The 57,671-nt window shown below is 73.3% G+C and carries 43 protein-coding genes (1 of these 43 cut by a window edge); 34 read left to right on the top strand and 9 right to left on the bottom strand.

Features of this window, described 5'->3' with window-relative positions; genetic code table 11:
- Positions 1–783, top strand: partial view of a DNA helicase PcrA gene (gene pcrA, locus ACFQ8T_RS11445; protein ID WP_430546650.1) — the 3' end only. Its footprint begins 1,911 nt before the window's first position; only the last 783 of its 2,694 coding nucleotides appear in the window; the start codon falls outside the window, past its left edge; it ends in the stop codon at positions 781–783.
- 54 nt (positions 784–837) lie between these two features.
- Complete coding sequence (locus ACFQ8T_RS11440) at positions 838–1,440, top strand: hypothetical protein (RefSeq protein ID WP_430546649.1); 603 nt, start codon at positions 838–840, stop codon at positions 1,438–1,440.
- A 13-nt stretch (positions 1,441–1,453) separates the two neighbouring features.
- On the opposite strand, the gene ACFQ8T_RS11435 is transcribed toward ACFQ8T_RS11440, so the two are convergent.
- The gene (locus ACFQ8T_RS11435) at positions 1,454–2,008 is read right to left on the bottom strand and encodes a Clp protease N-terminal domain-containing protein (protein WP_430546648.1); all 555 of its coding nucleotides are present in this window, start codon (positions 2,006–2,008) and stop codon (positions 1,454–1,456) included.
- On the bottom strand, positions 2,008–2,217 hold the full coding sequence (locus ACFQ8T_RS11430; protein WP_430546647.1) for an RNA polymerase subunit sigma-70: 210 nt from the start codon (positions 2,215–2,217) through the stop codon (positions 2,008–2,010). Before ACFQ8T_RS11430 ends, ACFQ8T_RS11435 begins: the two co-directional genes overlap by 1 nt.
- 269 nt (positions 2,218–2,486) lie before the next feature.
- On the opposite strand from ACFQ8T_RS11430, the gene sucC reads away from it, so the two are divergent.
- From sucC to purN, 4 genes are all read left to right on the top strand, one after another.
- On the top strand, positions 2,487–3,656 hold the full coding sequence (sucC, locus tag ACFQ8T_RS11425; RefSeq protein ID WP_430546646.1) for an ADP-forming succinate--CoA ligase subunit beta: 1,170 nt from the start codon (positions 2,487–2,489) through the stop codon (positions 3,654–3,656).
- 37 nt (positions 3,657–3,693) lie between these two features.
- Complete coding sequence (gene sucD / locus ACFQ8T_RS11420; protein WP_429766179.1) at positions 3,694–4,590, top strand: succinate--CoA ligase subunit alpha; 897 nt, start codon at positions 3,694–3,696, stop codon at positions 4,588–4,590.
- Between the two features lie 118 nt (positions 4,591–4,708).
- Positions 4,709–5,965 carry a DUF6350 family protein gene (locus ACFQ8T_RS11415; RefSeq protein WP_430546645.1) on the top strand — a complete coding sequence of 419 codons (1,257 nt, stop codon included), beginning with the start codon at positions 4,709–4,711 and terminating at the stop codon, positions 5,963–5,965.
- A gap of 57 nt (positions 5,966–6,022) precedes the next feature.
- The gene (purN, locus tag ACFQ8T_RS11410) at positions 6,023–6,679 is read left to right on the top strand and encodes a phosphoribosylglycinamide formyltransferase (protein ID WP_429766183.1); all 657 of its coding nucleotides are present in this window, start codon (positions 6,023–6,025) and stop codon (positions 6,677–6,679) included.
- A gap of 24 nt (positions 6,680–6,703) precedes the next feature.
- Here the strand turns inward: purN and ACFQ8T_RS11405 are convergent, their stop codons facing one another.
- Positions 6,704–7,279 carry an ArsR/SmtB family transcription factor gene (locus tag ACFQ8T_RS11405; protein ID WP_430546644.1) on the bottom strand — a complete coding sequence of 192 codons (576 nt, stop codon included), beginning with the start codon at positions 7,277–7,279 and terminating at the stop codon, positions 6,704–6,706.
- Between the two features lie 83 nt (positions 7,280–7,362).
- Here ACFQ8T_RS11405 and ACFQ8T_RS11400 point away from each other — a divergent pair, with 83 nt between their 5' ends.
- A complete protein-coding gene (locus ACFQ8T_RS11400; protein WP_430546643.1) occupies positions 7,363–8,688 on the top strand; it encodes an MFS transporter in 1,326 nt (441 codons plus the stop codon).
- A gap of 77 nt (positions 8,689–8,765) precedes the next feature.
- On the opposite strand, the gene ACFQ8T_RS11395 is transcribed toward ACFQ8T_RS11400, so the two are convergent.
- Positions 8,766–9,803 carry an SDR family NAD(P)-dependent oxidoreductase gene (locus ACFQ8T_RS11395; RefSeq protein ID WP_430546642.1) on the bottom strand — a complete coding sequence of 346 codons (1,038 nt, stop codon included), beginning with the start codon at positions 9,801–9,803 and terminating at the stop codon, positions 8,766–8,768.
- An 81-nt stretch (positions 9,804–9,884) separates the two neighbouring features.
- On the opposite strand from ACFQ8T_RS11395, the gene ACFQ8T_RS11390 reads away from it, so the two are divergent.
- Both ACFQ8T_RS11390 and purH read left to right on the top strand, forming a co-directional pair.
- Positions 9,885–10,457 (top strand): helix-turn-helix domain-containing protein, encoded by a 573-nt coding sequence (locus ACFQ8T_RS11390; protein ID WP_430546641.1) that lies wholly within the window; start codon positions 9,885–9,887, stop codon positions 10,455–10,457.
- Positions 10,458–10,609: 152 nt separating this feature from the next.
- The gene (gene purH / locus ACFQ8T_RS11385; protein ID WP_430546640.1) at positions 10,610–12,247 is read left to right on the top strand and encodes a bifunctional phosphoribosylaminoimidazolecarboxamide formyltransferase/IMP cyclohydrolase; all 1,638 of its coding nucleotides are present in this window, start codon (positions 10,610–10,612) and stop codon (positions 12,245–12,247) included.
- A gap of 76 nt (positions 12,248–12,323) precedes the next feature.
- On the opposite strand, the gene ACFQ8T_RS11380 is transcribed toward purH, so the two are convergent.
- Positions 12,324–13,625, bottom strand: a complete 1,302-nt coding sequence (locus ACFQ8T_RS11380; protein WP_430546639.1) for an NAD(P)/FAD-dependent oxidoreductase — start codon at positions 13,623–13,625, stop codon at positions 12,324–12,326.
- A gap of 73 nt (positions 13,626–13,698) precedes the next feature.
- On the opposite strand from ACFQ8T_RS11380, the gene ACFQ8T_RS11375 reads away from it, so the two are divergent.
- Positions 13,699–14,061, top strand: coding sequence for a DUF3017 domain-containing protein (locus ACFQ8T_RS11375; RefSeq protein WP_429766195.1), 363 nt, complete (start codon positions 13,699–13,701; stop codon positions 14,059–14,061).
- A 155-nt stretch (positions 14,062–14,216) separates the two neighbouring features.
- Here the strand turns inward: ACFQ8T_RS11375 and ACFQ8T_RS11370 are convergent, their stop codons facing one another.
- Complete coding sequence (locus tag ACFQ8T_RS11370; protein WP_430546638.1) at positions 14,217–15,236, bottom strand: MIP/aquaporin family protein; 1,020 nt, start codon at positions 15,234–15,236, stop codon at positions 14,217–14,219.
- A gap of 281 nt (positions 15,237–15,517) precedes the next feature.
- Here ACFQ8T_RS11370 and ACFQ8T_RS11365 point away from each other — a divergent pair, with 281 nt between their 5' ends.
- The 8 genes from ACFQ8T_RS11365 to ACFQ8T_RS11330 all read left to right on the top strand — a co-directional run bounded on the left by ACFQ8T_RS11365 (position 15,518) and on the right by ACFQ8T_RS11330 (position 32,563).
- Positions 15,518–16,507: a malate dehydrogenase gene (locus ACFQ8T_RS11365; RefSeq protein ID WP_430546637.1), complete on the top strand. Its 990-nt coding sequence runs from the start codon at positions 15,518–15,520 to the stop codon at positions 16,505–16,507.
- Between the two features lie 50 nt (positions 16,508–16,557).
- On the top strand, positions 16,558–20,145 hold the full coding sequence (locus ACFQ8T_RS11360) for an ATP-binding cassette domain-containing protein (RefSeq protein ID WP_430546636.1): 3,588 nt from the start codon (positions 16,558–16,560) through the stop codon (positions 20,143–20,145).
- A gap of 162 nt (positions 20,146–20,307) precedes the next feature.
- Entirely contained in the window at positions 20,308–26,169 is a 5,862-nt protein-coding gene (pulA, locus tag ACFQ8T_RS11355) for a pullulanase-type alpha-1,6-glucosidase (RefSeq protein WP_430546635.1), read from the top strand.
- 297 nt (positions 26,170–26,466) lie between these two features.
- The gene (gene chvE, locus ACFQ8T_RS11350) at positions 26,467–27,627 is read left to right on the top strand and encodes a multiple monosaccharide ABC transporter substrate-binding protein (RefSeq protein ID WP_429766209.1); all 1,161 of its coding nucleotides are present in this window, start codon (positions 26,467–26,469) and stop codon (positions 27,625–27,627) included.
- Positions 27,628–27,768: 141 nt separating this feature from the next.
- Positions 27,769–29,328: a multiple monosaccharide ABC transporter ATP-binding protein gene (gene mmsA, locus ACFQ8T_RS11345; RefSeq protein ID WP_430546634.1), complete on the top strand. Its 1,560-nt coding sequence runs from the start codon at positions 27,769–27,771 to the stop codon at positions 29,326–29,328.
- Positions 29,325–30,503 (top strand): multiple monosaccharide ABC transporter permease, encoded by a 1,179-nt coding sequence (mmsB, locus tag ACFQ8T_RS11340; protein ID WP_430546633.1) that lies wholly within the window; start codon positions 29,325–29,327, stop codon positions 30,501–30,503. Before mmsA ends, mmsB begins: the two co-directional genes overlap by 4 nt.
- A gap of 114 nt (positions 30,504–30,617) precedes the next feature.
- On the top strand, positions 30,618–31,832 hold the full coding sequence (locus ACFQ8T_RS11335) for an ROK family transcriptional regulator (protein WP_430546673.1): 1,215 nt from the start codon (positions 30,618–30,620) through the stop codon (positions 31,830–31,832).
- Positions 31,829–32,563, top strand: coding sequence for an ATP-binding cassette domain-containing protein (locus tag ACFQ8T_RS11330; protein WP_430546632.1), 735 nt, complete (start codon positions 31,829–31,831; stop codon positions 32,561–32,563). Before ACFQ8T_RS11335 ends, ACFQ8T_RS11330 begins: the two co-directional genes overlap by 4 nt.
- Positions 32,564–32,614: 51 nt before the next feature.
- Here ACFQ8T_RS11330 and ACFQ8T_RS11325 read toward each other — a convergent pair whose 3' ends face one another.
- Together ACFQ8T_RS11325 and ACFQ8T_RS11320 are read right to left on the bottom strand one after the other, a co-directional pair.
- Complete coding sequence (locus tag ACFQ8T_RS11325; RefSeq protein ID WP_430546631.1) at positions 32,615–33,979, bottom strand: endo-1,4-beta-xylanase; 1,365 nt, start codon at positions 33,977–33,979, stop codon at positions 32,615–32,617.
- Between the two features lie 194 nt (positions 33,980–34,173).
- Positions 34,174–34,695: a MarR family winged helix-turn-helix transcriptional regulator gene (locus ACFQ8T_RS11320; protein ID WP_430546630.1), complete on the bottom strand. Its 522-nt coding sequence runs from the start codon at positions 34,693–34,695 to the stop codon at positions 34,174–34,176.
- Between the two features lie 114 nt (positions 34,696–34,809).
- On the opposite strand from ACFQ8T_RS11320, the gene ACFQ8T_RS11315 reads away from it, so the two are divergent.
- Complete coding sequence (locus ACFQ8T_RS11315) at positions 34,810–35,424, top strand: NADPH-dependent F420 reductase (RefSeq protein ID WP_430546629.1); 615 nt, start codon at positions 34,810–34,812, stop codon at positions 35,422–35,424.
- A 41-nt stretch (positions 35,425–35,465) separates the two neighbouring features.
- Positions 35,466–36,356, top strand: coding sequence for a VOC family protein (locus ACFQ8T_RS11310; protein WP_430546628.1), 891 nt, complete (start codon positions 35,466–35,468; stop codon positions 36,354–36,356).
- 31 nt (positions 36,357–36,387) lie between these two features.
- Here ACFQ8T_RS11310 and purU read toward each other — a convergent pair whose 3' ends face one another.
- Positions 36,388–37,245 carry a formyltetrahydrofolate deformylase gene (gene purU, locus ACFQ8T_RS11305; protein ID WP_430546627.1) on the bottom strand — a complete coding sequence of 286 codons (858 nt, stop codon included), beginning with the start codon at positions 37,243–37,245 and terminating at the stop codon, positions 36,388–36,390.
- Positions 37,246–37,314: 69 nt separating this feature from the next.
- Here purU and ACFQ8T_RS11300 point away from each other — a divergent pair, with 69 nt between their 5' ends.
- From ACFQ8T_RS11300 to ACFQ8T_RS11235, 14 genes are all read left to right on the top strand, one after another.
- On the top strand, positions 37,315–37,869 hold the full coding sequence (locus tag ACFQ8T_RS11300) for a GNAT family N-acetyltransferase (protein WP_430546626.1): 555 nt from the start codon (positions 37,315–37,317) through the stop codon (positions 37,867–37,869).
- 47 nt (positions 37,870–37,916) lie between these two features.
- Positions 37,917–38,945 carry a LacI family DNA-binding transcriptional regulator gene (locus tag ACFQ8T_RS11295; protein ID WP_430546625.1) on the top strand — a complete coding sequence of 343 codons (1,029 nt, stop codon included), beginning with the start codon at positions 37,917–37,919 and terminating at the stop codon, positions 38,943–38,945.
- A gap of 111 nt (positions 38,946–39,056) precedes the next feature.
- Positions 39,057–40,481 (top strand): glycoside hydrolase family 43 protein, encoded by a 1,425-nt coding sequence (locus tag ACFQ8T_RS11290; RefSeq protein ID WP_430546624.1) that lies wholly within the window; start codon positions 39,057–39,059, stop codon positions 40,479–40,481.
- A gap of 162 nt (positions 40,482–40,643) precedes the next feature.
- Entirely contained in the window at positions 40,644–42,263 is a 1,620-nt protein-coding gene (locus ACFQ8T_RS11285) for a xylulokinase (RefSeq protein WP_430546623.1), read from the top strand.
- Positions 42,264–42,308: 45 nt separating this feature from the next.
- The gene (locus ACFQ8T_RS11280) at positions 42,309–43,019 is read left to right on the top strand and encodes an L-ribulose-5-phosphate 4-epimerase (RefSeq protein ID WP_430546622.1); all 711 of its coding nucleotides are present in this window, start codon (positions 42,309–42,311) and stop codon (positions 43,017–43,019) included.
- Between the two features lie 61 nt (positions 43,020–43,080).
- Positions 43,081–44,592 (top strand): L-arabinose isomerase, encoded by a 1,512-nt coding sequence (gene araA / locus ACFQ8T_RS11275; RefSeq protein WP_430546621.1) that lies wholly within the window; start codon positions 43,081–43,083, stop codon positions 44,590–44,592.
- A gap of 90 nt (positions 44,593–44,682) precedes the next feature.
- Complete coding sequence (locus tag ACFQ8T_RS11270) at positions 44,683–45,702, top strand: LacI family DNA-binding transcriptional regulator (protein ID WP_430546620.1); 1,020 nt, start codon at positions 44,683–44,685, stop codon at positions 45,700–45,702.
- Positions 45,699–47,255, top strand: a complete 1,557-nt coding sequence (locus ACFQ8T_RS11265) for a sugar ABC transporter ATP-binding protein (protein WP_430546619.1) — start codon at positions 45,699–45,701, stop codon at positions 47,253–47,255. The genes ACFQ8T_RS11270 and ACFQ8T_RS11265 overlap by 4 nt, the downstream gene beginning before the upstream one ends.
- A gap of 233 nt (positions 47,256–47,488) precedes the next feature.
- A complete protein-coding gene (locus ACFQ8T_RS11260; protein ID WP_430546672.1) occupies positions 47,489–48,508 on the top strand; it encodes an ABC transporter substrate-binding protein in 1,020 nt (339 codons plus the stop codon).
- 162 nt (positions 48,509–48,670) lie between these two features.
- Positions 48,671–50,242: a sugar ABC transporter ATP-binding protein gene (locus ACFQ8T_RS11255; protein WP_430546618.1), complete on the top strand. Its 1,572-nt coding sequence runs from the start codon at positions 48,671–48,673 to the stop codon at positions 50,240–50,242.
- Entirely contained in the window at positions 50,242–51,339 is a 1,098-nt protein-coding gene (locus ACFQ8T_RS11250) for an ABC transporter permease (protein ID WP_430546617.1), read from the top strand. The genes ACFQ8T_RS11255 and ACFQ8T_RS11250 overlap by 1 nt, the downstream gene beginning before the upstream one ends.
- A complete protein-coding gene (gene yjfF / locus ACFQ8T_RS11245; RefSeq protein ID WP_430546616.1) occupies positions 51,336–52,358 on the top strand; it encodes a galactofuranose ABC transporter, permease protein YjfF in 1,023 nt (340 codons plus the stop codon). Before ACFQ8T_RS11250 ends, yjfF begins: the two co-directional genes overlap by 4 nt.
- Before the next feature lie 138 nt (positions 52,359–52,496).
- On the top strand, positions 52,497–56,423 hold the full coding sequence (locus tag ACFQ8T_RS11240) for an alpha-L-arabinofuranosidase C-terminal domain-containing protein (protein ID WP_430546615.1): 3,927 nt from the start codon (positions 52,497–52,499) through the stop codon (positions 56,421–56,423).
- 126 nt (positions 56,424–56,549) lie between these two features.
- Positions 56,550–57,566 carry a LacI family DNA-binding transcriptional regulator gene (locus tag ACFQ8T_RS11235; RefSeq protein WP_430546614.1) on the top strand — a complete coding sequence of 339 codons (1,017 nt, stop codon included), beginning with the start codon at positions 56,550–56,552 and terminating at the stop codon, positions 57,564–57,566.
- The last annotated feature ends 105 nt before the right edge of the window (positions 57,567–57,671 follow it).

Here is a 57,671-nt window from a genome sequence, read left to right as displayed (position 1 = left end):
CTCGCGGACTTCCTCGAGCGCGTGTCGCTCGTGGCGGACGCCGACCAGATCCCCGACGAGGACGTGGCCGACGGGGAGGCCGAGCAGGAGCCCAAGGAGGACCAGGGCGTAGTCACGCTCATGACCCTGCACACCGCCAAGGGTCTCGAGTTCCCCGTCGTCTTCCTCACCGGCATGGAGGACGGCACGTTCCCGCACATGCGGTCGCTGCACGACGACTCCGAGCTCGCCGAGGAGCGGCGGCTGGCGTACGTCGGGATCACCCGCGCCCGGCAGCGGCTGTACATCTCCCGGTCGGCGGTGCGCTCCGCGTGGGGGGCGCCCAACGAGTTCCCGCCCAGCCGGTTCCTCGAGGAGGTCCCCGACGAGCTGTGGGACTGGCGGCGGCGCGAGTCGTCCACCCAGTACCTGCGCCGCGGCGGGTCCGCGTGGGGCGGTCAGACACGGGGGTCGGCGCGCGGCGGGGCCGGCGCCGGCTCGTCGGGCGGCGCCTGGTCGCCTCAGCGGAGGTCGCCGTCCGAGGGCGTCGGCGGCCGGATCGGGCGCCCGAAGGACGCGGGCACGACGGCGGGCACGGGCGCGACCTTCGGCTCGGCCACCCCGCGCAAGGACGCGGACGTGCCGTCGCTCGACGTCGGCGACAAGGTGACGCACGACGCGTACGGCCTCGGCACGGTCGTCTCGCTGGAGGGCAGCGGACCGAACTCCGTCGCGCGGATCGACTTCGGCGCCGACGGCACCAAGCGGCTGCTGCTGCGGTACTCGCCGGTCACCAAGCTCTGACGGCCCTCGCGGGGTCGCCGCGCGGGCGGGGCGGCGCGCTGGCATCGTGACCGTGTGCTGCTCGACGCCAGGACGCTGCGCGGGCTCGCCGACGGGACGGTCACGCACACCTACCGCCGGTGGTCCGTGGTGCGGGTGCGGGCGGGGTCGACGATGCGCACGCGCGTCGGCGTGGTCGAGGTGACGGGCGTCGACCCGGTGGGGCCGGAGGACGTCGACGACGACGCCGCCCGCGGCGCCGGGTTCCGTTCGGGGGCGGCCGCGCGGGCCTGGATCGAGCGCCGGGGCGAGGGCGAGCTGTACCGGGTGGGCCTGCGTCTGGCGGGCCCGGACCCGCGGGTCGCGCTGCGCGAGGACGACGACCTCGACGCCGCGGCCGTGGACGCGATCCGCGCCCGCCTCGCGCGGATGGACCGCGCCGCGCCCGAGCCGTGGACCCGCGCCTACCTGGAGCTGATCGCGGCGCGACCCGCCGTCGTCGCGCGCACCCTCGCCGAGGGCCTGGGCATGGAGCGCGACCCGTTCAAGATCCGCGTGCGCCGGCTCAAGGAGCTGGGCCTCACCGAGAGCCTCGAGGTCGGGTACCGCGTGTCGCCGCGCGGCCGCGCCTACCTGACCGCCACCGCCGAGCCGCGGGACGCAGACCCGGTGCCGTGAGCGTTCGGGCGGGTCAGGCCGCGCGGGTCTCCTGCTCGGCGGCGGCGCGGAGGGCGGCGACATCGCTGCCCGCGTCGCGGAGCGCCGACTCGAGGAGGCGGCCGCCGGGGCAGTCGGCGCGCAGGACGCCGAGGAGCAGGTGGCGGTCGTCGATGCCCTTGTCGCCGAGACGGATCGCCTCGCGCAGCGAGAGCTCGAGCGCCTTGCGGGCGTCGGCGGTGAACGGCCAGTGCTTGCGCCGTCGCGTGCTGCGCCGGGCGGCCCGGTCGAGCGCTCCCGCGCCGAAGGTCTCGTCGGCGCGCCGGCTGACCTCGTCGAGATCGATCCCGACGGCCGAGAGGGCGTCGGCGTCGAGCACCTCACCCCGTCGGACGGCGTCGCGCGCGAGCGCGGCGACGTCGTCGGCCCGGACGCCGCACGCCTCCAGCGCGGCGGGCGTGCGCCCTGCTCCCTCGGCGAGCGTGATCACCAGGTGCCGGGTGTCGATCGACTCGGAGCGCTCGCGCTCCGCGACCTCCACGGCGCCCTGCACCGCGGCGCGGGCGTCCTTCGTGAACCTCTCGAACATCAGATCCTCCTGCCGTGCTTCTTGTGGACCGCCTGCTTGCTCACGCCGAGCGCGTCGGCGACGTCCTGCCACGACCAGCCGAGCTGTCGCGCGCGCTCCACCTGGAGCGTCTCGAGCCGGTCCGCCAGGTCGCGCAGCGCACGGACGGCGCGGAGCCCTTCCGTGGGGTCGTCGCCGGCGGCCGCGCCGACGAGCGTCGTCTCCGTCATGCCGTCAACTCTGGTTGACGATGGACGAGTTGTCAACCAAGGTTGACCCGCGAGCTGTCAGGGTCACGCGCACGTTTCGATGGTCCCGGTCCTGACAGGCCGGGCGGCGGCGTGTGGGATCGGTCACCTGCGGCGGGGGATTGCAGGGCCGCGGTTCCCGGCGTCGTGCGGGTCGGACTACCCTGTTCGGGGATGTCTTGATGTCGAGACATCCGTTCGTGCCGGCCTCTGCCGACCCAGGGGCACCACCGATGGAAGGACGCAGCAGGGTGGACCTGTTCGAATACCAGGCTCGCGACATCTTCGAGAAGCACGGCGTGCCCGTGCTCGGCGGCGTCGTCGCGACGACGCCCGAAGAGGCTCGCGCGGGTGCAGAGAAGCTCGGCGGCGGGACCGTCGTCGTCAAGGCCCAGGTGAAGACCGGTGGCCGCGGCAAGGCCGGCGGCGTCAAGCTCGCCCACTCCCCGGCGGAGGCCGAGGAGAAGGCCGGCGAGATCCTCGGGATGGACATCAAGGGCCACACGGTCCACCGCGTGATGATCGCGCAGGGCGCCAAGATCGCCGAGGAGTTCTACTTCTCCGTGCTCCTGGACCGCGCGAACCGCAACTACCTCGCCATGTGCTCCGTCGAGGGCGGCATGGAGATCGAGCAGCTCGCCGTCGAGCGGCCCGAGGCCCTCGCCCGCGTCGCCGTCGACCCGATCGTGGGCATCGACGAGGCCAAGGCGCGCGAGATCGTCGACGCCGCGAACTTCGCCGAGGACCTCAAGGCCCCGGTCGCCGACGTCATCCAGAAGCTCTGGACGGTCTTCACGGCCGAGGACGCCACGCTCGTCGAGGTGAACCCGCTGGTCCGCACCGAGGACGGCTCGATCGTCGCCCTCGACGGCAAGGTCTCGCTCGACGACAACGCCTCCGAGGTGCGTCACCCCGACCACGAGGCGCTCGAGGACAAGGCCGCGGCGGACCCGCTGGAGGCCAAGGCCAAGGAGAACGGCCTCAACTACGTCAAGCTCGACGGCGAGGTCGGCATCATCGGCAACGGCGCGGGGCTCGTCATGAGCACCCTCGACGTCGTCGCCTACGCCGGCGAGGAGCACGGCGGCGTGAAGCCGGCGAACTTCCTCGACATCGGCGGCGGCGCCAACGCCCAGGTCATGGCCAACGGTCTCGACGTCATCCTCAACGACCCGCAGGTCAAGAGCGTGTTCGTCAACGTGTTCGGCGGCATCACCGCCTGCGACGAGGTCGCCAAGGGCATCGTCGGCGCGCTGGAGATCCTCGGCGACGAGGCCACCAAGCCGCTGGTCGTGCGCCTCGACGGCAACAACGTGGACCTCGGCCGCGCCATCCTGCGCGAGGCGAACCACCCGCTGGTCACCCTGGCCGAGACCATGGACGGCGGCGCGGCCAAGGCCGCCGAGCTCGCCCACCTCTGAGCGCCCCGCCGACGTCGAAAGCAGAGATTCGAGAACAATGTCGATCTACCTGAACAAGGACAGCAAGATCATCGTCCAGGGCATCACCGGCGGGATGGGTGCCAAGCACACCGCCCTGATGCTCGACTCCGGCGCGCAGATCGTGGGCGGCGTGAACGCCCGCAAGGCCGGCACCACCGTGACCCACAAGGACCACGAGGGCAACGACGTCACGCTGCCCGTCTTCGGCACCGTCAAGGAGGCCATGGCGGAGACCGGCGCGAACGTGTCGGTCCTGTTCGTGCCCCCGGCGTTCACGAAGGACGCGGCCATCGAGGCCGTCGACGCCGAGATGCCGCTGATCGTCGTCATCACCGAGGGCGTCCCGGTGCAGGACTCGGCCGAGGTCTTCGCCTACCTCCAGGGCAAGAAGACCCGCATGATCGGCCCGAACTGCCCCGGCATCATCACGCCGGGCGAGTCGCTGGCCGGCATCACGCCGCACACCATCACGGGCAAGGGACCGATCGGCCTCGTGTCGAAGTCGGGCACCCTGACCTACCAGATGATGTACGAGCTGAAGGACCTCGGGTTCTCGACCGCCATCGGCATCGGCGGCGACCCGGTCATCGGCACCACGCACATCGACGCGCTCGAGGCCTTCGAGAACGACCCGGAGACCCAGGCGATCGTCATGATCGGCGAGATCGGCGGCGACGCCGAGGAGCGCGCGGCCGCGTACATCAAGGAGCACGTGACGAAGCCGGTCGTCGGCTACGTCGCCGGCTTCACCGCCCCCGAGGGCAAGACCATGGGCCACGCCGGCGCCATCGTCTCCGGCTCGGCGGGCACCGCGCAGGCCAAGAAGGAGGCCCTCGAGGCCGTAGGCGTGAAGGTCGGCAAGACGCCGTCCGAGACCGCCGAGCTCATGCGCGAGATCCTCAAGTCGCTCTGACCCGAGGGCGCTCCGGCGCCGCGCACGACACACAGACGGCGCCCGTCCCCTCGCCGGGGGGCGGGCGCCGTCTGTGTGTCTGCCGGGTTCTGCCAGGCGCGCGGGTGACGATGGGCCGGTGAGCGCACCACCCGGCACCCGACCCGCCCGCACCGCCCGGACCGTCGACGGCGACGGCCCCGCGCGGCGCCCCGGCCGTGGGGGCGAGCGCTTCGCCGCGGCCACCTCGGGCGCGTGGGCCACCGTGCAGGGCGTCGTGCTGTCCGGTGCCGTCGTCGTGCTCCTCGCGGTCGTCGGTGTGCTCGGCGGGTCGCCGGACTCCGCCTGGACCGGGGCGGTCGGCGTCGCCACGGGGCTGTGGCTGCTGGGGCACGGCGTGCCGATCGACGCGGGCGGCGGCGTGATCACGCTCGTGCCGCTCGGCATCGGTGCCCTCGCCGTGTTCACGACCTACGTGTCCGTCAAGCGCTCGGCGCTGCCCACGCCGGCCGCCTGGGTCGCGGCGACCGTGACGTACGCGGCGGCGACCGTCGCCCTCGCCGCCGCGACCGCCGGCGTGGCGGGCGGCGAGGGGCTCGCGGCCGCCGGCCCCCGGCTCGGCCTCGCGGCGCTCGGCGGCGCCGTCGTGGGCGGGGCGGGCGCCGCGCTCGGCATCCTCGTCCCGCCGGACCGGCCCGAGGTCGTCGTCCCCGGCGGCCTGCTCGACCGCGCGGTGCCCGACGTCGCGCGGCTCGGCCTGCAGGCGGGCACGGTCGCGCTCGCCGCGCTGACCGGGCTGGGGGCCGCGCTCACCCTCGTGTGGGTCGTGGCGGGGCGGGCGACGTCGGAGGACGTGGTGACCGGCCTCGACCCGGGCTGGATCGGCGGTGTCGTGTTCGCCGTCGCGCAGCTCGCGCTGCTGCCCAACCTCGTGCTGTGGGCGACGTCGTGGCTGGCCGGGCCGGGGTTCGCCGTCGGGCAGGGCACCGTGTTCGCCCCGGGCGGGACCGAGGCGGGCCCGCTGCCGGCCGTGCCCCTGCTGGGCGCGCTGCCCGGCCCCGACTGGTCCGGCCCGACGGCCGCGGTCGCCGGCCCGCTCGCCGTCGTGGCCTGCGGCGCGCTCGCGGGCTGGTTCGCATGGCGACGGCTCGACCCGGAGCGGGTCCGCTGGGCCGACCTGGCCCAGGTGCTCGCGGGCGTGGTGCTGCTCGCCGGCGTCACGACCGGGCTGCTGCAGCACTGGGCCGGAGGAGCGGTCGGTGCGGGACGCCTGGCGCAGGTGGGCGCGGACCCCCTGCTCACCGGCGCGGTGGTGGCCGTCGAGGTCGGCGCCGGGGCGGCGGTCGTGCTGGCGTGCGCGCACCTGCAGGTCGGTGGGCGCCTCCGGCGGGAGTAGGCCTCGGTCTCCTTCCGGGCGCGGCGGACGGCGCGGACGCGCGGGTAGGGTGACGTCGTGCAGACCCCGTCCGGCCACCCCGTCGCGTCCACGTCCGCCCAGGGCACGGCCCAGGCCAGGCTCGTGGTCCTGGCCTCCGGCGGCGGCTCCAACCTCGCGGCGCTGCTCGCCGCCCACGACGACCCGGCCTACGGCGCCCGCGTCGTCGGCGTCGTCTCCGACAAGCCCGGTGCCGGGGCGCTCGACCTGGCCCGCGACGCCGGCGTGGCGTCCGTCGTCGTCGCCCCGCAGGACTTCGACGACCGCCCCGCGTGGAACGTCGGCGTGGCAGAGGCCGTCGCCGTCTTCCGGCCCGACTACGTGGTGCTCGCCGGGTTCATGCGGATCCTCGCGCCCTCGTTCGTCGAGCGTTTCGCGGGGCGGATCGTCAACACCCACCCCGCGCTGCTGCCGTCGTTCCCCGGCGCGCACGGCGTGCGGGACGCCCTCGCCTACGGCGTGAAGGTCACCGGCTGCACCGTGCACGTCGTCGACGCCGGCGTCGACACCGGGCCGATCCTCGCCCAGGCCGTCGTCCCCGTGCTCGACGGCGACGACGAGTCCGCCCTGCACGAGCGGATCAAGGTCGCGGAGCGTGCGCTGCTCGTCGAGACCGTCGGTCGCGTCGCCCGCGAGGGGCTGCGCGTCGACGGGCGGCGCGCGCTCGTCGGCTGACCACGGCCGTCGACCGCGGGGACGTCAGACGGTCGGCTCGCGGGCGGTGTCGCCGCTGACGTCGTCGCGCGGGCCGAAGGCGCTCAGCACCTGGTAGACCTCCCGGGCGACGGCGGGCTCGTCGCGGGCGTCCTGGTGGCTCCGGTCGGCCCAGCGGCTCAGCAGCTCGGCGACCTCGAGCGCCATCTGGTCGGCCTGCTCCTTGGTGAGCAGCATGGTCAGGAGCATGAACTGCCGCTTGGCGTCGTCGTCGTCGCCGTCGTGGTGCGCGAAGACGTCGGCGGTCCACTGCAGCGCGGGGCGGACGATGGCCTCCCCGGCGCCAGGGGAGTCCGACTTCACGCGGTAGCTCTGCGCCACGTTGGTCCAGACCCGGTCGCGCTTGTCGCGCGCGTGCTCGGGCGCCTCGACGATCATCCCGGCCTTGGCGAGCACGCGGAGGTGGAAGCTCACCGAGTTGGCGGGCTGCCCGATCGCCTCGGCGAGGTCGGCGGCGCGGGCGTGCTCGAGCACCGAGAGCTGCATGAGGATCCGCTGCCGCACGGGGTGGGCGAGAGCGCGGAGCGCCTCCGGCTCGGTGATCTCCATCGTCTCCTGCACGCGCCCGAGCCTAGCAAGATCCCGCAGGAATCAGTGCGCAACAGCTATTGCGCAATAGATGGTGCGGGATTACGGTCGTGCCCATGACGCAGACCACGGCGGCCGCGGAGCCGCTTCCCGTGAGCGAGACGCCCCATGTCGGAACCGCGGCCGGCGCCGCCGAGGCCCCGGTGCCGCTGCGCCGCAACCGCCCGTACGTCCTGCTGATGTCCGGCCTCACGACGCAGTCGCTCGGCGGCAGCGTCGCCCGGTTCGCCGTGCCGCTGCTCGCGCTCGGGCTCACCGGCTCGGCGGCTGCCGCGGGCACGATCGCCGCGGTGGGCCAGGCCGGGGCGCTCCTCGCCACGCTGCCGGCGGGGGTCGTCGCGGACCGGACCGACCGTCGTCGGCTGGTCGTCGTCGCTGCCTCGGTGGCCGCCGTCCTGTGGGCGTCCGCGGTCGTCGCCGCGGCCCTCGGCGGCCTGACGGCGTGGCACCTGGCGGCGGTCCTGTGCGGGTCCGCCGTCGCGGCGGCCTTCCTCGACCCGGCGATCAGCGGCGCGTTCCGGGCGGTGGTGCCGACCGCCCAGCTGCCGACCGCCTACGCGACGGCCCAGGGTCGCGACGCCGTCGCGGGGATCGCCGGGGGCCCGCTCGGTGGCCTGCTCTACGGCGTCGCGGCGGCGCTGCCGCTGGTGGGCGCGGTGGTCGGGCACGCCGCGACGGCCCTGTGCGCGTGGTTCGTGCGCGCGCCGCTGAACGACGACGTGACCCAGGCGCGTGCGACCCGGCCGCTCGCCGCGCTGCGCGAGGGGCTGGGGTACGTGTGGGCGGTGCCGCTGTTCCGGGCGAGCCTCGGCCTGTTCGTCGCGGTGAACGTCGCCGTCAACGGGATGCTCGTCGGGATCAACCTCGAGCTCGCGCGCACCGGCACGCCCCCGGTCCTCATCGGCGTCGTCGGGACCGTGGCCGCCGGCTCGATGCTGCTGGGCGCTCTCGCGGCCCCGGCGCTGGTCGCGCGGCTGCGCCTCGGCGTGCTGACGGTGCTGGCGCTCGTCCCGGTCGTGCTCGCCTTCGTGGGCATGGCCCTGCTCCAGACCTACGTCGCGTACGTGGTGCTGGTCGGGGTCGGGATGCTCATGGTCCCCGCGGTGAACTCGGCCATGGCGGGCTACACGGCCGCGATCACCCCCGACGGGATGCAGGGTCGTCTCGCGTCCGTGCTCGGGCTCAGCGGGGTGGCGGCGATGCCGCTCGCCCCGCTGGTCGGCGGCACCCTTCTCGAGGCCGGTGGCATCGGCGTCGTGCTGTGGACGCTGGTGGCGCTGCTCGCCGCGACCGTCGTCGGGCTGGCCCTCGTGCGGTCGCTGTGGCGGGTCGGCACGCCCGACACCTGGGCCGACGACGCCCTCCCGATGCCCGCCGAGTGATCCCGAGCCGTCAGGGTGGGCGCGGGATGCACCCCGCGTTCACCCTGACGGCTCGCCGGGCTCCTGGCGGGCCGGGGTCAGACGGCGGACCAGCCGCCGTCGGAGGCGAGGATCGCGCCGTTGAGGTTCACCGCGTCGGTGGACAGCAGGAACGTGATCGACGCGGCGAGGTGCTCCGCCGTCGCGATGCCGGGGATGTTGCCCATGAACCGGCCCAGCCGCGCGCCCCCGAACTCGGCCTGCGCGGGCACCTGGATGCCGGTGGCGACGCCGCCGGGCGCGACGGCGTTCACCTGCACGCCCGTGCCCGCGTACATCACGGCGGAGGACTTGGTGAGCCCGACGACGGCGTGCTTGGACGCCGTGTACGCGGCGCCCGCGGCGGACCCGCGCAGCCCGGCCTCCGAGGCGACGTTGACGATGCGGCCGCGGCCCGCGGCGAGCATCCCGGGCAGGACGGCGCGCATGAGGCGCATCGTGCCGTCGACGTTCACGCGCATCACGCGCTCCCAGGTCGCGTCGGTGAGCTCGTGCACGGCGCCCATGTCGTCCATGATCCCGGCGACGTTGGCGAGGGCGTCGACGCGCTCGCCGGCGGCGCGCACGACCTCCTCGACCGACTCGGCCGACGTGATGTCGCCCGCGACGGTGACGACCTCGGCGCCCGGCGCGACGCCGGCCAGGGACGCCGCGAGCTCGTCCAGCTTCTCCTTCGCCAGGTCGACGGCGACGACGCGACCGCCCTCGCGCGCCACGCGGGACGCGACGGCGCGGCCGATGCCCGAGGCCGCGCCCGTGACGACGACGGTCTGGCCGGCGAAGCGACCCGGCGTGACCTGCTCGGCCCAGGGCGCGGGGACGGGGGAGCCGCCGCCGGCGGGGTCGGCGTCGGTGTCTCCGGGCGCCTGCTCGCGGTACGCGGCGACGAGGCCGTCGACCATCTCGGCGGGGAACTGCCCGTTCGACAGCGCCACGAGCTGCTCGAGCGGGAGGTTGCGCGCCGGGGCGAGCGCCTCGGCCGACGCGCCGGCCTGCTCGAGGACGGCGCCGAGGATGCGGCCTCCGACGGGGTGGTCGAGCCACTCGCCGACGGTCGAGGATGCGGACAGGGCCATGGTGCTCTCCTTGCTGGCTGGTCCCTCACGGGCTGCTGTCGTGCTAACCGGACAACACTGTCCGGTTGCTAGTCTATTCCGGTGTCCACCGCCCGGAGCAACCCGCGCCCGTCCACCCGGAGCAACCCCGGTCCCGCGGCGGCGGCCCGCAACCGCGCGGCGCTCCTGGAGGCCGCGCACGCCGTCTTCGCCGAGTCCGGCACGGCCGCGCCGCTCAGCTCGGTCGCGCGACGCGCCGGCGTCGGGCAGGGCAGCCTCTACCGGCACTTCCCGGACCGCGTCTCCCTCGTGGCGGCCGTCGTCGAGGAGAACGTGGACACGCTGGAGGCGGCGTCGGCCGCGGGCGCCGCGCTGCCGGAGCTCCTCGGCCTCGTGACGCGGCACGCCATCGAGTCCGTCGGGGTGGTCGACCTGCTGGTCGAGGACCGGCCGGGGCGCATGCTCGAGCTGCGCGACCGCGTCGCCGCCGTGCTCGCCGCGCACCACGACGCGGCGCTCGCGGCCGGCCAGGTGCCCGCCGGCACCTCCGTCGAGGACCTCATGCTCGGCGTCGAGCTCGTGGCCGGCGCCCTCACCCGGCGCCCTGCGGCGGACCGGGCGGACACCGCGGCCCGGGCCTGGCGTCTGCTCGGCATGGACGTCGCGCTGCCGTGACCGGTCCCGGCGACGTTCGATAGACTCGCCGTGGCCGTGACTGGCGAGGGTGGGTCACCACCGGGGAGCGGCCGACACGTCCCGCCATGCGCGCCGCCCGCCTGGGTGCGAGGGTCTTTCCGCGAGAGAACCCGCCCGAGGAGAACACACTCATGTCCGGAGCACACTCCGCTTCCCACGTCACGGCCCCCGACGTCCAGCTCGCCGACGACGCCCAGCGCCCCGTGCGCCGCGCGCTGCTCAGCGTCTACGACAAGACCGGCCTGACCGAGCTCGCCACCGCCCTGCACGCCGCGGGCGTGGAGCTCGTCTCCACCGGCTCCACCGCCACGAGGATCGCCGACGCCGGCGTCCCCGTCACGCGCGTCGAGGAGCTCACGGGCTTCCCCGAGTGCCTCGAGGGTCGCGTCAAGACGCTGCACCCGCGCGTGCACGCCGGGATCCTGGCCGACACCCGCAAGGCCGACCACCTCGCCCAGCTCGCCGACCTCGGCATCGAGACGTTCGAGCTCGTCGTGGTGAACCTGTACCCCTTCGCGGCGACGGTCGCGTCCGGCGCCGGCCCGGACGAGGTCGTCGAGCAGATCGACATCGGGGGGCCGTCGATGGTCCGTGCCGCGGCGAAGAACCATCCGAGCGTCGCCGTCGTCGTCGACCCGGCGCGCTACGACGACGTCGTCTCCGCGGTCCAGGGCGGCGGCTTCAGCTTCGCGCAGCGCAAGCGCCTCGCGGCCGCCGCGTTCGCGCACACCGCGCAGTACGACGTCGCCGTGGCCTCCTGGTTCGCCAGCGACTACGCGCCCGACGAGACCGCCCTCGAATCGCACATGCCCGACGTCGCAGGCGCGGCGTTCGAGCGCGCCGCGGTGCTCCGCTACGGCGAGAACCCGCACCAGAAGGCGGCGCTGTACACGCGGACCGACGGCGGCAGCGGCCTCGCCCAGGCGACGCAGCTGCACGGCAAGGCGATGAGCTACAACAACTACGTGGACGCCGACGCCGCCTGGCGCGCCGCGCACGACCACGAGGGCCCCGCGGTGGCGGTCATCAAGCACGCCAACCCGTGCGGCATCGCCGTCGGCGACGACATCGCGCAGGCCCACGCCCGCGCGCACGCCACCGACCCGGTGTCGGCCTACGGCGGCGTCATCGCGGCCAACCGGGTCGTGACGAAGGCCGCGGCCGAGGGGATCGCGCCGATCTTCACCGAGGTCGTCGTCGCTCCGGGATTCGAGCCCGAGGCGCTCGAGATCCTGCAGAAGAAGAAGAACGTGCGCCTGCTCGTCGTCGACACCCCGCCGCAGGCCGTCGCCGAGAACCGCCCGATCTCCGGCGGCATGCTCGTCCAGGAGGTCGACCGGTTCCAGGCCGAGGGCGACGACCCCGCGTCGTGGACGCTCGCCGCCGGCGAGGCCGCCGACGAGGCCACGCTCGCCGACCTCGCGTTCGCGTGGAAGGCCGTCCGCGCCGCCAAGTCCAACGCGATCCTGCTCGCCGCCGACGGTGCCGCCGTCGGCATCGGCATGGGCCAGGTCAACCGCGTCGACTCCTGCCGCCTGTCCGTCGAGCGCGCGAACACGCTCGCCGAGGGGGCGGAGCGGGCGCGCGGCGCGGTCGCCGCGTCCGACGCGTTCTTCCCCTTCGCCGACGGCCTTCAGGTGCTGCTCGACGCCGGCGTCCGCGCAGTCGTCCAGCCCGGCGGGTCCATCCGCGACGCCGAGGTGATCGAGGCCGCGCAGGCCGCCGGCGTGACGATGTACCTCACCGGGACGCGCCACTTCGCGCACTGAGGAGTGCCGAACAGGCGGTTGACACCGTGATGGGCCATCTTCGGGCCCCAGAACGGTGTCGACCGCCTGTTCGGCGTCAGGGGGCGACGGCCGACTTCAGCCGGACGGCGGGGTCGGTGGCCCTCGCGAGGTCCAGGCGGAGCGGCTCGCCGCGGCTCATGAGACGCCGGACGCCGCCGACGTCGCGCGGCGAGTCGACGAGGAGGACGGCTCGGACGGTCGCGACGCCGTCGGGCGCGTCGTCGAGCCCCGTGCTCTCCGCCGGGTCCAGGTAGAGCGCCGCCCACGGGCCCTCGCCGGGGGTGCCCCGCAGCACCACGGGGGAGGCGTCGGGCCCGGTGGTGACCGGCAGGCCCAGCAGCGCCAGGTCGTGCCCGAGCTGCTGCGAGAAGACGTACGGTGCGTGCCCGGCGCCGGCCGGCTCGACGCCGAGCATGGCGCGCACGGTGGGGTCCGGGTCGTGCAGCGCGGCCGACCAGTGCCCGCCCGGCACCGTGCCGAACACGGGGTGCGCGCGCGACGCGACGTCGCCGACCGCCCAGACGCGGGGATGGCCGGGGACGCGGCCGTCGCCGTCCACGAGGAGCGCGCCGCGCGCGTCCAGGGGCAGCGTGCCCTCCAGCCAGCCCGACGCCGGCCGCGCGCCCACGGCGGTGAGCACGAGGTCCGCCGGCACGTGCTCGCCGTCGGCGAGGACCACGCCGGAGCCCTCCACGGCCGCCACCGCGGCGCCCGTGCGCAGGCGCACCCCGGCGGCCCGGTACCAGCCCGCGAGGAGCGCCCCGACGTCGGGGCCCAGCTGGCGCGACAACGGGGCGTCGGCCGCCTCGAGCACCGTGACGTCCGCCCCGGCGCCCGCGGCGACCCCCGCGACCTCGGCGCCGATCCAGCCCGCGCCCACGATCACCAGGCGCAGCCCGTCGTCGGCGCGCAGGGCCGCCCGCAGGCGGTCGGCGTCGGCGGCCGTGTGCAGCAGCGACGACGCGGAGAACCCCGGCGGGACGACCGGGACGGAGCCCACCGCGAGCACGACGGCGTCGGCCGCGACCTCGTCCCGTGACGTCGTGACGACCACGCCGTCCGGCCCCGAGGCCAGCGACAGGGCGGGCTCGGCGAGTCGCACGTCGTCGGCCAGCGCCTCGACGTCGACGCCGAGGTCCGCGCTCAGCCACACGGGCTCGGGCCGCGTCAGCAGCTCCTTGGAGAGCGGCGGGCGGTCGTACGGGGGCACGCCCTCCGCGCCGAGCAGCGTGATCCGCCCGTCGAAGCCGTGCGTGCGCAGCGCGGCGACGGTCTGCGCGCCGGCGAGGCCGGCGCCCACCACGACGACGGACCGGAGGGGAGGACGGGGAGAGACGTCGGAGGTCGGCTCGGGCACGGTCCTCACCGTAACCCTGCGGGCGTGGAGGTCCGGCGCTCGCACCGGTCGCGCGACGGTAGGCTCGGCTGCCGTGGATCCCCGTGCGCTGCCCGACCCTCCGCGTGACCCCGGAGGGGCCGAGCCCGCGCCCGCGTGGCACACGGTCGGGGCGAAGGGCGAGGAGCCGGCGCGCCCCCTGCCCGGCCCCGAGCGCGCCATCGTCACCGTGCTCGCGGGCATCGTGCTCGCCGTCGTGCTCGGCGTGCTGGTCGGGGCCCGCGTCGGCACCGGCACCATCGCGCTGACCCTCGCCGTCGCCGGCACGTGGCGGGCCACGTCGGCCACCGGGCCGGTCGGCCTGGTCGTGCGGAGCCGGGGCTTCGACGTCTTCCTGTGCTGGGGCGGCGCAGTCGTCATCGGCGTGCTGGCCCTGACCGCCCCCGGCCTGGGCTGAGCGCCCCGATCAGCCCGCCGAGCCGCGAGGCTCGCGGACGGCCACGATCCCGGCCGTGCGCACCCTTCGGGTCTCCGCCGGCTCGCGGGTGAGATCCTCCGCGGACGGCACGAGGGCCGGCACCCCGCGGGTACCGGCCCTCGTGCGTCGGGGCGTCAGGCGCGCGGCGCGTCGCCCTTCGGCTCGTCGGTGCCGGGCTTGGCGTCGTCGACGTCCTGCCCGTCCCACTCGCCCTCGTTCTCGTCGACCTCCGACGCCGTCGGAAGGGCGCCGTCGTCGACGACGTCGTGCTCGGGAACGGTCCGCTCCTCGACCGTCACGGCCGTGTACTCGACCTCGGTCAGCGCGAGGGCGGGCACGGGCTGGAACGCCCGGACGAACAGGGCGGCGAGTGCCGCGCCCACCAGCGGGGCGACGACGAACACCCACAGCTGGCCCCACGTCCAGCCGCCGCCGAACACCGCGGAGGCGAACGAGCGGGCCGGGTTGAGCGACGCGTTGGTGACCGGCCAGGCGACGATGAGCATCGCGCCGAGGGTCAGCCCGATGACCACCGGGGCGAAGGTGACGGACGTGCGCTTGCTCGTCACGCCGAGGATCACGCCGACGAAGATCGCCGTGACGATCACCTCGACGAGGACGGCGGCCCACATCGTGAACTCGACCGGGGAGCCGCCCTGCTGCGCCGCGGCCGCGGTGAGGTTCGCGGCCGGGGAGTGCGTGCCGAAGCCGTTGGCGGTGAGCTGGAAGAACTCCGCCTTCGTCGTCACCTGCGCGAACGGCAGGACCGAGTCGGGGATGATCGAGAACATCACGGCCGCGGCCGCGGTGCCGCCCACGAGCTGGGCGGCCCAGTACGGCACCAGGTCCCGCCACGCGGCACGGCCGGCGAGCGTCAGGCCGAAGGTCACGGCGGGGTTGAAGTGGCCGCCGGAGACGCCGCCGACCGCGGCGATGGCGCCCATGACGAGGATCCCGCCCGCGAGCGCGACGGTGATGATCTGACCGTTGTTGAACAGGTTGAAAGTGGCGGTGCCGACGATGCCGAGCACCAGCACGAACGTGCCGAAGGCCTCGGCGGCGAGCCGGGCGAACAGGCCGTGCTGCGGGGTGCCGGCCGCCGTGTCGACGTCGGCCGGGGCCGTACCGCCCTCGGCGGCGATGTCCTGGGACATGAGGGTCCTTCTCTGCTCGGGAGACGGGCGTCTCGGTGTGCCCCCCGCGGTGGGAGGGCCGGTCGTGCGTGACCGGCCTCACGGCCGGCTGCGCGGGCATGCTTCCACCGTGGTCTGAACGGTTGCTGAGCGCGGGCCGACGGTGGCGCTCCTGGCACGTTACCGCGCGTCGTCCCAGGTCGCGCTCCACCACGACGGTCGGCGCGCCGGTCGGCGGCGTCGTCGAGGGCCGGGCCGGGGTGGCGGTCGACCCCGGCGCCCGGCTGCGTCAGAGTAGGGGCATGACCACACCAGTGAACGTCACCGTCACCGGGGCGGCGGGCCAGATCGGGTACGCGCTGCTCTTCCGGATCGCGTCGGGCGCGATGCTCGGCCCCGACACGCCTGTGCGGCTGCGGCTGCTGGAGATCCCGCAGGCGGTGAAGGCAGCCGAGGGGACCGCGATGGAGCTCGACGACTGCGCCTTCCCCCTGCTGGACGGCATCGACATCCACGACGACCCGACGGCGGGCTTCGCGGGCACGAACGTCGCCCTGCTGGTGGGGGCCCGGCCGCGCGGCCCGGGCATGGAGCGGGCGGACCTGCTCGAGGCGAACGGCGGCATCTTCGGGCCGCAGGGCCGGGCCATCAACGCGGGCGCGGCCGACGACGTGCGGGTCCTGGTCGTGGGCAACCCGGCCAACACGAACGCGCTGATCGCGGCGTCGAACGCGCCCGACGTGCCGAAGGACCGCTTCACGGCGATGACGCGCCTCGACCACAACCGCGCGCTGTCCCAGCTCGCGAAGCGGGCGGACGTGCCGGTCTCGCAGGTGCGCCGCGTGACGATCTGGGGCAACCACTCCGCGAGCCAGTACCCGGACGTGTTCCGGGCCGACGTCGCGGGCACGCCGGGCGCCCGCTACGCGGACGAGGACAAGCTCTGGCTCGCGGACGACTTCATCCCGACGGTGGCCAAGCGCGGCGCCGCGATCATCGACGCGCGCGGGGCGTCGTCGGCGGCGTCCGCGGCGAACGCGGCGATCGACCACGTCCACGACTGGGTGCTGGGCACGCCCGAGGGCGACTGGACCAGCGCGGGCCTGTGGTCCACCGGGCAGTACGGCGTGCCGGAGGGCCTCGTCTCGTCGTTCCCGGTGACGTCGTCGGGCGGTGCGTGGGAGGTCGTCGAGGGCCTCGAGATCGACGACTTCTCCCGCGAGCGGATCGCGGCCAGCGTGCAGGAGCTCTCCGAGGAGCGGGATGCCGTGCGTGCGCTCGGCCTGATCTGACGGAAATTCTGCGGCGGAGCGTCGGGGGCGCCGCATAGGCTTCTCGGGCCATGATCGACGCCCCTGCCGCGCGCGCGGAACACACCTCCACCACGACCACGCCGACGGACCCGTCCCGCCGCCTCGACTGGCGGAGGCTGCGCGGGCCCGTCGCGGCGGTCGCGCTGGTCGCGCTCACCCTCGGGGCGGTGGGTGCCGCGCTCGGCACCGTCGTCGCGGGCCGCCTCGCGGAGGACCCGACGGGGGCGCTGCTGTCGCTGCTCGCGCTCTGCGTGGTCGGCGCCGCCCTGTTCGACACGGCCGGGCAGGTCGTGTGGGCGGGCGTCGTCGACCGCGCCGAGGGGCGGCTGCGCGGCGACCTGCTGACCGCGGCGCTGCACCAGCCGCTCGCCACGCTCACCGAGCAGGCCGTGGGCGAGGTGCTCGACCGGGTCGACGACGACACGCACGCCGTCGGCACGCTCGTGCGCCGCCAGCTGTGGGGCGCGGGCCGCACGGTGGTCGGCGTCGTGCCGATGTACGTGGTCGCCGGCGTCACCTGGTGGCCGGCGTGGATCCTGTTCCCGCTGCTGGGCGCGCTCGCGGGCGTCCTCGTGCGCCCGATGCTGGGCGAGATCGCCCGCCGCAAGGTGATCGAGGAGGCAGCCTGGACCGACCACGCGGCCGCGTTCGAGGAGTCGGTGGCCGCCCGCGACGACCTGCGCACCAGCCTCGGCCAGCCGTTCGCGATCCGCCGACTGGCGCAGCGCTCGGCGGACGTGCACCGCAAGTTCCGCGACGTGGTCGTCGTCGAGTCGAAGATGCTGCGCCGGGCCGGCCTGGTGCTCGCCGCGCTCCTCGCCGGCGTCGCCGTGGCCGGGGCTGCGCTCGCGTCGGGCGGCACTCTCGCCGTCCAGGACCTCGTGACGCTGTTCCTCGTCACCTCGATGTTCGTGGGCCAGGTGGACAACCTCATCCACCACCTGCCGGACATCCAGGAGGGGCTGGGCGCCATCACGCGCATCCGGCAGATGCTGTCGGTCGAGCCGGAGCCGAGCGGCGGGCGCGACCTGCCCGAGGGCCCGGTGGGCATCGAGCTGCGCGACCTGCACTTCTCGTACGCCGAGGGCACCTTCGCGCTGCAGGGCGTGAACCTCCGCGTCCCCGCGGGGCAGACGGTGGCGCTCGTCGGGCGCACCGGCTCCGGGAAGTCGACGCTCGCGTCGCTGCTGTCGCGCGCCGTCGAGCCGGAGCCCGGCACGGTGTTCCTCGGCGGCGTCGACGTCCGCGACCTCGACCTGCAGAAGCTGCGCGCCGCGGTGGGCGTCGTCACGCAGCGCACCGAGATCCTCGCCGGCACGCTCGCCGAGAACGTCGCGCTGTTCGCCGACGTCCCGCGCGAGGACGTCGAGGCGGCCGTGCGCGAGCTGCGCCTGGAGGCCTGGGTGTCGGGCCTGCCCGACGGTCTCGACACGCTGCTCGGCCCGGGCGGCACGTCGCTGTCCGCGGGGGAGGAGCAGCTCGTCGCGTTCGCGCGCCTGCTGGTGCGCGACGTCCAGGTGGTGGTGCTCGACGAGGCGACGGCGCGCATGGACCCGCTCACCGAGGCCCGCGTGGTCGCGGCGTCCGAGCGGCTGCTCGCCGGGCGCACGGGCGTGCTGGTCGCGCACCGGCTCACGACCATCGAGCGGGCGGACCTGCTCGCCGCGCTCGACCACGGCCGGGTCGTGCAGCAGGGCCCCCGGGCGCGGCTCGCCCGCGAGGACGGCCCGTACCGCGACCTGCTCCTGGCGAGCGACGCCGCGGACGCACCCGTCGCGAGCGCCGGTGCCGCCGAGGAGGTCGCGTCGGCGCTCACCGGTCACCGGTCGACGCCGTCGAGCGCGCCGTCGGGCACCGTGAGCGCCGCGCCGGCGGCGTCGCACGACGTGGGCGGCAGGCGCCGCCGCGGCGAGGCGCCGGACCTCGCCGACCCGGGCGAGGGCCCGAGCCTGGCGCGCGGCGTCCTGCACGCGCTGTTCGTGCGCCCCGCGTGGGGCGTGGTCGGCGCGGCGCTCTTCCTCGTGGCGAGCCTCGTCTCCGCGCAGGGCGCGCTGACCGGGTTCCTGTGGGGGCGGGCGGTCGAGGGGCTCGACGCCGGCTTCCCCACCGTGCTCATGGTCGCGTTCGCCGTGCTCCTCGTCGTCGCGCCGCTGGCGCTCGCGTGGGCGCTGTACGTCTACCCGCGGTGGTGGGTGGAGGTGCTCCTGCGCGTCCGGATGGCGGTGATGGTGGGGCAGACGCGCCAGGAGCGCCTGCGCGCCACCCCGCCCGGCGAGGTCGTGGCCCGCGCCATGGACTCCGACCGGTTCGTGCGCTACGCGGACCGCTGGGTCGACTTCGTCAACGGCCTGGTCATCGCCGGCGTGACGGCGCTGCTCAGCGGGTCGTGGCTGGCCGGCGGCGTGCTGCTGGCCGTCATGGTGGTCTCGGCGGCCGCGTCGGCGATCGGTCGGCCGATCGCGGGCCGCTCGGCCACCCGGTCGTCCGCCGCGCGCGCCCGGTTCGGCCGGGCCCTCGTCTCCGCGCTCGACTCCGCGCGCACGGTGAAGCTCGCCGCGCGGACGCCGCAGGTGCACGCGCACCTGCGCGAGGTGGACGGCGGCCGCGTCCGGGCCGCGATCTTCGAGCACCGGATCCAGGCCGCTCTCGACGGCGTGCCGATGATCATGGTGCAGCTCGGTGTCGTCGCGGCCTGGGCGGGCCTGCTCACCGGCACGTGGGGGCTGGCGACCGCGCTGCTCGTCGCGAACGCCGTGAACGGGTTCGGCTGGTTCGGCGTCGTGGCGGGGGCGGTCGTGACGGAGGCGCCCGGCACGCGGTCGTGGCAGCGGGCCACCGGCCGGTTCGCCGCGGGGGCCGACCTCATGGACCTGCCCGCGGGCGTCGACCTGCTCACCGGTGACGCGCCCCGGCCGGCCGCGGGCCCGCGCGAGGCGCTGGAGCGGCTGCGGCTCGAGGGCGTGACCGCGGTGCACGACGACGGCACCATCGGGGTGTCGGGGGTGGACCTGGAGGTGCGGCGCGGCGAGCTCGTGCTGCTGCTCGGCCAGGTCGGCTCGGGGAAGTCGAGCCTGCTGTCCGCGCTGAGCGGCCTCATGGAGCACACCGGCCGGATCCGCTGGAACGAGCGGGACGTCGAGGACGCCCAGGCGTTCCTGCGCCCGGGCCAGGTCGCGCACGTCGCGCAGGTGCCGCGCGTGCTGTCCGGCACGTTCAGCGAGAACGTGCGCCTGGACCACGAGCGCGACGTCGACGGCCCGGTCGCCTCCGCGCGCCTGGGGCAGGACGTGGACGAGGCGGGCGGGCCGGATGCGCTCGTCGGCCACCGCGGGGTGCGGCTGTCCGGCGGGCAGGTGCAGCGACTGGCGCTCGCCCGCGCGCTGGCGACGGACGCCGAGCTGCTGCTGGCCGACGACGTCTCCAGCGCGCTGGACGCCACCACGGAGATCGAGCTGTGGGCGTCGCTGCGCGAGCGCGGCACCACCGTCGTCGGCGCGACGTCGAAGCGCGCGGCCCTGTCGCGCGCGGACCGCGTCGTCGTGCTCGCCGACGGCGAGATCGCCGATGTCGGCCCGTGGCACGAGCTCGCGCCGCGCTGGGGGCACCTGGCGGGCTGACCGTCGTTCGGTCGTGGGCGCTCGTGCGGCGCTATTTCCCCGGGGAATAGCGCCGCACGGGCGCCCACGGTGTTTCGCGGACCTGTTGCTGCAAGGTTGCTGCAACGGTACAGTCGCGGCGGGTCGCGACCTCCGCGCGCCCGGACGACGAAGGAGTCCTCCATGCCTCGTGCTGCCCAGGCCCGCGCCCCCCGAAGGCGCCCGACTCGCCGCGCGGCCGCCTCGCTGACCGCCGTCGCGCTCACCGTCCCCGCGCTGTCCGCCGGCCTCGGCGGGCTCGCCCTCACGACGGCGCCCGCGGCGGGCGCCGCGGACCGCACCGCCACCCTGGTCGGGAGCCTCCAGACGGAGCTCGGCTGCGCCGAGGACTGGGACCCGACCTGTGCCGCCACCACCCTCACGCCGGCCGGCGACGGCACCTTCAGCGCCGACGTCGACCTGCCGGCCGGGACGTACGAGTACAAGGTCGCGCTCGACGGCGCCTGGGACGAGTCCTACGGGCGCGAGGGCACCGACGAGAACGCCCCCCTGGTGCTCGGCGGTGACGCGCGCGTGCGGGTCACCTACGACGACACGACGCACCGCGTCGCGCTCACGCCGCTCACGCTGGCCGGCGCCTACGACGACGCGACGGACGCCGACCTGGTGGTGCCGCCGGTGCGGCAGGCGGGCTCGGACGAGCGGTTCTACTTCGTCATGACCGACCGCTTCGCGAACGGCGACGACTCGAACGACACCGGCGGTATCGACGGCGACCGCCTGGACCACGGCTTCGACCCGACGGACAAGGGCTTCTACCAGGGCGGGGACATCGCCGGCCTGCGCGAGAGGCTCGACTACATCGAGGGCCTGGGCACCACCGCGATCTGGCTGACGCCGTCGTTCCTCAACCGCCCGGTGCAGGGCACGGGCGACGACGCCAGCGCGGGCTACCACGGCTACTGGATCACGGACTTCACGCGGATCGACCCGCACCTGGGCACCAACGACGAGCTGCGCGCGCTGATCGACGAGGCCCACGCCAAGGGCATCAAGGTCTACTTCGACATCATCACCAACCACACGGCCGACGTCATCGACTACGCCGAGGGGGAGTACGGGTACGTCGACCAGGCGACGTCGCCGTACACCGACGCCGCCGGGAACGCCTTCGACCCGGGCGACGTCGCGGGCTCGGACGACTTCCCCGAGCTCGACGCCGCGACGTCGTTCCCGTACACGCCGGTGATCGCGCCCGAGGACGCCGACGCCAAGGTCCCGGCCTGGCTCAACGACCCGACGCTGTACCACAACCGGGGCAACTCGACGTGGACGGGGGAGTCGGTCACGTACGGCGACTTCGACGGCCTGGACGACCTCATGACGGAGGACCCGCGCGTCGTGCAGGGCTTCGTCGACGTGTACTCCGACTGGATCGACCTCGGCATCGACGGGTTCCGCATCGACACGGTCAAGCACGTGAACCCGGAGTTCTGGGAGACGTGGTCGGCCGAGGTCATGGACCACGCCCACGCGCAGGGCAAGGACGACTTCTTCATGTTCGGCGAGGTGTACGACGCCGACGCCGCCAAGACGTCGCCGTACGTGCGCGACACCGACATGAGCTCGGTGCTCGACTTCTCCTTCCAGGCGGCCGCGACCAGCTACGCGAGCGGCAACAGCGCCCGCGGCCTGGCGAGCCTGTTCGCGAGCGACGACCGGTACACGACGCCGACGAAGTCCGCGTCCGCGCTGCCGACGTTCCTCGGCAACCACGACATGGGTCGCGTCGGCTACATGCTCGCCGGCACCGACGAGCCGCTGGCGCGTGACGAGCTGGCGCACGACCTCATGTACCTCACGCGCGGCCAGCCGGTCGTGTACTACGGCGACGAGCAGGGCTTCGCCGGCACCGGCGGCGACAAGGACGCCCGGCAGACCCTCTTCGCCACGCAGGTGGACGAGTACGCCGACCAGCCGCTCGTCACCGGCGAGCAGGCGGGCCGCGTGGACCGCTACGCCACCGACGCCCCGCTGTACTCCCGCATCGCCGAGCTGGCGGCGCTGCGCGAGGCGCACCCGGCGCTCGCGACCGGCGCGCAGGTCGAGCGGTACGCGGAGAACGGCGCCGGGATCTACGCGTTCAGCCGCGTGGACCGCGCGGAGAAGGTCGAGCACCTGGTCGCCGTCAACAACGCGGCGCAGACGAAGAGCGCGACCCTCACCACCCTCACCCCGGGCGCGTCGTACGAGGTGCTGTACGGCGACGGGGAGCCGGTGACCGCGGACGACGCCGGCGAGGTCACGGTGCAGGTGCCCGCGACGTCGGCCCTGGTGCTGCGCGCCGACCGCACGGTGGGGGCGGACTCCGACGGCACGCTGGACGTCGCCGTCCCGGCGGCGGGCGCGGCGGTCAGCGGCACCGCGGCGGTGGCGGCCGACGTCGACGACGACGCGTGGGCGGAGACGTCCTTCGCGTGGCGCGAGGTCGGCACGTCCGACTGGCACCCGCTCGGCACGGCCGAGGACACGACGCCGCGCGTCTTCCATGACGCGAAGGGCCTGGCCGAGGGCACGCTCGTCGAGTACCGCGCCGTGACGCAGGACGCCGACGGCGACCGCGCGGCCGCCTCGACCTTCGCCTCCGTCGGCGTCGACGTGTCCGGCGTGGTCGGCGACGAGGAGCCCGAGCCCGAGATCGACCTGGTGACCGTGCCCGGCAGCCACAACAGCGAGATGGGCTGCGCCGGCGACTGGACCCCGGACTGCGAGGGCGCGCGCCTCACCGAGCGCCCGGACGGCGTCTGGGAGGGCACCTTCGACCTGCCCGCCGGCGACTACGAGTACAAGGTCGCCGTGAACGGCTCGTGGGACGTCAACTACGGCGTCGGGGGAGTGCGCGACGGCGGCAACGCCACGTACTCGCACGACGGCGGCGAGGTCACGTTCTACTGGGACCCGGTGAGCCACGACTTCTCGTCCACCGCGCAGGGCCCGGTCGTCACGCTGGCCGGGTCGTTCCAGGACCAGGTGGGCTGCACCTCGTCCTGGGCGCCCGACTGCCTCGCGTCGTGGCTCAAGGACCCGGACGGCGACGGCACGTACACCTGGACCACCGACGACCTGGCCGCCGGCGCGTACGAGGCGAAGGTGGCGCACGGGCTGAGCTGGGCCGAGAACTACGGCGTGGGCGGCAAGCCCGACGGCGCCAATTACTCCTTCAGCGTGGGCGAGGGCGAGACGGTGGCGTTCTCGTACGACCTCGCGTCGCACGTCCTGACGATCGGCGTGGAGAACCCCCCGCTGCCCGGCGCCGGGCAGCAGGCCGCGCACTGGGTGCGTGAGGGGCTCGTGCTCGCCCCGGGCGACCTCGGCGCCGGCGACGACTGGACCCTGTGGACCGCGCCCGACGGCGGCCTGGCGGTCGCGGACGGCGAGGTGCGGGGGCCGGACGGCGGCGACCTGCCGGAGGGCGCCGCGTCCCACGACCTGGTCCCCGCGGGGGACGTGCCCGACGACGTCGCGCGCGACTTCCCGGCGCTCGCGGGCCACACGGCCCTCGCGCCGGTGGGCGACGACGGGAAACCGCTGGGCCGCGCGGCGGTCGAGGAGCTGCTGACCGGCCAGCTGCTGGTCACCCGGGCCTCGGGCGAGGGGCTGTCCGCGGCGACGGGCGTGCAGGTGCCCGGCGTCCTCGACGACCTGTACAGCGACCCGGCATCGAAGCGTACGTTCGGCGCCCAGCGGCACCCGAGCGGCAAGTGGGCCTCGTTCGCGCTCTGGGCGCCGACGGCGCAGGACGTCGACCTGCTCGTCTGGCCCGCCGGCCGCGACCTGGGCGAGGACCCCGAGCGCTTCGACGCGGTGCGCGAGCGTGACGGCTCGTGGACGCTCGACGGCAAGCGGGCGGCGAAGCGGCTCGCCTGGGACGGCGCCCGCTACCGGTACGCGGTGACGGTCTACGTGCCGGGCACGGGGAAGGTCGAGACGAACGTCGTCACCGACCCGTACTCGGTCGGCCTCACGCTCGACTCGACGCACTCGGTCGTCGTCGGCCTGGACGACAGGCGCTGGCAGCCGAAGGTCTGGCGCACCACGCCGCAGCCCGTCGTCGAGCGGGCCGTGGACCAGACGATCTACGAGCTGCACGTGCGCGACTTCTCGATCTCCGACGAGAGCGTGCCGGCGAAGGAGCGCGGCACGTACCTCGCGTTCGCGCAGCGGCGCTCGGACGGCATGACGCACCTGCGCGAGCTGGCCGACGCGGGCATGACGACGGTGCACCTGCTGCCGACGTTCGACATCGCGACGATCCCCGAGGAGCGCGCGGACCAGACGACCACGCCCGACCTCTCCGGGTTCGCGCCCGACGGCGAGGAGCAGCAGGCGACGGTCGCCGAGGTCGCGGCGAGCGACGGCTTCAACTGGGGCTACGACCCGTTCCACTTCTCGGTCCCCGAGGGCTCGTACGCCGTCGACGCCGAGGGGGGCGCGCGCGTGGCCGAGTTCCGCACGATGGTGGGCTCGCTGCACGACGCGGGCCTGCAGGTGGTGCTCGACCAGGTGTTCAACCACACCGCGGCGAGCGGGCAGGACGCGAAGAGCGTCCTCGACCGGGTCGTGCCGGGCTACTACCAGCGGCTGAACCCGACGACGGGCGCCGTGGAGACCAGCACCTGCTGCCAGAACGTCGCCACCGAGCACGCGATGGCGGGCAAGCTCATGGTCGACTCGGTGGTCACGTGGGCCCGCGACTACAGGGTGGACGGCTTCCGCTTCGACCTCATGGGCCACCACTCGAAGGAGAACATGCTGGCCGTGCGCGAGGCGCTCGACGCCCTGACCGTCCGCGAGGACGGCGTCGACGGGTCCGCCGTCTACCTGTACGGCGAGGGCTGGAACTTCGGCGAGGTGGCGGACAACGCCCTGTTCACGCAGGCCACGCAGGGGCAGCTCGGCGGCACGGGCATCGGCACGTTCAGCGACCGGCTGCGCGACGCCGTGCACGGCGGGTCGCCGGTGGACGCCGCGTCGCGGTTCACGCAGGGCTTCGGCACGGGGCTGTTCACCGACCCGAACGGCCGCGAGGCCAGCGAGGGCGACGCCGGCAGCGTCAACGACGGCTCCGACGACGAGCGCGTCGACCTGGGCCACCAGACCGACCTGGTGCGCCTCGGGCTGGCGGGCAACCTGCGGGACTTCGCGTTCCGGGCGTCGGACGACGGTGCCGGCGAGACGACGCGGGGGGAGGACCTCGACTACCGCGGCGCGCCCGCGGGGTACGCGGACTCGCCGGAGGAGGTCGTCACGTACGTCGACGCGCACGACAACGAGACGCTCTTCGACCTGCTGACGCTCAAGCTGCCGCAGGACACCGCCATGACGGACCGGGTCCGGATGAACACCGTGTCGCTCGCGACGACGGCGCTGGCCCAGACCCCGTCGTTCTGGCACGCGGGCACGGACCTCCTGCGCTCGAAGTCGCTGGACCGGAACTCCTACGACTCGGGCGACTGGTTCAACGCGATCGACTGGTCCGGGCAGGACAACGGCTTCGGCCGCGGCCTGCCGCCGGCGGCGGACAACGAGGACGCGTGGCCGGTGATGGCGCCGCTCCTGGCGGACCCGGCGCTCAAGCCCGCGCCGTCGGACATCGCGACGGCCTCCGACGCGGCGCGCGAGCTGCTCGAGCTGAGGTCCTCGACGCGGCTGTTCCGCCTCGGCAGCGCCGCGGCGATCGAGCAGAAGGTGTCGTTCCCGGGGGCGGGGCCGGACGCGCGGCCCGGCGTCGTCGCCATGGTGGTGGACGACACCGTCGGCCGTGACGCCGACCGTCGCCTGGACGGGCTGCTGACGGTGTTCAACGCGTCGCCGGAGCCCGTGACGCTCGAGCTGGCCGGGCTGCGCGGCCGGGACTTCCGGCTCTCGGGCGTGCAGCGCTCGGGCAGCGACGCGGTCGTCAAGCGGACCCGGTGGGACGCGCGCACGGGCACGGTCACCGTGCCCGCCCGGACCGTGGCGGTGCTGGAGGACCCGCAGCGCTGAGCACCACCAAGCCCTCGCGGTTGTGTTCGACGTACGAACAGACCGCCGAGGGGCCGCAGTCCGGAGGGCCGCGGGACGGAACGCCGTCCCGCGGCCCTCGCCGTGCCGTCAAGGCCCTGCCGGCGGGCCGTGACGCGATCGTTATCGGTTTCCACCCGCTGAGGCTTTGACTTCGGAACTCGAACGCAGCAGTCTGTACCGCGGACCGGCTCGGTCGTCCGGGGGAACCTCGGCGTCCGGGCGCCGGCGGCGACGGTCGCTGCCGGGGGACACTCGACGACGAGAAGGAGCGCGAGGATGCGACTCGCCAAGACGATGGGCGCGGTGGCCGCCGGTGCGGCGCTGACGCTGGGACTCGCCGCGTGCGGCGGCTCCGGGGCCGGCGGTGGCGGCGGTGCGGACGGCGCCGCGGGCAACGGCGACGACGACGTGAAGATCGGCGTCGCGATGCCGACGCAGACCTACGAGCGTTGGATCCAGGACGGCAACAACGTCAAGAAGGGCCTGGAGGACCTCGGCTACTCCGTGGACCTGCAGTTCGCCAACGACGACATCCCGACCCAGACGCAGCAGATCGACTCGATGATCACCGAGGGCGTCGACGTCCTCGTCATCGCCTCGATCGACGGCACCGCGCTGACCAGCCAGCTCGACGCGGCCGCCGCGGCGAACATCCCGGTCATCGCGTACGACCGCCTGATCCGCGACAGCGAGAACGTCGACTTCTACACGACGTTCGACAACGAGGCGGTCGGCGTGGCGCAGGCCAACGCCCTGCTCCGCGGCCTGGGCTACCTCGACGCCGACGGCAAGGAGACCGGCGAGAAGGGCCCGTACAACATCGAGCTCTTCGCCGGCTCGCCGGACGACAACAACGCCGGGTTCTTCTTCGACGGCGCGATGTCGGTGCTGCAGCCGCTCATCGACGACGGCACGATCGTCGTCCCGTCCGGCCAGACCGACTTCGGCCAGGTCACGACGCAGCGCTGGGAGCTCGAGACGGCCCAGAAGCGCATGGAGGACCTGCTCACCTCCACGTACCAGGGCGGCGAGAAGCTGGACGGCGTGCTCGCGCCGGCCGACGTGCTCTCCCGCGGCATCATCAACGCGCTCCAGAGCGCGGGCATGGGGCCGACCCTCGAGAAGGGCCTGCCGGTCGTCACCGGTCAGGACGCCGAGATCGCGAACATCAAGCTCATCGACGACGGCGTCCAGTCCTCGACGATCTTCAAGGACACGCGCCTCCTCGCCGAGCAGGCCGTCAAGGCCACGCAGTCCTTCGTGGAGGGCAACGACCCCGAGGCGAACGACACCAAGACGTACGACAACGGCGTGAAGGTCGTGCCGTCGTACCTGCTCGAGGTCCAGACGGTGTTCAAGGACGACATCCAGCCCGTGCTGATCGACGCCGGCTACTACACCGCCGACGAGGTCAAGGCCGGTCAGGCGGACGACTGATCCGCAGGTCATGACCCGCACGGACGGGCCCGTCCGTCGCCGCTCCCGCTCGGGGGCGGACGACGGGCGGGCCCGCCCCCGGGGCCGCCGCGGACGTGTCCGACGGCGGCGCACCCCACCGAAGGAGGGACGAGGGCGCAGATGAGCACGATCCTGGAGATGCGCTCCATCACCAAGGAGTTCCCCGGCGTCAAGGCGCTGTCCGACGTCACGCTGACCGTCGAGCAGGGCGAGATCCACGCCATCTGCGGCGAGAACGGCGCGGGGAAGTCCACGCTCATGAAGGTGCTGTCGGGCGTCTACCCGCACGGCACCTACGACGGCGAGATCATCCTGGACGGCACGCCTGCGGAGTTCGGGTCGATCAACGACTCGGAGGACCGCGGCGTCGTCATCATCCACCAGGAGCTCGCCCTGGTGCCGTACCTGTCGGTCGCCGAGAACATCTTCCTGGGCAACGAGACCCGGAACCGGTTCGGGATGATCGACTGGAACGCGGCGAACCGGAAGGCCCACGCCCTGCTCGAGCGCGTCGGCCTGGACGAGAACCCGACGACGCCCGTCGGTCAGCTCGGCGTCGGCAAGCAGCAGCTCATCGAGATCGCCAAGGCGCTCTCGAAGGAGGTCAAGCTGCTGATCCTCGACGAGCCGACCGCTGCGCTCAACGACGACGACTCCGAGCACCTGCTCGAGCTGCTGCGCCAGCTCAAGGCGCACGGCATCACGTCGATCATCATCTCCCACAAGCTCAATGAGATCGAGGAGATCGCCGACCGCACGACGATCATCCGCGACGGCCGGACCATCGAGACCATCGACATGTCCGAGCCGGGCTCCACCCAGGACCGCATCATCCGCGGCATGGTGGGCCGCGACCTCGAGCACCGCTACCCCGAGCGCGCGTCCGTCGTCGGCGACGAGGTGCTGCGCGTGGAGCACTGGAACGTCGACCACCCCACGCAGATCGGCCGGCAGATCATCATCGACGCGTCGTTCAACGTGCGCGCCGGCGAGGTCGTCGGGATCGCCGGCCTCATGGGAGCCGGGCGCACCGAGCTCGCGATGAGCATCTTCGGCCGCACCTACGGCCGCAACATCCGCGGCGAGATCTACAAGGACGGCAAGCCGATCCAGGTCCGCAACGTGTCCGAGGCGATCGGGCACAACCTGGCGTACGCGACCGAGGACCGCAAGCACTACGGCCTCAACCTCATCGACGACATCCGGCACAACATCTCCGCGGCGGGCCTGCCCAAGCTCGCCCCGCGCGGCTGGGTCAACGGCAACGAGGAGCTCCGGGTCGCCGAGGACTACCGCGGCTCCCTCAACATCAAGACGCCCAACGTCCTGGTCGACGTCGGCAAGCTCTCCGGCGGCAACCAGCAGAAGGTCGTGCTGTCCAAGTGGCTGTACACCGACCCCGACGTGCTCATCCTCGACGAGCCGACCCGCGGGATCGACGTCGGCGCCAAGTTCGAGATCTACACGATCATCAACAAGATGGTCGCGGCGGGGAAGGCGGTCGTCGTCATCTCCTCCGAGCTTCCCGAGCTGCTCGGCATCTGCGACCGCGTGTACACCCTCGCCTTCGGTCGGATCACCGGTGAGCTCCCCGTCGCCGAGGCGACGCAGGAGCGCCTCATGGAGCTCATGACGATCGAGCGCGACCAGCCCCTGCCCACGAAGGAAATCGCCTCATGAACGCCATCGACTCGGTCCGGGACATCCTGACCCGGAACATGCGCCAGAGCGGCATCGTCATCGCCTTCCTGGCGATCGTCGTGCTCTTCGCCGCGCTGAACCCGAACTTCCTCTCGCCGACGAACCTCACGAACATCGTCCTGCAGTACTCGTACATCCTGATCCTCGCGATCGGGATGGTGATGATCATCGTGGCCGGGCAGATCGACCTGTCCGTCGGCTCGGTCGTCGCCCTCACCGGCGCCGTGAGCGCCGTCGTCGTCGTCCGGCAGGGCCTGCCCTGGTACGTCGGCGTGCTGGCCGCGCTCTTCGTCGGCCTCCTCGTCGGCATCTGGCAGGGCTTCTGGGTCGCGTACGTCGGGATCCCCGGCTTCATCGTGACCCTGGCCGGCATGCTCCTGTTCCGCGGCCTGACGTTCCTCGTGCTGGACAACAAGTCGCTCTCGCCGTTCGGCGGCACCTACTACGACATCGCCAACGGGTTCCTCAACGGGCTGCTCGGCGGCAACGGGTTCGACGTCTTCACGCTCGTCATCTTCGGCATCGCCGTGGTCGGCTTCGGCGTCAGCCAGTGGCGCACGCGCCAGGGCAAGATCGCCTACCAGCAGACGGTCGAGTCGATGCCGCTGTTCGTGGTCAAGCTCGTCGCGGTCGCCGTCGTGGTGATGTGGTTCGGGTACCAGCTGTCCATCTCGCGCGGCCTGCCGATCGTGCTCATCATCCTCGCGGTGCTGATCATCGCGTACACGCTGGTCACGCAGAAGTCGGTCTTCGGCCGGCACGTCTACGCCGTGGGCGGCAACCGGCACGCGGCCGAGCTGTCCGGCGTGAAGGTCCGCAAGGTCAACTTCTGGATCTTCGTGAACATGGGCGTCCTGGCCTCGGTGGCCGGCGTGGTCTACTCCTCGCGCATGAACGGCGCCCAGCCGGGCGCGGGCAACATGTTCGAGCTCGACGCGATCGCCGCGTGCTTCATCGGTGGCGCGTCGACCACCGGCGGCGTCGGCCGCGTGGGCGGCGCCATGATCGGTGGTCTGATCATGGCCGTCATGTCCAACGGCATGCAGCTGATGGGCGTGCCGCAGTCGATGCAGCAGGTCGTCAAGGGCCTGGTGCTGCTGCTCGCGGTCGCGTTCGACATCTACAACAAGCGTCGCGCCTCGGTGCTGCGCTGACCCGGGGGTCCGGCCGGGGCCGGACCATCCCGCGCCGACGCGCGGGGCGGCGGACGACCGCCGCCCCGCGCGTCGTCGCACCATAGACTCCCCGGCGTGAGAGGACGGCTGCCGATGGTGGGATCGCAGTCGTCGCTGCGCGAGGCGAACCGCGCGCGCGTCGTCGACGCGGTGAAGCGGCACGGTGGGCTGACCCAGGTGGAGCTCACCGGGGCCACCGGGCTCTCGCCCGCCACCGTGTCGACCATCGTCAAGGAGCTCGTCGCCGCCGAGCTGGTCGAGGTGCGCAACACGATCCGCTCGGGCCGGCGCGCGCAGCTCGTCACCCTCGCCCACCGGGTAGGGCTCGTGGCGGGCGTGCTGGTGGGCACGCGGCACCTCACGGTGGCCATCGCGGACGTGTCGCACGAGATCCTCGCCGAGCAGGTGCTGCCGCTGCCGGCGGAGCACCGCGCCGACACCAGCCTCGACCGCGCCGCCCTGCTCGTCGTCGACCTGCTGGAGCGCGTCGGCTCGGAGCTCGACGAGGTGCTCGGCATCGGGCTCGGGCTGCCGGCGCCGGTCGACGCCGCCAGCGGCCAGGTCACCGTGCGCGGCATCCTGCGAGGCTGGGACGGCGTGCCGGTGGCGCAGGTGCTGTCCAAGCGGCTGGCCCGGCCGGTGTTCGTGGACAACGACGCGAACCTGGGCGCCCTGGCGGAGAGCACGGTCGGCGCCGCCCGCGAGGTGCACGACGCGCTGTACGTCCGCGCCGGGCACGGCGTGGGGGCGGGCATCGTGCTGGCGGGCCGCGTGCACCGCGGCGTCGCGGGCACGGCGGGCGAGATCGGGCACGTGCAGGTGGACCCGGCCGGCAACATCTGCTCGTGCGGAAGCCGCGGCTGCCTGGACACGGTCGTGGGGGACCGGGCGCTGCTCGAGCCGCTGCGCAGCAGCCACGGGAACCTCACCCTCGCCGACGTCGTGCGCCTGACGAACGAGGACGACCCGGGCTGTCGGGAGATCGTCGCCGACGCCGGTACGGTGGTCGGCGGCGTCGTGGCCGGGCTGGCGACGTCGCTCAACCCGGAGCTCGTCGTCGTCGGGGGAGCGCTGGCCGCGACGGGCGAGGTCTTCCTCGGGCCGCTGCGCGAGGCGCTGCGCCGCCGGACCCTGCTGCAGCAGGTCACGCCTCTCGAGGTGGTGCCCGCGGCGCTGGGGACGCGCGCCGAGCTGGAGGGAGCCATCGCGCTCGCGCTGCAGCACACCGACCTGCTGGAGCAGCCCGACGACGGACCGCACGGCGCCGTCGTCGTGGGCCAGGTCCGCACAGGAAAGGGGAACCGGTGAGGGGACGCACGCCGCTGCTCGCGCTGCGGCAGGTCAGCAGGTACTTCGGTGCCGTCGAGGCCCTCGTCGACGTGGACCTGGAGGTGCACGCGCACGAGGTGGTGGCCCTGGTCGGGGACAACGGGGCGGGCAAGTCGACGCTCGCCCAGATCGTGGCGGGCGTGCTGAGCCCGAGCTCGGGGCAGCTGGAGATCGACGGTGAGCCCGTGTCGATCCCGTCGCCCTCGGCGGCGAACCAGCTCGGCGTGGCGAGCGTCTTCCAGGACCTCGCCGTCTGCGAGAACCTCGACGTCACCGCGAACGTCTTCCTGGGGCAGGAGCTGCGCGGGCGGGCGGGCCTGCTGCGCGACGGCGACATGGAGACCGAGACCCGCGCGCTCCTCGAGCACCTCACGATCCGGATCCCGTCGGTGCGGACCCCGCTGCGGCACCTGTCCGCCGGGCAGCGTCAGGCGGTCGCCATCGCGCGCACCCTCATCGGCCAGCCCCGCATCGTGGTGCTCGACGAGCCGACGGCAGCGCTCTCGGTGGCGCAGACCGCCGAGGTGCTCACGCACATCCAGCGCCTGCGCGAGCTGGGGCTCGGCGTCATCCTCATCAGCCACAACCTCAACGACGTGCGCGCGGTCTCCGACCGCATCGAGGTGCTGCGGCACGGCCGGAACAACGGGTCGTTCGCGGCGACGGCCGCGCACGAGGAGATCCTCGCGGCGATCACCGGCGCGGCCTGAGGGCCGCGGGGGAGGGGTCCCCGCGGCCCTCAGGTGATCGGGGTCAGCGGCTCAGGACGCCGAGCAGCTGACGGTCGGCCAGGTCCAGTCCCCGCCGTGCATCACGGTGAAGCCGAACGACGTCGACTGCCCCGCGGCCAAGGTCCCGTTGCCGGCCGGGCGCATCGTCATGACCTTGCCCGAGGAGTCCCACGTGGGCGTGCCGTTCCAGGTGGCGCTGATCCGCTGGCTGGAGCTGACGGTCACGGTCGAGGTCCACGACGAGATGGCGCGGTCGGCCGTGATGGTCACGGTCCCGTTGAAGCGGTCGCCCCACTTCTGGCCCTCGGAGTACGTGGCCGTGCAGCCGTTGCCCCCGGTGGGCGGCGGCGTGGTCTCGCCGGGGTCGGGGTCGCCGCCGCCCTGGCCGTCGTTGAGGACGTTCAGGACCGCGGTGTAGGCGGCCTTCTTCTGGCCGTTGCCGTCGAAGAGCAGCGGGGTGCCGCTCGCCCGCCAGGAGTCGGAGTCGCGCACGCCCCACACGGTGATGCCGGTGCAGCGGGAGACGGCGAGGCACGCCTGCGTGACGCCCTGGTACTGCTCGGCCTGCGAGCTGCCCGAGCCCTCGATGTCCAGCTCGGTGATCTGGACGTCCACGCCGAGGTCGGCGAAGTGCTGGAGCGTCTCGTGGTAGTTGTTCGGCACCGGGTTGCCGCTGTTGAAGTGGGCCTGGAAGCCGACGCAGTCGATCGGCACGCCGCGGGCCTTGAAGTCCTTGACCATGGTGTAGACGCCCTGCGTCTTGGCGTGGGACCAGTTGTCGGTGTTGTAGTCGTTGTAGCAGAGCTTCGCGTTCGGGTCCGCGGCCCGGGCGGCGCGGAAGGCCGCCTCGATCCAGTCGTTGCCGGTGCGCTGGAGGTTGGAGTCCCGGCGGGCACCGGACGAGCCGTCCGCGTACGCCTCGTTGACCACGTCCCACGCGTAGACCTTGCCGCGGTAGTGCGTCGCGACCTGGGTGACGTGGTGGAGCATCGCCTGCCGCAGCTGCGAGCCGCTCATGTTCTGCATCCAGCCCGGCTGCTGGGAGTGCCACGCGAGCGCGTGACCGCGCACCCGCTTGCCGTGGCTGGTGGCCCAGTCGGCGATCCGGTCGCCGGCGGAGTAGTTGAACACCCCCTGCTGCGGCTCGGTGGCGTCCATCTTCATCTCGTTCTCGGCCGTGATCATGCCGAACTCGCGGTCCGCGATCGTCGTGTACTGCGAGTCGTTCAGCTTGCCCTGCGCCAGCGCAGTGCCGAAGTAGCGGCCCTGGTCCGCGGCGGCTTCGTGCAGCGTGCTCCCTGCGGCCTGCGCGCTCAGGGCGGTCGCGGCGAGGATGCCGAGACCGGCCACCGTCGCTCCCACCGCGGCGCGCCATCGCGTCGTCGTGCGCTTCATCGATCCCATCCTTCGTTCGAGCCTGCTCATCCTTGAGTGGTGCTCGGCCACGAGGCCTCGTCATCGAGCGGTCGGGGTCGCCGACGCCCCGAGGCTAGGTAGAAAACGTTTTCGACACAACCCCTGCGGGTGAGTTCCTCGCCGCGACGGCGTCGCCGGTGGCGGCCGGCCGGACCGGTGGCGGCCGGTGCCGGTCAGCGGGCGGAGCGCTCGCCGAGCCCGAACCGGTCGTGCGGGTCGATGTGCGCGAGGACCTTGTCGAGCGCGCCGGCGAGGGTGCGGACCTCGTCGGGGTCGAGGTCGTCGAAGACGTCCTGGAGCACCGTGCGCGCGTGGCCGGGGGCGCTCGCGACGACCTTGCGCCAGCCCTCGTCGGTGAGGTGGGCGATGGTGGCGCGGCGGTCATCGGCGGCGGTGCAGCGCTCGACGTAGCCGCGCGCCTCGAGCCGGCGCGCCACGTGCGAGAGGCGGGGGAGGGTGGCGCTGGTGAGCCGGGCGAGCTCGGTCATGCGCAGGTCACGACCGGGCGCCTCGGACAGCATCGCCAGCACCATGTACTCGAAGTGGGTGAGGTCGGCGTCGCGGCGCAGCTGCTGGTCGAGCGTGGCGGGCAGCAGCTCGATCACGGCCTGCAGCCGGAGCCACGTGCGCATCTGCTCGGCGTCGAGCCAGCGCGGCTCGTCGTCGGCCGCCGTCGTGCGCCGGGTGGTGGTCACGTGATCCGCTCCTGGTCCGTCACCCCCGAACGAAGGTTGACGCTACAACTATAGCGGTCTATTTTGGTTGTAGCGTCAACCAAATAGGTCGACGACGGATCCTCAGGAGGAACCATGGCCACCATCAGCATCCTCGGCGCCGGGAACATGGGCTCCGCGATCGCGGGCCTGGCGCTCGCCGGCGGGAACGACGTGCAGGTCGTCGCCCGCGACGTCGCCAAGGCCGCGGCCGTGGACGCCGCCGTCACCGCGACCGCGTTCGGCGAGCCGCTCACGGGCGAGATCGTCGTGCTGGCCCTGCCGTACCCCGCGCTCGACGACGTCGTCGCGACCTACGGCGACCAGCTCGCCGGCCGCACCGTGGTCGACCTCACCAACCCGCTCGACTTCGCCACCTTCGACGCGCTCGTCGTGCCCGCCGACTCCTCCGCCGCCGCCGGGCTGGCCGAGAAGCTGCCCGACGCGACCGTGCTCAAGGCGTTCAACACGAACTTCGCCGCGACGCTCGTGAGCGGCACCGTCGGCGACGTGCCCACGACCGTCCTCGTCGCGGGCGACGACGCCGCCCCCAAGGCCGCGTTCGCCGCCGCGTTCGACGGCTCCGCCGTCCGCGTCGTCGACGCCGGGTCGCTGAAGCGTGCCCGCGAGCTCGAGGCGCTCGGGTTCCTGCAGCTCACGCTCGCCGTCGGCGAGCAGACGCAGTGGACCACCGGGTTCGCGCTGCTCTGACCCGCGTCGCCACCCGCCCGTCCCAGCACCAGGAGCCGACCATGACCTCGCAGTCCTCGCCGACCCGCCGTCCCGACCTCCTCGCGGCCGAGACCGCGATGGGCGCCGTCACCCTGCACGTGGGCGACCTCGGCGCGATGAGCGCCTACTACCGCGAGGCGATCGCTCTCGAGGAGATCCCGGCCCTCGGCGCCCCCGGCCGGGTGGTGCTGGGGCGCGGCGGCGTGCCCGTCGTCGCGCTGCAGCACACGCCGGGGCTGCCGGCGACGGCGCGGAACCAGGCCGGGCTGTTCCACACGGCCGTGCTGTTCGACACCGAGGAGGCGCTCGCGTCCGCCGTCGCGCACGCCGCGCAGCACCCGCTGTCGCGGTTCGCGGGGAACTCCGACCACTGGGTGTCGCGGGCGTTCTACTTCACGGACCCCGAGGACAACGGCATCGAGCTCTACTGGGACCGCCCCCGCGACGTCTGGCAGCGCGACGGCGGCGGGCGCGTCGCGATGGGCTCGGACTGGTTCGACCCGCAGGAGTTCCTGCAGAGGCACCTCACCGAGGACGCCCTGGCGGGCACCGCGGGGCAGGCCGCGCAGGTCGGGCACGTCCACCTCCAGGTGGGCGACATCCCCACGGCGCAGCGGTTCTACGTCGACACCCTCGGCTTCGAGATCATGGCGACGTTCCACGGCGCCCTGTTCGTCGCCGCCGGCGGGTACCACCACCACATGGCGATGAACACCTGGAACAGCGCGGGCGCCGGCCCGCGGGCCGCGACGCTCGGGCTCGGGCAGGTGGCGCTCACCGTGCCGACGCGCGACGAGGTCGGCGCGCTCGCCGACCGGCTGAAGCACGCCGGCGTCGCGACGCGCGACGACGGCCGGACCCTGCGCTTCGACGACCCGTGGAACACGCTCGTCGAGGTGTCTGTGGCCTGACCCGGATCCCCGCCTGTTCGGCAGGGGGCGGTCAGCGGAAGACGACCGTGCGGTGGCCGTCGAGCAGCACGCGGTGCTCGGCGTGCCACCGCACGGCGCGCGCGAGCGTGCGGCGCTCGACGTCCTCGCCGATCGCGACGAGGTCCGCGACGGCGCGGGAGTGGTCCACGCGCTCGACGTCCTGCTCGATGATCGGGCCCTCGTCGAGGTCGCCCGTGACGTAGTGCGACGTCGCGCCGATGAGCTTGACGCCGCGGTCGTGCGCCTGGGCGTACGGGCGGGCGCCCTTGAAGCTCGGCAGGAACGAGTGGTGGATGTTGATGACCTTGCCCTGCAGGTCGCGGCACAGCTCGTCCGACAGGATCTGCATGTACCGCGCGAGCACGACCAGCTCGACGTCGAGCTCGGCCACCAGCTCGCGCAGGCGGTCCTCGGCCTGCGCCTTCGTGTCCTTCGTGACCGGCACGTGGTGGAACGGCTTGCCGTAGAACGCCGCCATGTCCTCGAGGTCGGCGTGGTTGCCCACGACGCCGACGACGTCGACCGGCATCCCCTGGTACCGCTCGCGGTACAGCAGGTCCACCAGGCAGTGCGGCGCCTTGCTGACCAGCACCAGCGTGCGCAGGCGGCGACCGACGACGTCGAGCTGCCAGGTCATGCCGAAGCGCCCCGCCACCGGCGCGACCGCGGCCGTGAGCGCGTCGCGCCCGGCCGACTCCTCGACGTCGAGCGCCACCTGCACCCGCATGAAGAACAGGCCCGAGGCCGGGTCCCCGAACTGCTGCGACTCGGTGATGTTGCCGCCGTGCTCGGCCAGCACGCCGGCCACGGCGTGCACGATCCCGGGGCGGTCGGGGCAGGAGAGGGTCAGCACCCATTCGGTCGTCACCCGCCCATTGTCACCGACGGCCCAGGGCGCGCGACGACACGTCCGCCGTCGGTCTGCCACGATGTCCTCATGAGCGAGGCACGCGGCACTGACGCCCAGGAAGTCCGGCAGGAGAGCGGCGACGACACGCTGCGGATCGCGCTGGTCGAGGACGACCAGGCAGGCGAGCTGCTGACGTTGCGGCGGGCGGCGTTCGTCAGCGAGGCGCAGCTGTACGACGACCCGCACATCCCGCCGCTGACGCAGACGCTGCACGAGCTGCGCGACGACATGGCGCGCGACGACGTCGTGACCGTGGGCGCGTGGGAGGGCCACCGGCTGGTGGGGTCGCTGCGCCTGGAGATCGAGGGGCCGAAGGCGACGCTGGGGCGCCTCGCCGTCGCGCCGGACCAGCAGGCCAAGGGCATCGGCACGTCGCTGATGTTCGCGATCCTGCAGTTCCTGCCGTCCGAGGTGACGGAGGTGTGGGCGTTCACGGGCAAGGACTCGAAGAAGAACCTCGCCATGTACACCAAGCACGGGTACGAGGAGCAGTACGACCGCGCGGCGGGCAAGCTCACGCTGACCTACCTGCGCCGGGTGCTCGACGAGGTCGACGCGAGGAACGCGGCGCAGGAGTCATGACCGACGCCGGCGGGCGGGCGACGCGTCCTCGGTCGCGGCGCCCGTCCATGGCCGACGTCGCGGCCGTCGCCGGGGTCTCCCACCAGACGGTCTCCCGGGTGCTCAACGACCACCCGAGCGTGCGCGGCGAGACCCGCGAGCGGGTGCTGGAGGCGATCGCGTCCCTCGGCTACCGGCGCAACAGCGCCGCGCGGGCGCTGGCGACGGCGCGCTCGGCGACGCTCGGCGTGGTGACCACGGGCTCGGCGCTGTTCGGCCCGACCAGCACCCTCATCGCGATCGAGGGCGCGGCGCGGGACGAGGGGTACTTCGTCTCCGTCGCGACCCTGCGGCGCTACGACGCCGAGGCGATGCACGAGGCCCTGGAGCACTTCATGGACCAGGGCGTCGAGGCGATCGTGGTCATCGCGCCGCAGGACGACGTCGCGGCCGCCGTCGAGTCGTTCCGCGCGCCGGTGCCGGTGCTCGTCGTCGCCGCCCTGGAGAAGGTGCCGCGCGACGCGGGCACGACGGCGGCGGGCCCGACGACGCTGTCGCTCGCCGTCGACCAGCGAGCCGGGGCGCGCGCCGCGACCGAGCACCTGCTCGACCTGGGGCACCACGACGTCCTGCACGTGGCCGGGCCGCAGGACTGGTTCGACGCCCGCGAGCGCGCCGCCGGCTGGCGGGAGGCGCTCGAGGCGCGGGGGATCGCGCCGAGCCGACCACGGTACTGCAGCTGGTCCGCCGAGGACGGCTACACCGCGGGCCGCGACCTCGCCGAGGCCGTGGTGGCGCACGAGGGCCCGACGGCGGTGTTCGCGGGGAACGACCAGCTCGCGCTCGGCATCCTCCGCGCGTTCTGGGAGCGGGGCCTCTCCGTGCCCGACGACGTGTCGGTGGTGGGCTTCGACGACGTCGCGGGGGCCGCGTACTTCGTGCCGCCGCTGACCACGGTGCGCCAGCCGTTCGGGGTGCTGGGGGAGCGCAGCGTGGCGATGGTCGTCGCGGCCCTGGCCGGCGGCGCCGTGCCGACCGAGCGGATCGTGCCCCAGCTCGTCGTGCGCTCCAGCACGGCGCCGCCGCCCGCCAGCTGACCGCGGGCTCGTCGACCGCGGACTCGTCGACCGCGGACTCGTTGACCGCCGCCGTGACGGCTGGGTAGATTCGGCGCGTTCGCAGTTCTACATCGTTGTAGAGGAGTCACGATGCACAGATCTCTCAGGCGGGCCCGCGCCGCGGCGGCCGGGGTGCTCACCACGGCGCTGCTGGGCGCCTCGCTGGTCGCCGCCACGACCGTCGGGCCGGCGACGGCCACGCCCGGCGCCGCCGAGCGCGGGCGCCCGGCCGCGTCTGCGCCGACCGGCGGCCTCTCGGTCACGGGCGAGACCTCGCCGGTGCACGACCCGGCGCTCGTCGTCGGCGACGACGGCACCTGGCGCGTGTACACCACGGGCCTGGTGAACCGGGAGAACGGCGGCACGATCCAGATGTGGTCGAGCCACGACGAGGGCGTGACCTGGGTCTACGACGGCACCGTCTGGGACGAGATCCCCGCCTGGATCGACGAGCGCTTCGCGGCGGACGGCGACGGCGTGCTGCCCGACAACCTCTGGGCGCCGGAGGTCTACGAGCACGACGGCACCTACTACCTGTACTACTCGGCGTCGCGCTTCGGCACGAACACCTCGGTCACGGCGCTCGCGACCAACACGACCCTCGACCCGGACGACCCGGACTACGCGTGGGTCGACCAGGGGCCGGTGATCGACTCGCCCCAGGACATCGCCGGCGGCAAGACGTTCAACGCGATCGACGCGGGCATCGTCGAGGGGGCGGACGGCACCCCGTACATGGCGATCGGGTCGTACTGGTACGGCGTCTTCCTCGTCGAGCTCGAGTGGCCCAGCGGCAAGCTCGCCGACGGCGCGCTGGAGAACGCCACGCACCTGGTGGACCGCATGATGCCGGGCAACCCCGTGGAGGCGCCGTACGTCTATGAGCGCGACGGCTGGTACTACCTGTTCGTCTCGTTCGACCGGTGCTGCCAGGGCCTCGACAGCACCTACCAGGTGGCGGTCGGGCGGTCGCGCGACGTCGCGGGGCCGTACCTCGACCAGGACGGCAAGGACCTGGCCGACGGCGGTGGCACGGTGCTGCTCTCGTCGCACGGCGCGGTCGTGGGGCCGGGTGGCCAGTCGGTGTCCGACGGCGTGCTCGCGTTCCACTACTACGACGGCGCGAACGCCGAGATCCCGGGCTTCCCGACGCTCGGCCTGCAGCGCCTGGCCTGGGAGGACGGCTGGCCGGTGGTGGACCGGACGGTCGAGGAGCCGACGGTCACGGCGGACCCGCGCGACGTGACCGTGCGCGGCAACCGACCCGCGTCGTTCGAGGTCCGCGTGGCCGGCACCCCGGTCCCTGTCGTCACGTGGGAGACCTCGGTCGACGACGGCACGACCTGGACGCCCGCCGAGGCGCCCGCGACACGCGCCGTCGACGGCGCCGCGCGCTGGACGCTCAAGCACGCCGGGCGCGAGCCGGACGGCCTGCTGGTGCGCGCCGTCGTCGCCAACGCCCACGGCGAGGTGCGCAGCGAGCCGGCACGGCTCGACGTCGTGCGGCACCGGTAGCGCCGGGAGGCATCGAGCGTGCTGACGTGATCCTCAAGCGTCGAGAATGAGGAGCAAGTCAGCACGTTCGATGCGCGGAGAGCCGGGCTTGGGTCCGCGCCATGTGAGCGCTAACATGGATCGACCACCACGACGCCCGACCGGGCGGGGACGGAGCAGGGGATGGCGGAGCAGGGCACGGGCGACGTGACGGAGATCCGGGACGCGATCGCCGCCGGGAGGACGACGCTCGGCATCGAGCTCGGCTCGACCAACATCAAGGCGTGTCTGATCGGGCCCGACCACGCGCCGCTCGCGAGCGGCTCGCACGCGTGGGAGAACGAGCTCGTCGACGGGGTGTGGACCTACGCGCTCGACGCCGTGCACGCGGGTCTGCAGGGCGCGTACGCCGCGCTCGTGGCCGACGTCGAGCAGCGCTACGGCGTCCGCCCCACCGGCTACGCCGCGCTCGGCGTCTCCGCGATGATGCACGGCTACCTGCCGTTCGACGCCGACGGCGAGCTGCTCGTCCCGTTCCGCACCTGGCGCAACACGAGCACCGGCCCCGCGGCCGCCGAGCTGTCCGCGCTCTTCGGGCACAACATCCCGCTGCGCTGGTCGATCGCCCACCTCTACCAGGCGATCCTCGACGACGAGCCGCACGTGCCCCAGGTCGCGTCGTTCACCACGCTGGCCGGCTACGTGCACCGGGCGCTGACCGGGCGGCACGTGCTCGGCGTCGGCGACGCGTCGGGCATGTTCCCGATCGACCCGGCCACGGGCGACTACGACGCGCGGATGCTGGAGCAGTTCCGGCACCTCGCCGCCGCCAAGCGCCCGGGCCTGCACGTCGAGGGCCTGCTGCCGCAGGTGCTCACCGCGGGCGAGGACGCCGGCCGGCTCACCGCCGAGGGCGCCGCGCTGCTCGACCCCACGGGCACCCTGCGGCCCGGCGTCCTCCTCTGCCCGCCCGAGGGCGACGCCGGCACCGGCATGGTCGCCACGGGCTCGGTCGCGCCGCGCACCGGCAACATCAGCGCGGGCACGTCGATCTTCGCGATGGTCGTGCTCGAGCGGCCGCTGACCTCCGTGCACCACGAGCTCGACCTCGTCACCACGCCCGCCGGCGACCTCGTCGCGATGGTGCACTGCAACAACGGCGCCAGCGAGCTCGACGCGTGGGCCGGCGTCTTCGGCCAGTTCGCGGCCGCCCTGGGGCAGCCCGTCGAGCCCGACGCCGTCTTCGGCGCGCTCTTCCGGGCCGCGCTCGACGGCGCCCCCGACGGCGGCGGGCTGCTCGCGTACAACTACCTCGCCGGCGAGCCCATCACCGGCCTCGACGAGGGCCGCCCCCTCGTGGTGCGCACCCCCGACAGCCGCCTGACGCTGGCGAACTTCGCGCGCACGCAGCTCTACGGCGTGTTCGGCACGCTCGCGCTCGGCATGCGCGTCCTGCACGGCGAGGGCGTCGCGATCGACACGATGTTCGCGCACGGGGGCCTGTTCAAGACGGCGGGCGTCGCCCAGCGGCTGCTGGCCGGCGCGATCGACGCCCCCGTCGCCGTCGGGCAGACGGCGGGGGAGGGCGGCGCCTGGGGCATCGCCGTCCTCGCGGCGTACGCCGCCGCCCGGGCCGAGGCCGACGCCGGCGCCCTCGACGCCTACCTGGCCGAGCGCGTCTTCGCCGACGCCCGGCTCGACGTCGCCGAGCCCGACGCGGACGACGTCGCCGGCTTCGCCGCCTACCTGGAGCGGTACTCCGCCGGCCTCGCGGTCGAGCGCGCCGCCACCGCAGCCCTCTGACGACACCCGCAGTCGATGAACCGCACCCCCGCACTGGAGAAGCACATGAGCACCCCCACCGAGGTCCCCGCGCACCTGCGCGCCGCCGTCGACGCCGCCAAGGAGAAGGTCGCGGCCCTGCACGCCGAGCTGCCCCGCTGGGAGCTCGTCGTGTGGACCGCCGGCAACGTGTCCGAGCGGGTCCGCGACGACCGCACCCCCGACGGCTCGGGCGACCTCCTGGTCATCAAGCCGTCCGGCGTCGCCTACGACGACATCACCCCCGGGTCGATGGTGGTCTGCGACCTGGACGGGAAGCTCGTCGAGGGCGACCGGTCGCCGTCGTCGGACACCGCGGCGCACGCCTACGTGTACGCACACATGCCCGAGGTGGGCGGCGTCGTGCACACGCACTCCACCTACGCGACGGCGTGGGCCGCCCGCGCCGAGGAGATCCCCTGCGTGCTCACGATGATGGCCGACGAGTTCGGCGGCCCGATCCCCGTGGGGCCGTTCGCGATCATCGGCGACGACTCCATCGGCCGCGGGATCGTCGAGACCCTGAGCGGTCACCGCAGCCCGGCCGTCCTGATGCGCAACCACGGCCCGTTCACCATCGGCAAGGACGCCCGCGCCGCGGTGAAGGCCGCCGTGATGGTCGAGGAGGTGGCCCGCACGGTGCACGTGTCGCGCCAGCTCGGCGAGCCGCTGCCCATCGCGCAGGAGCACGTGGACTCCCTGTACGCCCGCTACCAGAACGTCTACGGCCAGCACTGAGCCCGTTCAGGGCTTCGCCAGGCTCGACCATCGACGCAGACTTCCGAAGGAGACACACCCCATGAGCAAGCCGTACGCCGACCGCGAGGTCTGGTTCTTCACCGGCAGCCAGGACCTGTACGGGCCCGAGACGCTGGAGCAGGTCGCCCAGCAGTCGCAGGAGGTCGCCCGCGCGCTCGACGCGTCGTCCGACGTCCCCGCGAAGGTCGTCTGGAAGCCCGTGCTCAAGGACGCCGGCTCGATCCGCCGCGCGATGCTCGACGCGAACGCGGACGACAAGGTGCTCGGCGTCATCACGTGGATGCACACGTTCAGCCCGGCGAAGATGTGGATCTCCGGCCTCGACGCGCTGCGCAAGCCGCTGCTGCACCTGCACACGCAGGCGAACGTCGAGCTGCCGTGGGCGGACATCGACTTCGACTTCATGAACCTCAACCAGGCCGCGCACGGCGACCGCGAGTACGCCTACCTGGCCACGCGCCTGGGCGTCGCGCGCACCACCGTCGTCGGGCACGCGTCCAACCCGGCCGTGACCCGCCGCGTCGGCACCTGGGTGCGCGGCGCCGCGGGCTGGGCCGCCACGCACGAGCTGAAGCTGGTGCGCTTCGGCGACAACATGCGCAACGTCGCCGTCACCGAGGGGGACAAGACGGAGGCCGAGCTGCGCTTCGGCGTCTCGGTGAACACGTGGGGCGTCAACGACCTGGTCGAGGCCGTCGAGGCCGTGGACGACGCCGCGGTCGACGCGCTGGTCGCGGAGTACGAGGAGCTCTACGACGTCGTCCCCGAGCTGCGGAAGGGCGGCGAGCGGCACGAGTCGCTGCGCTACGCGGCTCGCCAGGAGATCGCCATGGAGGCGTTCCTCGAGGAGCGCGGCGCCAAGGCGTTCACCACGAACTTCGAGGACCTCGGTGCCCTGCGCCAGCTGCCCGGCATCGCCGTCCAGCGCCTCATGAGCAAGGGCTACGGCTTCGGCGCCGAGGGCGACTGGAAGACGGCCGTCCTGGTGCGCGCGGCCAAGGTCATGGGCGAGGGGCTGCCCGGCGGCGCCTCCCTCATGGAGGACTACACCTACGACCTCACCCCCGGCTCCGAGCTCATCCTCGGCGCCCACATGCTCGAGGTCTGCCCCTCCCTCACGACGTCGAAGCCGCGCGTGGAGATCCACCCGCTCGGCATCGGCGGCAAGGAGGACCCGGTCCGCATGGTGTTCGACGCCGACGCGACCGAGGGCGCCGTCGTCGTCTCGCTCGCCGACATGCGCGACCGCTTCCGCCTCACCGCGAACGTGGTCGACGTCGTACCGCCGACGCAGGACCTGCCGAACCTCCCCGTGGCCCGCGCCGTCTGGGCCCCGCGCCCCGACTTCACCACCTCCGCCGAGGCCTGGCTGACCGCCGGCGGCGCGCACCACACGGTGATGTCGACCGCCGCGGGCGTCGAGGCGTTCGAGGTGTTCGCGAACATCGCGCGCACCGAGCTGCTCGTCATCGACGAGGACACCACGCGCCGCGGCTTCGCCGACCAGGTGCGCTGGAACCAGGTGTACTACCGCCTCGCCCAGGGGCTCTGAGCACGACCACCGGCGAGCGGCCGGCGGTTCGGTAGGCTGACGCCGCCGACCCGCCGGCCGGCCGGTGGACGCATCCCGTGGAGGCCCCGCATGGCGAGTCCCGCCGACAAGCCGAACATCCGGCAGGTCGCGCAGCTCGCCGGTGTCTCGCACATGACGGTGTCGCGGGTGCTCAACGACCACCCGAACATCCGCGACGCCACCCGGCGGCGCGTCGAGGAGGCCATCGATCAGCTCGGCTACCGGCCGAACATGGTCGCCCGGGCCCTGGCCACCCAGCGCAGCCGGCGCATCGGCGTCCTCGTGGAGAGCGCCGCGACGTTCGGGCCGACCAGCACGCTGTACGCCGTGGAGTCCGCCGCCCGCGCGTCCGGGTACGTGGTCAGCTCCGTGCTCCTGCGGGCGGGGGAGGAGATCACCCCCCAGGAGGCCGTCGACCACCTCGTCGCGCAGGGCGTCGACGCGCTCTGCGTCGTGGCGCCCCGGTCGTCGTCGATCGCCGCGCTGCGCCGCATCGCCGTCGGGGTCCCGGTGCTGGTGGTCAAGCCCGACAAGGACCCGACGTTTCTCACCGTGACCGTCGACCAGCAGGCGGGGACGGCGCTCGCCGTCGACCACCTCGTCTCGCTCGGGCACCGCGACATCCTGCACCTCGCCGGCCCGCTGGACTGGCTCGACGCCCGCACGCGCGAGCGGTCCTTCCACGCCCGGGCGAAGTCGTGGGGGCTGCGCGAGCGCCCCATCGTCGTCGGGGACTGGACGGGCGACTTCGCGTACGACTTCGCGCGCGGGATCCGCGAGCTCCCGGAGTACACGGCGATCTTCGCCGCGAACGACGACATGGCGGTAGGCCTCGTGCACGGCCTGCACGACCGCGGCTTCTCGGTGCCCGACGACGTGAGCGTCGTCGGCTTCGACGACATCCCCCTCGCGCGGCACGTCATCCCCCCGCTGACGACGGTGCGGCAGAACTTCCACGCCCTCGGCGTGTCGGTCGTCGACGTCCTGCGGGCCGCGATCGAGGAGCAGGAGATCCCGCCGGTCACGAAGATCCCCCCGGAGATGATCGCGCGGGCGTCGAGCGCCGCGCCGCGGAAGGCCACCCGATGACCTCGCGGCCCGCGGCGCCGGCCCCCGTCGTCGAGCTGCGGGGGATCACGGTGGAGCGCTCGGGGGTGCGGGTCCTCGACGACGTGGACCTGGCGCTGCGGCCGGGCGAGGTGCACGCGCTCATGGGGGAGAACGGCGCGGGGAAGTCGACCCTCATCGGCGCGCTCACGGGGACGCTGCCGATCCTGGCGGGCACGGTCGTGGTGGACGGCGTCGAGAGCCCGCCGACGGGCGTCGCGCAGAGCCGCGCGGACGGCATCGCGACCGTCTTCCAGGAGACGCACCTGAGCCCGCACCTGACCGTCGCCGAGAACGTGATGATCGGTCACGAGGTGCGCGGCTGGCTCGGCATCGACTGGGGCCGGACCAGGGCGCGGGCCTCGGCCGCCCTCGCCGCGCTGGGGATCGAGGACATCGACCCGCGCGCCCCGCTGTCGGCGCTGTCGCCCGCGACCAAGCAGCTCGTGGCGGTGGCCCGGGCGATCGTCCTCGAGCCGCGCGTGCTCGTGCTCGACGAGCCGACGTCGAGCCTTGACGCGGACGAGGCGGCGCGCCTGCTCGGCGTCGTGCGCCGCCTGTGCGACCAGGGCGTCGCGGTGCTGTTCGTCTCGCACTTCCTCGAGCAGGTCTTCGAGGTGAGCGACCGGATGACGGTGCTGCGGGGCGGCCGCGTCGTCGCGGAGTTCCGGACGGCGGACGTCGAGCGCGCCGAGGTGATCTCCAAGATGCTCGGCGAGGACATCGACGCGCTCCAGGCGCTGCGCTCGCAGCGGCTCGCGCACCACTACGCGGGGACGGGCGAGGCGACGCTGCGGGCGTCGTCCCTCGGGCGCCACGGCGTCCTCGAGCCGACCGACCTCGAGCTGTCCCGGGGCGAGGTCGTCGGGTTCGCGGGGCTGCGCGGGTCGGGGCGCACCGAGCTCGCACGGCTGATCAGCGGGGCGGAGCGCGCCGACGGCGGCGAGCTGTGGCTCGACGGCGTCCGGGTGCAGCTCCGCAGCCCGGGGGCCGCCCTGCGGTACCGGGTCGCGATGTCGAGCGAGAACGTGCGCGACGACGGGATCGTCGCGGGCCTCACGGTGCGGGAGAACATCGTCCTGGCGCTGCAGGCGCTGCGGGGCTGGTCGCGGCCCCTGTCGCGGGGCGAGCAGGACGCCGTCGTCGACACGTACCTCGACGCGCTGCACCTGTCGGCCGACGACCTGGACCGGCCGGCCGGCGAGCTGTCCGGGGGCACCCAGCAGAAGGTGCTGCTCGCCCGGCTGCTGGCCACGCGGCCCCACGTCCTGATCCTCGACGAGCCGACCCGCGGCATCGACATCGCGGCCAAGCTCGAGATCCAGCGCCGGGTGGCACGCCTGGCGGGCGAGGGCGTCGCCGTCGTCTTCATCTCCTCCCAGCTGGAGGAGGTGGTGCGCCTCGCCGACCGCATCGTCGTGCTCAAGGACCGCGAGAAGATCGGCGAGCTGAGCAACGGCCCCGGGGTCACGGTCGACACCATCGTCGAGATGATCGCCGCGGAGCTGGACGAGCCCGACCCCGGGGACCCCTGATGTCGTGGGTGCGATCGTGGCCCCGTTCACGTCGAGAACGGGGCCACGATCGCACCCGCAACGCTCTCGGGATGTCCACCGGCGCCGTTACGCGATCGTGACGTGGATTCCGGGACGGCCTCTATTGTGACCGGTCACATCTCCGCTATGTTAGCGGTCACACAAGCGTTGCCGGAGGGTCAGAGAAGACCCAGGGACCGGGTCTCCCGGTCGGCCGGCGTCTCGAGGAGGAGATCATGAGCAAGAACTTCCGGCGCGCCGGTGCGGCGCTGTTCGTCACGGCGCTCACGGCGGCCTCGCTGGTCGCGTGCAGCAGCGAGCAGGCGCCCCAGGGCGGCGGGGACGGCGGGGACGGCGGCGGCGAGTCGGCCGCCGCCTCGGACACGATCGTCCTCGGCTTCTCGCAGGTCGGGGCGGAGTCCGGCTGGCGCGCGGCCAACACCAAGTCCATCCAGGACACGCTCACGCAGGAGAACGGCTTCGACCTCAAGTTCTCCGACGCGCAGCAGAAGCAGGAGAACCAGATCCAGGCGATCCGGTCCTACATCCAGCAGCAGGTCGACGTCATCGCGTTCTCCCCGGTCGTCGAGACCGGCTGGGACGCCGTGCTCGAGGAGGCCAAGGCCGCGAACATCCCGGTGATCCTCACCGACCGGGCCGTCGACTCCGAGGACGACACCCTGTACGAGTCGTTCATCGGGTCCGACTTCGTCGAGGAGGGCAAGCGCGCCGGCGAGTGGGCCGTGGAGCAGTACGACGGCGAGGGCTACAAGGCCGTCGAGCTGCAGGGCACCACCGGCGCCGCGCCCATGATCGACCGGCAGCAGGGCTTCGCCGACGCGATCGCGGGCTCCGACATCGAGATGATCGACTCGCAGACCGGCAACTTCACCCGCACCGAGGGCAAGCAGGTGATGGAGGGCTTCCTGCAGAAGTACGACGACATCGACCTGGTCTTCGCCCACAACGACGACATGGGCCTGGGCGCCATCGAGGCGATCGAGGCCGCGGGCAAGGTGCCGGGCAAGGACATCAAGATCATCACGGTCGACGGCGTCAAGGACGGCATGCAGGCGCTCGCCGACGGCAAGATCAACTACATCGTCGAGTGCAACCCGCTGCTCGGCCCGGACCTCGCGGAGATCGCGAAGAAGGTCGTGGCCGGCGAGGAGGTCGAGAAGCGCATCGTCACCCAGGACGAGGCGTTCGACCAGGAGGCGGCGAAGGCCGCGCTGCCGGACCGTCAGTACTGATCGTCGGCACTGACCGTCAGCACTGACCGTCAGCACTGACCGTCAGCACTGACCGGCAGCACTGACCGTCAGCACTGACCGTCGGTACGCTCCACGAGACCCGCGGTGGGTGCGGTGCGGGACGCCCGCGCCGCGCCCACCGCGCTCCACGGAAGGTCAAGGATGACGCCATCGGACGCCGGCGACGCCGGCAGCACCCCCGACGCCCGGCCCCAGGACGTGCGCCCCGTCGTCGAGATGACCGGGATCTCCATCGAGTTCCCGGGCGTCAAGGCGCTCGACGGCGTGGACCTCCGGCTCCTGCCGGGCGAGGTGCACGCCCTCATGGGCGAGAACGGCGCGGGGAAGTCCACGCTGATCAAGGCGCTCACGGGCGTCTACGGCATCGACTCCGGCGAGATCCTCGTCGACGGCGAGCCGCACCGGTTCTCCGGCCCGGGCGAGGCCCAGGCCGCGGGGATCGCCACCGTGTACCAGGAGGTCAACCTCTGCGAGAACCTCACGGTCGCGGAGAACATCATGCTCGGCAACGAGCCCCGGCGGTTCGGCGCCATCGACTGGCCCCGCACGCGCCGCCGGGCGGCCGAGCACCTCGCGACGATGGGGCTCGACGTCGACCCCGCCTCCTCGCTCGGCTCGCACTCGATCGCCGTGCAGCAGCTCGTCGCGATCAGCCGGGCCATGGTGGTGGACGCCAAGGTGCTCATCCTCGACGAGCCGACGTCCAGCCTCGACGCCGACGAGGTCGCGCGGCTCTTCGCCGTCGTGCGCCGGCTGCGCGACCAGGGCGTCGCGATCCTGTTCGTGTCGCACTTCCTGGAGCAGGTGTTCGAGCTCTCCGACCGCATGACCGTGCTGCGCAACGGCGCGCGGGTGGGGGAGTACCGGACGTCGGAGATCACCCGGAGCGAGCTCGTCTCGCGCATGATCGGCCGGTCGATGGAAGTGCTGGAGGACCTGGAGGTCCGCACCGAGCACACCGTCGACGCGGCCCAGGGCAAGCCGTTCGTCCAGGCCGTGGGTCTCGGCCGGCGCGGCTCCGTGCAGGCCTTCGACCTGGACGTCCACGAGGGCGAGGTCGTCGGTCTGGCCGGCCTGCTCGGCTCCGGCCGCACGGAGGTGGCCCGTCTGCTCGCCGGGGCGGACCGGGCCGACACGGGCACGCTGTCCGTCAAGGGGACGGCGACCCGGCTGCGCACGCCGCGCACGGCGATCGGGCGCAGGATCGCGTTCTCCTCCGAGGACCGCAAGGCCGAGGGCGTGGTCGGCGACCTGACCGTGCGGGAGAACATCGTGCTCGGCCTCCAGGCGGAGCGCGGCTGGCTGCGCCCGCTGCCCGGCAAGCAGGTCGACGAGATCGTGCAGCGGTACATCGAGGCGCTGAACATCCGGCCCGCCAACCCCGACGCCCTGCTGCGCAACCTGTCGGGCGGCAACCAGCAGAAGGTGCTCCTGGCCCGCTGGCTCGCCACCGCGCCCGAGCTGTTCATCCTCGACGAGCCGACCCGCGGCATCGACGTCGGCGCCAAGGCGGAGATCCAGCGCCTGGTGTCCGACCTCGCCGGCCGGGGCATGGCGGTGCTCTTCATCTCCGCCGAGCTCGAGGAGGTGGTGCGGCTCAGCCACCGCATCGCCGTCATGCGCGACCGGCAGAAGGTCGCCGAGCTGACCAACACCGACTCCGTCGGCGTCGACGACGTCGTCGAGCTCATCGCGAGCGGAGGGGACCGCTGATGCCCACATCGCAGGCCGCCGGCGGGTTCGGCGCCGTCGTCCGCCACCATCTGTTCTGGCCCGTGGTCGCGCTGGTCGCGCTGCTCGCCGTCAACACGGCCGTCCGACCGGGCTTCCTGTCCGTGTCGATCCTCGACGACCACCTCTTCGGGTCGCCGATCGACATCCTGCGCAACTGCGCCCCGCTCATGCTGGTCGCCCTCGGCATGTCGCTGGTGATCGCCACCCGCGGCATCGACCTCTCCGTGGGCGCCGTGGTCGCTATCTCGGGGGCGGTGGCCCTCACGTTCATCGCGGGCGCGCCGGACCCGGCGTCGACGACGACGGTGCTCCTCGCCATCGGGATGGCCCTCGCACTCGGCCTGGTGCTCGGCGTCTGGAACGGGTTCCTGGTGTCCGTGCTCGGGATCCAGCCGATCATCGCGACGCTCATCCTCATGACCGCCGGCCGCGGCGTCGCGATGCTCATCACCGAGGGGCAGATCACCACGGTCACGAGCGCCCCGTTCAAGATGCTCGGCGCCGGGTACTGGCTCGGGCTGCCCGTCGCGACCCTGGTCGCGTTCGGCGTGTTCGCGCTCGTCGCGCTGCTGGTGCGGCGCACGGCGCTCGGGATGCTCGTCGAGTCGGTCGGCATCAACCCCGCCGCGAGCCGGCTCGCGGGCGTGCGCGCGCGGACCATCGTGTGGACGGTCTTCGCGCTGTCCGGGCTGTTCTCCGCGCTGGCCGGGCTGATCCTGTCGTCCAACGTCATGGCGGCCGACGCGAACAACGCCGGCCTGTTCATCGAGCTCGACGCGATCCTCGCCGTGGTCATCGGCGGCACGTCGCTGGCCGGCGGCAAGTTCTCGCTCTCCGGCACCTTCGTCGGCGTGCTCATCATCGCGACGCTGTCGCTCACGGTGACCAACGTCGGCATCTCGCCGCTCGTGACGCCGCTGTTCAAGGCGCTCGTGGTCGCTGCGGTGACGCTGCTCCAGTCGCCCGCGATGCGGCGCAAGCTCTCGGAACGCACGCGACGGCGCGGCAGGGCGGCGCCGGTGACGCCGTCGGACAAGCCCGCCGACGTGGCGACGGACAAGGTGGTGGCCTCATGACGACCCTCGCATCCTCGCGCCGCGGGGCGCCGTCCCCGGACCGCGTGCCGTCCGTCGGCCGCCGCCTGCGCGTCGACCGCCGCTACCTGCCCGTGGTCGGGACCCTCGTGGTGTTCGTGCTGCTGCTCGTGGTGGGCGGCGCGCGCTACGACAACTTCCTGTCCGTCGGCGTGCTCGCGAACCTGTTCATCAACAACGCGTTCCTCATCGTGCTGGCCGTCGGGATGACGTTCGTCATCCTCACCGGCGGCATCGACCTCTCCGTCGGTTCGGTGCTGGCGCTGTCCGGCGTGACGGCGGCGTACCTGCTGCAGTCCGGCGTCCCCGCCGGGGTGGTGATCCCGCTGGTCGTGCTCATCGGCTCGCTGATCGGGCTCCTCGTCGGCGCGATGGTGCACGTCTTCGAGGTGCAGCCGTTCATCGCGACCCTCGCGGCGATGTTCTTCGCCCGCGGCCTGTGCTTCCTCGTCGCGCCGGAGTCGATCCCGATCGACGACCCGACCTTCGTCGCCCTGGCCTCCTGGGACACGTGGGCCGGCGGACAGTGGCGGATCACGTCGAGCGTCGTGATCGCGCTGGTCGTGGTGGCGGTCGCGTTCTACCTGCTGCACTACACGCAGTTCGGCCGCACCGTGTACGCCATCGGCGGCGGGGAGCAGTCGGCCAAGCTCATGGGCCTGCCCGTCGCGCGCACCAAGGTGCTGGTGTACGTCATCAGCGGCACCTGCGCCGGTCTCGGCGGCCTGCTGTTCGCGATGTTCTCGCGGTCGGGCTACTCCCTGACCGGCGTGGGCATGGAGCTGGACGCGATCGCGGCCGTCGTCATCGGCGGCACGCTGCTCACGGGCGGCACCGGCTTCGTGCTCGGGTCCGTGCTCGGCGTCCTCGTGCTCGGACTCATCCAGACGATCATCACCTTCGAGGGCACTCTCTCCTCCTGGTGGACCAAGATCGTCATCGGCGCGCTGCTGCTGGTCTTCGTGGTCCTGCAGCGGCTGCTCGCCCTGCGGCGCTCCTAGCCGTCCCGGCTCCGCGCCCGTCCGGGCGTCGGGTCGGCGGCACGCGCCGCCGGCCCGACGTCCCACCACCGCGCACCATCTCGGTACCTGCACCCCCCGCACCTGTACGACGACGTACGACACGGAGGTTCTACAACGATGCACATCCCATCGAGACAGCACGGGCCCCGATGGTCGAGGCCCCTGGCGGCAGCGGCCCTCGCCCTCGCGCTGCCCGCCACGGCGGCCGCGGCCGTCCCGCTGCGGGCGGCTCCCGCGTCGCAGTCGCCGGCCCCGTCGGCGGCGGGCGACGGCTACGGCGCCTACGTCTTCCCCTACTTCGCCGGCGAGCAGGACGGCGGCGAGAAGATCTACCTGGCCGTCAGCGAGGCCGACGACCCCACCGCGTGGACCACGCTGAACGGCGGTGAGCCCGTCCTCGAGTCCACCCTCGGCACGCAGGGCCTGCGCGACCCGTTCCTCACCCGCAATCCCGAGACCGGCACCTACTACCTGCTCGCCACCGACCTGAAGATCGCCGCCGGCGGGAACTTCGGCGACGCCCAGGAGACCGGCAGCCGGTCGATGATGGTGTGGTCCTCCGACGACCTGATCCACTGGTCCGACCAGCAGGAGGTCGAGGTCGCGCCGCCGGACGCCGGCAACCTCTGGGCCCCCGAGGCGACCTGGGACGCCGAGGCCGGGCAGTTCGTCGTCTACTGGGCGTCGGCGCTGTACCCGGACGACGTCGCGCCGGAGGACCGGGACATCGCGACGTCGTACCAGCGCATGCTGTCCGCCACGACGCCCGACTTCTCCGCGGGCAGCTTCTCCGAGCCGCAGGTGTGGATCGACGAGGAGCGCGGCGCGGGCCGGGGCATGATCGACTCGACCGTCGCGGTCGAGGACGGCACCTACTACCGGTTCACCAAGGACGAGGCGGACATGACCGTCCGCGAGGAGTCCTCCGACGACCTGTCCCGCACGCAGGGCGTGACCGACGGCGACGGGTGGGACCTGGTCGCCGAGCACGTCGGCGTGGGCCAGCCCAACCCGTGGGGCGGCGAGTTCACCGCGGGCGAGGGTCCCACCGTCTTCCCGTCCCTGACCGACGACTCCTGGTTCATGATGATCGACCAGCCGTCGTACCACGGGGGCCAGGGGTACATGCTGTTCCGCACGGACGACCTGGCGAGCGGGGACTGGACCTCGGTGCCCGACGCCGAGCTGCCGAGCCACCCGCGGCACGGCACGGTGCTGCCGATCACGACGGCGGAGCAGCAGTCGCTGCTCGAGGCGTACCCGGAGGGCGAGCCGGAGGTCGTCGAGCAACGGCTCACCATCGACTCGGCCGCCGACCGCACCGAGATGAGCGACGACCTGTACGGCGTGTTCTACGAGGACATCAACTACGCCGCCGACGGCGGCCTGTACGCCGAGCTGGTGCGCAACCGGTCGTTCGAGTTCGCCCAGGAGGACAACGCGGGCTTCACCGGCCTGACGGGCTGGGAGCAGACCGGCGGCGGCGACGTCGCCGTCGAGTCCGCGCGCGGCGAGTGGCTCAACGACAGCAACCGGCACTACCTCACCGTGACCTCCGACGGCACGACCGGCGTCTCGAACGCGTCGTACAACGAGGGCGTCGCGCTGAGCGAGGGGTCGTCGTACGACTTCTCCGTCTGGGCGCGCAGCGACGTCGCCCAGGACCTCACGGCGACCCTCGTGTCCGCCGACGGCGCGACGACGTACGGGACGGCGACGGTCGCCGTCGACGGCTCCGACGAGTGGGCGCGGTACACGGCGACGGTGACGGCGTCCGCGACGACGAACGCCGCGCGCCTGCGGGTCGCCTCGGGCGCCGCGAGCACGCTGCGCCTCGACATGGTGTCCCTGTTCCCGCAGGACACGTGGGTGGGGCCGGTCAATGGCAGGAGCACGCTGCGCAAGGACCTCGCCGAGAAGGTCGCGGCGCTCGACCCGAGCTTCCTGCGGTTCCCCGGCGGCTGCGTCACCAACGTCGGCACCTTCGACTCCTACCTCGAGTCCGACGGCCAGGACCGGCAGCGGACGTACCAGTGGAAGGAGACCATCGGCCCGGTCGAGGAGCGCCCGACCAACTGGAACTTCTGGGGCTACAACCAGTCGTACGGCATCGGCTACCTCGAGTACCTCGAGTTCGCCGAGGACCTCGGCGCGTTCGCGCTGCCCGTCGTGTCGGTGGGCGCCAACGGCTGCGGGTCGCGCATCCCGGAGATGACCGACGACCAGCGCCCGCGCTGGATCCAGGACACCCTCGACCTCATCGAGTTCGCCACGGGCTCCACCGACACCGAGTGGGGCGCGAAGCGCGCCGAGCTGGGGCACCCGGAGCCGTTCGACCTGCCGTACATCGGCCTGGGCAACGAGGAGAACACCCCGAAGTTCCAGGAGAACTTCCCGGCGTTCCGCGACGCCATCGAGGCGGAGTACCCCGACATCACGGTGATCTCCAACTCCGGGCCCGACGACGCCGGCACCCGCTTCGACGAGCTCTGGGACTTCAACCGCGAGCAGGGCGTGGCGATGGTCGACGAGCACTACTACAACGACCCGTCGTGGTTCCTCACGAACGACGCGCGGTACGACTCCTACGACCGCAGCGGCCCGCACGTCTTCCTCGGCGAGTACGCGTCGAAGGGGAACACGTTCGGCAACGCGCTGGCGGAGGCGGCCTACATGACGGGGCTGGAGCGCAACTCCGACGTCGTCGAGCTGGCCTCGTACGCGCCGATGTTCGCCAACGAGGACTACGTGCAGTGGTCGCCGGACATGATGTGGTTCGACAACGACGAGTCGTGGGGCTCGGTGAACTACTACACCCAGAAGATGTTCATGACGAACGCCGGCGACCAGGTGGTCCCGTCGGAGCTCGGCGACGGGCCGGACGTCGTCCCGCCGGACGTCGACGGCGGCGTCTTCCTGTCGACCTGGCTCACGCAGGCGCAGTACGACGACGTGCGGGTCACCGACAACGCGACCGGCGACGTCCTGTTCTCCGACGGCTTCGACGACGCGTCGCGGTGGGAGGCGCAGCGCGGCGACTGGTCCGTGACCGACGGCGCGTACGTGCAGTCCGACGCGGGCGTCGAGGACGCGCGCAGCGTGGTCGCCGGGGCCTACGACGAGGACTGGCACGACTACACGATGGAGGTGACGGCCCGGAGGACGGGCGGCGCCGAGGGCTTCCTCGTCGGGTTCGGCGCGAGCGCGAGCGACGACTTCTACTGGTGGAACGTCGGCGGCTGGGGCAACACCCGGTCCGTGCTGGAGCGGGCCGACGGCGCGCGCCAGGGCGAGGTCGCGGCGGCGGAGTCCTTCACGCCGCTCGAGAACGGCCGTGACTACCGGATCAAGGTCGTCGTCGAGGGGCGCACCATCGAGCTCTACCTCGACGGCGAGCTGCAGCTCACGTACACCGAGCCGGTGACGAAGTCGCTGTTCCAGGTCGTGACCCACGACGAGGAGACCGGCGAGCTCGTGGCCAAGGTGGTCAACGTCGGCGACGCCGTGGCGCGCACCGACGTCGAGGTGACGGGCGGCTTCGAGCCGGCCGCGACGGCGTCCGTCACCGAGATGGCGGCCGACCCGTCGGCGACCAACACCAAGACCCGGCCCGAGCGCGTGGTCCCGGTGGACCGGACGTTCGGGGGCGCGGGGACGTCGTTCACGTACGACTTCCCGGCGCACTCGATCACGTTCCTGCGGCTCGCCCCAGATCGTGCGGGGGAGACCGGGGAGACGGCCAGCGCCGTGCGGGCGCAGGTGAAGCCCGCGTCGGTCGCCGCCGGCGCCGACGCGCGTGTCGACGTGGCGGTCACCGCCGCCCGGGGCCGCGGCTCCGCGCCGCGGGCGACCGGGACGGTGACGGTCGAGCTCGCCGGGCGGACGGTCACGGCCGACCTGGAGCGGGGGCGCGCCACCGTGACCCTGCCGACGTCCGGGGTCGAGCGGGGGCGGCACGACGTCGTCGTCCGCTACGGGGGCGACGCGCGCTATGCGCCGAGCGAGGTGACGGCGGGGCTCACGGTCCGGGCGCCCCGGAAGTAGTGCACGTCGAACAGGTGGTGACGCGCGTTCTGAGCCCGCAGAGCGTACGGCACCACCTGTTCGTCGCGTTCCGCAAGGAACGCAAGAAGCGCAAGCCGCTTGCGTGATCGCGTGTACAGTCGAGGCATGTCGAGACGACTGGCCGACGTGGCCGCGAAGGTGGGGGTCAGCGAGGCGACGGTCAGCCGTGTGCTCAACGGCAAGCCCGGGGTGTCGCAGGCGACCCGGGACGCCGTGCTCACGGCGCTGGACGTGCTGGGCTACGAGCGGCCCACCAAGCTGCGCGGCGACCGGCCGCGCCTGGTGGGCCTGGTGCTGCCGGAGCTGGCGAACCCGATCTTCCCCGCCTTCGCGGAGGTGGTGGGCGGCGCGCTGGCGCAGCAGGGGTACACGCCCGTGCTGTGCACGCGCACCGCGGGCGGCATCTCCGAGGCCGAGTACATCGACCTGCTGCTGGGCCAGCAGGTGTCGGGGGTCATCTTCGCGGGCGGCTTCTACGCGGAGCGCGACGCCGACCACGCGCACTACGAGCGGCTCCAGGCGCTGAACCTGCCGGTGGTGCTCATCAACGCGTCGATCGAGAGCCTCGACTTCCCGCACGTCTCGTGCGACGACCTGATCGCCACGCACCAGGCGCTGGAGCACCTGGTGTCCATGGGGCACACGCGCATCGGGCTGCTGCTGGGGCCGCGCGACCACGTGCCGTCGGAGCGCAAGCTCGCGGCGGCGCGCGGCTTCGCGCGGCGGCACGGTGTCGAGCTCCCCGACGAGCTCGTGGTGCACAGCCAGTACTCCCTCGAGAGCGGGCAGGCCTCGACGGGCCGCCTGCTCGACGCCGGCGCGACGGCGATCCTGTGCGCGTCGGACCCGCTCGCGCTCGGTGCGGTCCGTGCGGTGCGGCGCGCGGGGCTCGAGGTGCCGCGCGACGTGTCGGTGGTCGGCTACGACGACTCCGCGCTGATGAACTCCACCGACCCGGCGCTCACGACCGTCCGGCAGCCGATCGACGCGATGGGCCGGGCGGCGGTCGACATCCTGGCCAGCATGATCGCGGGCGCCACCGTGTCGCGCGACGAGCTGCTCTTCGAGCCGGAGCTCGTCGTGCGCCGGTCGACGGCGGCGGCCCCGCGCGCCGCGGGCTGACACCCGCGCCTCCTCCCTCTCGACGGGCGGGGGGGGGGGGGGGTGGTGGCGCGGGGGCGGTGGGTCGTGGAGGCGGGGTGGGTGTGTTTTGTAGGGGGTTGTTTA

Origin of the sequence: Isoptericola sp. NPDC056618, assembly GCF_042792715.1 — a bacterium.
In the GTDB taxonomy this organism is placed as follows: domain Bacteria; phylum Actinomycetota; class Actinomycetes; order Actinomycetales; family Cellulomonadaceae; genus Isoptericola; species Isoptericola nanjingensis.
The sequence above is the reverse complement of the archived record's forward strand: the minus strand, read 5'-3'. Positions and strand labels throughout refer to the sequence as shown.

What these genes read in the sequence shown, in the direction of transcription:
- ACFQ8T_RS11235 (WP_430546614.1), top strand. Translation starts at nt 56,550, where the DNA reads ATGTCGAGACGACTGGCCGACGTGGCCGCGAAGGTGGGGGTCAGCGAG.
- ACFQ8T_RS11335 (WP_430546673.1), top strand. Translation starts at nt 30,618, where the DNA reads ATGGTGGGATCGCAGTCGTCGCTGCGCGAGGCGAACCGCGCGCGCGTC.
- sucD (WP_429766179.1), top strand. Translation starts at nt 3,694, where the DNA reads ATGTCGATCTACCTGAACAAGGACAGCAAGATCATCGTCCAGGGCATC.
- mmsA (WP_430546634.1), top strand. Translation starts at nt 27,769, where the DNA reads ATGAGCACGATCCTGGAGATGCGCTCCATCACCAAGGAGTTCCCCGGC.
- ACFQ8T_RS11400 (WP_430546643.1), top strand. Translation starts at nt 7,363, where the DNA reads ATGACGCAGACCACGGCGGCCGCGGAGCCGCTTCCCGTGAGCGAGACG.
- mmsB (WP_430546633.1), top strand. Translation starts at nt 29,325, where the DNA reads ATGAACGCCATCGACTCGGTCCGGGACATCCTGACCCGGAACATGCGC.
- ACFQ8T_RS11365 (WP_430546637.1), top strand. Translation starts at nt 15,518, where the DNA reads ATGACCACACCAGTGAACGTCACCGTCACCGGGGCGGCGGGCCAGATC.
- chvE (WP_429766209.1), top strand. Translation starts at nt 26,467, where the DNA reads ATGCGACTCGCCAAGACGATGGGCGCGGTGGCCGCCGGTGCGGCGCTG.
- pulA (WP_430546635.1), top strand. Translation starts at nt 20,308, where the DNA reads ATGCCTCGTGCTGCCCAGGCCCGCGCCCCCCGAAGGCGCCCGACTCGC.
- ACFQ8T_RS11430 (WP_430546647.1), bottom strand. Translation starts at nt 2,217, where the DNA reads ATGACGGAGACGACGCTCGTCGGCGCGGCCGCCGGCGACGACCCCACG.
- ACFQ8T_RS11325 (WP_430546631.1), bottom strand. Translation starts at nt 33,979, where the DNA reads ATGAAGCGCACGACGACGCGATGGCGCGCCGCGGTGGGAGCGACGGTG.
- yjfF (WP_430546616.1), top strand. Translation starts at nt 51,336, where the DNA reads ATGACGACCCTCGCATCCTCGCGCCGCGGGGCGCCGTCCCCGGACCGC.
- ACFQ8T_RS11310 (WP_430546628.1), top strand. Translation starts at nt 35,466, where the DNA reads ATGACCTCGCAGTCCTCGCCGACCCGCCGTCCCGACCTCCTCGCGGCC.
- araA (WP_430546621.1), top strand. Translation starts at nt 43,081, where the DNA reads ATGAGCAAGCCGTACGCCGACCGCGAGGTCTGGTTCTTCACCGGCAGC.
- ACFQ8T_RS11395 (WP_430546642.1), bottom strand. Translation starts at nt 9,803, where the DNA reads ATGGCCCTGTCCGCATCCTCGACCGTCGGCGAGTGGCTCGACCACCCC.
- ACFQ8T_RS11255 (WP_430546618.1), top strand. Translation starts at nt 48,671, where the DNA reads ATGACGCCATCGGACGCCGGCGACGCCGGCAGCACCCCCGACGCCCGG.
- ACFQ8T_RS11250 (WP_430546617.1), top strand. Translation starts at nt 50,242, where the DNA reads ATGCCCACATCGCAGGCCGCCGGCGGGTTCGGCGCCGTCGTCCGCCAC.
- ACFQ8T_RS11240 (WP_430546615.1), top strand. Translation starts at nt 52,497, where the DNA reads ATGCACATCCCATCGAGACAGCACGGGCCCCGATGGTCGAGGCCCCTG.
- ACFQ8T_RS11265 (WP_430546619.1), top strand. Translation starts at nt 45,699, where the DNA reads ATGACCTCGCGGCCCGCGGCGCCGGCCCCCGTCGTCGAGCTGCGGGGG.
- ACFQ8T_RS11285 (WP_430546623.1), top strand. Translation starts at nt 40,644, where the DNA reads ATGGCGGAGCAGGGCACGGGCGACGTGACGGAGATCCGGGACGCGATC.
- ACFQ8T_RS11295 (WP_430546625.1), top strand. Translation starts at nt 37,917, where the DNA reads ATGGCCGACGTCGCGGCCGTCGCCGGGGTCTCCCACCAGACGGTCTCC.
- ACFQ8T_RS11360 (WP_430546636.1), top strand. Translation starts at nt 16,558, where the DNA reads ATGATCGACGCCCCTGCCGCGCGCGCGGAACACACCTCCACCACGACC.
- ACFQ8T_RS11370 (WP_430546638.1), bottom strand. Translation starts at nt 15,236, where the DNA reads ATGTCCCAGGACATCGCCGCCGAGGGCGGTACGGCCCCGGCCGACGTC.
- purH (WP_430546640.1), top strand. Translation starts at nt 10,610, where the DNA reads ATGTCCGGAGCACACTCCGCTTCCCACGTCACGGCCCCCGACGTCCAG.
- ACFQ8T_RS11300 (WP_430546626.1), top strand. Translation starts at nt 37,315, where the DNA reads ATGAGCGAGGCACGCGGCACTGACGCCCAGGAAGTCCGGCAGGAGAGC.
- ACFQ8T_RS11280 (WP_430546622.1), top strand. Translation starts at nt 42,309, where the DNA reads ATGAGCACCCCCACCGAGGTCCCCGCGCACCTGCGCGCCGCCGTCGAC.
- ACFQ8T_RS11290 (WP_430546624.1), top strand. Translation starts at nt 39,057, where the DNA reads ATGCACAGATCTCTCAGGCGGGCCCGCGCCGCGGCGGCCGGGGTGCTC.
- ACFQ8T_RS11435 (WP_430546648.1), bottom strand. Translation starts at nt 2,008, where the DNA reads ATGTTCGAGAGGTTCACGAAGGACGCCCGCGCCGCGGTGCAGGGCGCC.
- ACFQ8T_RS11315 (WP_430546629.1), top strand. Translation starts at nt 34,810, where the DNA reads ATGGCCACCATCAGCATCCTCGGCGCCGGGAACATGGGCTCCGCGATC.
- ACFQ8T_RS11270 (WP_430546620.1), top strand. Translation starts at nt 44,683, where the DNA reads ATGGCGAGTCCCGCCGACAAGCCGAACATCCGGCAGGTCGCGCAGCTC.